Origin of the sequence: Pseudomonas soli, assembly GCF_021283165.2 — a bacterium.
Taxonomy (GTDB): Bacteria; Pseudomonadota; Gammaproteobacteria; order Pseudomonadales; family Pseudomonadaceae; genus Aquipseudomonas; species Aquipseudomonas soli.
In genome coordinates this window covers 4,641,902-4,696,127 of sequence record NZ_CP128543.1, presented here as the reverse complement: position 1 = coordinate 4,696,127, position 54,226 = coordinate 4,641,902, and the positions used below count along the sequence as shown (strand labels likewise).

The following is a 54,226-nucleotide window of genomic DNA, read 5'->3' as shown; positions in this document are numbered from 1 at the left end:
TTCTCGACCATGCGCATGAGCAGCATCAGGCCCATGTTCAGGGTGAAGTAGATCAGCGTGGCGAGGGTGAACGCCTCGAACAGGTTGGCGGAAAACTCGGCGGTCTGCTTGGTCTGCGCCAGCAGCTCCATCAGGCCGATCAGCGAGGCCACCGAGGAGTTCTTGAACACGTTCAGGAATTCCGAAGTGAGCGGCGGAATGATGATCCGGTAGGCCTGGGGCAGCAGCACGTTCATGTAGATCTGCGGCAGGCTGAAGCCCATCGCGCGCCCGGCCGACTCCTGGCCGCGGGGCAGCGCCTGGATGCCGGTGCGCACCTGCTCGCAGACACGGGCGGCGGTGAACAGGCCCAGGCAGATGACTACGCTGATCAGCGCCGAGGTGGTCGGGTTGAGGTCCTGCTTGAACCACTCCTGCAGGCCTTCGGGCAGCAGGTCCGGCACCAGGAAGTACCAGATGAACAGCTGCACCAGCAGCGGCACATTGCGGAACAGCTCGACGTAGGCGGTGGCGATCCCTGACACCAGACGATTGGGTACGGTACGCATCACGCCGAGCAGCGAGCCCAGCAGCAAGGCGATGATCCAGGCGGAGATGGCGATGGCGATGGTCCAGCCCAGGCCGGTGACGTACCAGTCCAGATAGGTTTCGCTGCCCACGCCGGTGGACTTGAAGAACACGCCCCAGTCCCAGTTGTAATTCATCGGGATTTCCCCTCAGACGGTTGTTTCACGGGCACCTCGATACATCCGGGGGCGTTCGACGCCCTCGGATGTAAAGGTTAGACACTAACTAGGTGGCCTGTTGGATGGATTCGCGCGGATGCGCTTCAGGCCACTATTTGCCGGAGGTCAGGACTTCTTCTCGTCCGCGGCCTTGTCGGTCGGCTCGGCGATCAGCTTCTTCAGTTCGTCGCTCATCGGGAACTGCAGGTTCAGGCCCTTTGGCGGAATTGGCTGCTGGAACCACTTGTCGTAGCTCTTGTTGACTTCACCCGACTTGAAGTAGGCGACGATGGCTTCGTCGACTGCCTTCTTGAAGGCTGGGTCGTCCTTGCGCACCATGCAGCCGTAGATTTCGTACGACTGTGGGGTACCGGTGATGGTCCAGTCGGACGGTTTCTTGGCCTTGGCCATTTCACCGGCCAGCAGCGCGTCGTCCATCATGAAGGCCACGGCGCGGCCGCTTTCGAGCATGTTGAAGGCTTCGCCGTGGTCCTTGGCGGAGATCACGTTCATCTTCATCTGCTTGTCGGCGTTCATCGCCTTGAGGATGCGCTCGGAGGTGGTACCGGCGGTGGTTACCACGTTCTTGCCGGCCAGGTCCGGGAAGTCTTTATAGGATGGCTGGCCATCCTTGACCTTGGTCAGCAGGCGGGTGCCGACTTCAAAGATGCCCACCGAGAAGCCGACCTGCTGCTGGCGCTCGACGTTGTTGGTGGTGGAGCCGCACTCAAGGTCCACGGTGCCGTTCTGCACCAGCGGGATGCGGGTTTGCGAAGTGACCAGGTTGTACTTGACCTTGATGTCGGTGCCCAGTTGCTTCTTCAGGGCTTCGACGACGGCCAGCTGGATGTCGTGGGAGTAACCCACGGGCGCAGTGCTGCCTGCCAGATAGGAAAACGGAATGGAAGAGTCGCGGTGGCCCAGGGTGATGGTGCCCGAATCCTTGATCTTCTTCAGGGTACCGGTGAGCTCTTCAGCCATGACCGGCGATGCGATGACAGCGGCCGCGATGGCGGCGCCCAGCAATTGACGAACGATGCGCATCAAATTTTCCTCGACGTGTTTGTTTTTTTTATGGAGCCGTTGGCGGACTCTTCGTTCAACGAATACAGCATGAAGCGGGTGCATTCGGCTTCCAAGTGTAGAGCATGAGTCGTGCCAAGCCCTGATAATCATCATAACGCTGTGAAAATGCTGAGTATTAATCTTTTTTGACGCGGTGAAACTTAGCTCGTAGCAGACGGGTTCCCGAACGGATCTCTCTTTGGCGTTCGGTGTTCCGAACGAATTGTTATCGGTTTGCGAGGTGGCCAATGGAAAGTGGCAACTATGTACAGGGTCTTTCTCAAGCGCGAGTGGTGTACTGAGATTCTCATCTCGTCAAGGACCCTGACATGACAGTCGCGCCGTTTTTCCCGCATTCGATCGATGGACTGATTGCACGGCAACTACCTGTGTGGATGACTCGGCACGGCGTGCATCACTTGCTGTCGTTGCGCCTCGCGCTACGTCGACAGGAGGCGGCGTCGAGCGCGCTTAAGCAGGTATTGGACGGTATTCCTTCGCTGGAAAAGTTTGCTGAGCAACTGCTGGAGCCTGCGCTTCGCGCGCGTGGCGTTGCCAGCCCCGATGTCCGACGCAGCACAGTACGCATCGTCGAGCAATTCAGTTTACCGACGGTAGCCCCTAGCCTTTATCGACCAAGCTACGAGCGTTCTTCCATCCGCACGCTGTTGGTTGCCGCCCTGCACAATTTCCATGTCACCGAAACCCGGCCTGGGCTTAGGCGCAAGGGGCAATTGCATGCAAAGTCCGGCCGTGTGCTGCCGCTGGGATTCGAAGCTTTCGCAGGGCTGTGTCGACAAGTGGACATAGGGGGGCGCTACCAGGCGCTTCTCAATCAGCACCTGGTGCCATCCGATCAGCCAGGCGACCTTCCTGGAGAGGCTGCGCAGCGGCTGCATCGACGTTTCGAGGAGAGCCTGCGCAGTCACTTTGAGGTAGCTGTGCGCATTGCCACACTCAAGGGGAACCTGGATGAGCAAAGTTATCTTCACTTGTTGCCAGTAACTGCGCCCAAGCCGATCGTGCCTACCTTGCCAGGCGTCATCATGCCGCGCCAACTCTACCTGCTCGGTAAATGCGTGAGGGGGGTGGTGACACTGGAGGTGCGGCAGGAGCTTGATGCGCCTTTACTAGGTGTGATCGCCTGGATTCCTGGCGATCCGCTATCACCCGTTGCGCGTCATGACTCTTGGCAGGCGCTGTACGACGCGCTGGCCGAACGGCTGCGCGACAAGACCTTTCGCGGCTTCTTTTCACGTTTCATAAGCGAGCGGCTTCCGGCCAGCGCACCTGCGAAGACGGCCTGCTGTTGATTCTCAGCCAGTTGGAGCTTGGCGTACTGGTCGAGCGAGCAGTCAGTGGTGTACCTGCTGTTGATGTCGAGGATCGGCTGATGCGCCTTGGGCGATCGTTGTTCCGCCTGGATGAGGTGGACCGCATCGCGGCCCGGCACGTTGAGCGAATGCGTGAGGCCAGCCTGCCGGTAGATGAGATTGAGGTAAGGTTTTTCTATCGTTACAAACTGCTACACCCACTCGGCTTGCCGCTGGAGTCGGACTCAATGCATTACCAAGGTCACGCCCGGGTGACTACCAGTGACGTGCTCCGTGCGCAAGACCAGGTATTGGGCGCTGAAACGGCAGATGCGTTGATCGAGTCGACTGCACAGCGCCCGTTCTGGGCGGCCCATGTGCGCGAGCGCTACGCTTCTCGATTCGCTGCGTTGGCTGAACCTCTGCGGTTGCGCATGGAAGCGCTGGAGGCGGATGTCGAGCAAAGCCGGATTGATGATTGGACCTTCACGCTACGCAGCAACGCACTGATGTACGAGTTCGAGCTCGCCGAGCGCCGCTTGCTCAGGACGCTGGCCCGTGAGGTCTACCAGCGTCTGTATTCCTGAATACCTGCGCAATCGCTCCTGGGCGCCCATCGCGGGGCGCATGGGATGCTTTCAAGCGGCGCAAGCCTGTTCGGAGCGAGCCCGCAGATAGGTGGCGAGAGCCTGTTGCTCCGAGAAGCTTGTGAACAAGCCCAGCTTGGTGCGGCGCCAAAGAATATCTTCGGCGTCCAGCGCCCATTCCTGCAGGCAAAGATAATCCACTTCTCGGCTGAACAGTCCGCCCCCGATGGATTGGCCCAGGTCCTCTGGTCCGTTCATACCGTCAAGGATGTGCCAGGCTCGGCTGCCGTAGGTAATCGCCCAGCGTTTGGCGATATCTGGTGCCAACCAGCCGTGACGAGCTTGTATGTCTGCGGCGAGTGCCTGAGCAGTGCTCATGTCTTCACCGCCTGGCAATGGCGCATCGGCAGTCCAGCTACCGCGCATCTGGGTGAAGAACGGCTTGAGTTCGGCCATGGCCGATTCGGCCAGCTTGCGGTAGGTGGTCAGCTTGCCCCCGAACACCGACAGCAGCGGCGCCTGCCCTTCACTTGCGGACAACGCCAGTGTGTAGTCACGGGTCACCGCCGACGGGTTGTCCGACTCGTCGTTGCACAGCGGACGCACCCCGGAGTAAGTGTGCAGGATGTCGCTGCGGTTCAGTTGGTGGTTGAAGTGGGCGTTCACTACATTCAGCAGGTAATCGGTTTCCTGCTCGGTGATCGCCACCTTGGCCGGGTCGCCGCTGTATTCGCGGTCGGTGGTGCCGATCAGGGTGAAACGGTCCAGGTACGGGATGCAGAAAACGATGCGCTGGTCTTCGTTCTGCAGGATATAGGCATGTTCGCCTTCGTACAGACGCGGCACGATAAGGTGGCTGCCCTGGATCAGGCGGATACCGTAGGGCGCGTCGAGCTTCAAGTCGTCCTTGATAAAGCTGGCCACCCAGGGGCCGGCAGCATTGACCAAGGCGCGGGCACGAATGGTCTGCAGGCTGCCATCGGCGTTCTGCAATTCCACCTGCCACACGCCATCGATGCGTTCGGCGCGCAGGCAGCGGGTGCGCGTGCGGATCTGCGCGCCCTGTTCACGCGCGGCCATCGCGTTGAGCACTACCAGGCGGGCGTCATCCACCGCGCAGTCGGCATATTCGAAACCGCGGGTGATGGCCGGCTTGAGCGGGTAACCCGGGCCGAAGCGCAGGCTGCGCGAAGCACCCAGGCGCTTGCGCTTGCCGAGGTGATCGTAGAGGAACAAACCAGCGCGGATCATCCAGGCGGGGCGCAGGTGCGGGCGGTGCGGCAGCACGAAGCGCATGGGCTTGACGATGTGCGGCGCCTTGGCCAGCAGCACTTCACGCTCGGCCAGGGCTTCGCGTACAAGGCGGAACTCATAGTGCTCCAGGTAGCGCAAGCCACCGTGGATCAGCTTGCTGCTGGCCGAGGAGGTGTGTTGTGCCAGGTCATCCTTTTCACAAAGGAACACCTTGAGGCCACGCCCGGCGGCATCGGCAGCAATGCCCACGCCATTGATGCCACCGCCGATAACGGCGAGGTCGTAGCAGTCTTGGAGGGGGGGCTGGGACGAAACGGGCTGGGACACGGGCAAGGCCTCCTGGGGCTGTTCACAGCGAATGTGAACATTAATGTTCGTTTGCGAAAATAGTAGCCTAATGAACAGGTGGCGGCCAGTCAGTCTTCATAGAAAAAACTGATCGGATGACAGGGAAATGAACATTTTCGAAAAGGCAGGGTGATCGATTTGCAAGGCAGGAAGATCAAGCGCCGCCAGGACGGTGCTCGACCCGACTGCTTGCAATAGGCGAGGCGGGCGGTCTCAAACCACGTCGAGGCGAATCTTGTACTGGTTGAGCAACTGGGTCAGGGCCGGGGAAGGTGCCTGGTCGGTCACCAGGCAGTCGACCAGGCTGATCGAGCCCAGGCGAACCATGGCATTGCGCCCGAACTTGCTTGAGTCCGCCGCCAGCAGCACCTGGCGGGCATTGGCGATGATGGCCTGGGATACCCGTACTTCCTGGTAGTCGAAGTCCAGCAGGCTACCGTCCTCGTCAATGCCGCTGATGCCGACCACGGCGAAATCGACCTTGAACTGATTAATGAAGTCGACGCTTGCCTGGCCAACCACGCCACCGTCGCGGCGTACCGTGCCGCCGGCCACCAGCACTTCGAAATCGTCCTTGGCCGCCAGGATCGCCGCCACGTGCAGGTTGTTGGTGATGACTTTCAGGTGATTGTGGTTGAGCAGGGCGCGGGCGATGGATTCGGTGGTGGTGCCGATGTTGATGAACAGCGAGGCATGGTCGGGAATCTGCCGGGCCACGGCGTCGGCGATGCGTTGCTTCTCGTCGCGCATCTGGTCTGCGCGCATGGCGTAGGCGGTGTTCTCGATGCTCGAGTCGTAAGCGGCCCCACCATGGTAGCGGCGCAGCAGGTTGGCTTCGGCGAGCTGGTTGATATCGCGGCGGATGGTCTGTGGGGTGACGACGAACAGCTGCGCCATTTCCTCGATGCTGACATAGCCGCGTTCGCGGACGAGCTCGAGAATTTGTTGTTGGCGTGGGGGCAGATTCATGGGCGGTCCTTTGGGGCAGCCGGACAAATTCTGCAATGATGCCGCAGGAAGGGGATGGCGACCAGTAGGCCGTTGCTCAGTCGGGGCCGCGCAGCGGCCCCGACTTCATAGCTTCAGGCGTCGTGATCTTCCCAGTCGCGGGTGCGATCCACGGCCTTGCGCCAGCCCTTGTACAGCTTCTCCTTGGCCGCTTCGTCCAACTGCGGGCTGAACTCGCGCTCGATGATCGCCTTGTCGCGCAGCTCGTCCAGGCCGCTCCAGAAACCGCAGGCCAGGCCCGCCAGGTAGGCTGCGCCCAGTGCTGTGGTTTCGCGCATTTTCGGACGCTCGACGCAGGTGCCGAGAATGTCGGCCTGGAACTGCATGAGGAAGTTGTTGGCTACCGCGCCACCGTCCACGCGCAGTTCGGACAGGCGCTGGCCGCAGTCCTGCTGCATGGCGTCGAGCACGTCGCGGGTCTGGTAGGCGATCGACTCGAGGGCGGCACGGATGATGTGGTCGACCTTGACGCCACGGGTCAGGCCGAACAGCGCGCCCCGGGCGTACGGGTCCCAGTAGGGCGCGCCCAGGCCGGTGAAGGCTGGCACCAGGTAGACGCCGTTGCTGTCCTTGACCTTGCTGGCGAAGTACTCGGTGTCGTAGGCGTCGTTGACGATCTTCAGTTCGTCGCGCAGCCACTGCACGGTGGAGCCACCGTTGAAGACCGCGCCCTCAAGGGCGTAGGCCACTTCGCCACGCGGGCCGCAGGCGATGGTGGTGAGCAGGCCGTGGGACGATTGCACCGCCTTGTCGCCGGTGTTCATCAGCAGGAAGCAGCCCGTGCCGTAGGTGTTCTTGGCCTGGCCGGGCTCCACGCACATCTGGCCGAACAGCGCCGATTGCTGGTCACCGGCGATACCGGCGATGGCAATGCCGCTCTTGGTGTGGCCATAGACTTCGGACGACGGGCGAACCTCGGGCAGCATCTGGCTTGGGATGCCGAGGATATCGAGGAGCTTTTCGTCCCATTGCAGGCTGTGGATGTTGAACATCAGCGTGCGCGAGGCGTTGGTGTAGTCGGTGACATGCACCTTGCCGCCGGAGAATTTCCAGATCAGCCAGGTATCGATGGTGCCGAACAGCAGCTCGCCACGCTCGGCGCGTTCGCGCACGCCCTCGACGTTATCGAGGATCCACTTGAGCTTGGTGCCGGAGAAGTACGGGTCGGTGACCAGGCCGGTTGCCTCGCGGATATATTGCTCATGGCCGTCGCGCTTGAGCTGAGCGCAGATCTCGGTGCTGCGCCGGCATTGCCAGACGATGGCGTTGTACACCGGGCGCCCGGTTTCCTTGTCCCAGACGACGGTGGTCTCGCGCTGGTTGGTGATGCCGATGGCGGCGACCTGGGCGTGGCTGATGCCGGCCTGGGCCAGGGCCTCGACCATGGTCGCGCTCTGGGTGGCGAAGATTTCCATCGGGTCGTGCTCGACCCAGCCCGCCTGTGGGTAGTGCTGGGCGAATTCACGCTGCGAGGTGCCCACCACGTTGGCGTCGCGATCGAAGATGATGGCGCGCGAACTGGTGGTGCCCTGGTCCAGGGCGATGATGTAGTTCTTGTCCAGGGTATCGGTCATGTCGGTGGCCTTGCACGAATAGGGGGTAGTTCAGGGCGTGGCGGGCGCCGGGTGTCAGCCCGGGCCCGGCGTTGGCATCAGGAAACCTGGGTGTCGCCCTGAGGATTATCGTCTGTCTGTTGATCCGCGGCTTGTATCGTCGGCAAATTGCGGGCGATCAGCCCGCGGTACAGGGCCGCGCCCAGGCTGGCGCCGAGGATCGGCGCGAACACCGGCACCAGGAAATACGGAATATCGCGCCCGCCGGTGAAGGCAACTTCGCCCCAGCCGGCCAGGAAGGTCATCAGTTTAGGCCCGAAATCGCGCGCCGGGTTCATCGCAAACCCGGTCAGCGGGCCCATTGCGCTGCCGATCACGGCGATCAGCAGGCCGATCAGCAGGGGCGCGGTGGCGCCACGGGGCAGGCCGTTGTTGTCGTCGGTCAGGGCCATGATCACGGCCATCAGAATGGCGGTGATGATCACTTCGACCAGGAACGCCTGGCCGGTGGATAGCGCCGGGTGCGGATAGGTGGAGAACACCGAGGCCAGTTCGAGGCTGGCCTGGCTGCCGCGCAACATGGCGTGGCTTTGTTCGAAATCGAAGAACAGATTACTGTACAGGAAGTACACCAACGCGGCGCCGCAGAATGCGCCGCACACCTGGGCGAGCATGTAGAACGGTAGCTTGCGCTTATCGAAGCCGGCGAACACGGCCAGCGCGATGCTGACCGCCGGGTTCAGGTGCGCGCCGGACACACCGGCAGTGAGGTAGATCGCCATGCTCACGCCGACCCCCCAGATGATGCTTATTTCCCACAGGCCGAAGCTGGCCCCGGCGACCTTGAGCGCGGCAACACAGCCGGTACCGAAGAAGATGAGTAGGGCAGTGCCGAGGAATTCGGCCAGGCACTGGGCGGAAAGCGTGGGTTGTCGTAGAGCAGTCGTCATGTATGACCTCGGTTCTTGTTGTTGTGAGGCGCTGGGCGCTCGACAGCAAAAAGCCCGGAGTCGATCCCCATTGACGCCGGGCGGGTACAGGAGGCGCACCTTATAGGTGCACCATTTATTCATAAACGAAAAAATATAGACAAGAAACGCTGATGTCAAAGGTCGAAAATGAACGTTCAGCCACATTCTGACTGCCGTGCCGCGCGGTGAACCCAAGGCCGGTGCTCTAGCCTGGGTCCTGCGCTGGCTGCCCCGGCGGATTTACCCTAAAGTACCGGGCGACTTGTGATCGCCTGGAGCCGTTGATGACCCCCGCCCTGGACCTATTGAAAAAGGCGCGTGCCGAACACCGCGTGCACAGCTACGAACATGATCCGAAATCCGCATCGTACGGTCTGGAGGCTGCGGAAAAGCTCGGCCTTGACCCATTGCGCGTGTTCAAGACGCTGCTCGCCAGCAGCGAAAAAGGTGAGCTGCTGGTGGCAGTGGTGCCGGTGGGTGGAACGCTCGATCTGAAGGCGTTGGCCCATGCGGCCGGCGTGAAGAAATGCGAAATGGCCGACCCCCAGGCTGCCCAGCGCGCCACGGGCTACCTGGTTGGCGGGATCAGCCCGCTGGGACAAAAGAAGCGCCTGCGCACTTTCATCGATCAATCCGCGCAACAACATGAAACGATTCATGTTAGCGCTGGCCGCCGCGGCCTGGAGGTGGAACTCGCCGCAGCAGTGCTCGCTGCCCATACCCAGGCACAGTTCGCCGAGATCGGCCGTGGCTGATCATCTGTACTGATTCAAATTCCACGACTCTGTCACTGTTCGGTCCAGACGCCTTGCTCCATGCTCGTGGCCTTTGCGCCCTACACAGGAGTCGTGGCATGCAACTGCATTTTCACCAGGTCGATGCGTTCAGTGACCGGCCCTTCGCCGGCAATCCGGCCATGGTCTACCACCTGGAACAGTGGCTCGACGATGCGCTGATGCAGCAGATCGCCGCCGAGCACAACCTCGCCGAAACTGCGTTCGTGGTCGCTGAAGGAGAGGGCTACCGGATTCGCTGGTTCACCCCCGCAACCGAAGTGCCGCTGTGCGGTCATGCCACCCTCGCCAGTGCCCATGTTCTGTTCGAGGTCTATGGTGAGCAGAAGCCTCGTCTGGACTTTCAAAGCCTGTCCGGTCCATTGAGCGTGGCGCGTGAAGGGGGCCGCCTGTGGCTCGATTTCCCGCGCATTGATCCGCAGCCCATGGCTGAGTCGGTGGCCGTGGCCGTGGCCGTGGCCGAGGCGCTGGGGTGCGGGGTACAGGAGGTTTACCAGACCAAGGAGCTGCTGGTTGTACTGGCTTCTGAGCAAGCCGTGCGTGCCTGCGAGCCAGACATGGTGGCGTTGGCAAGACTGCCGGGTTTGGGCGTAATCGTAACGGCGCCTGGTGAAGAGCACGATTTCGTGTCGCGCTATTTTGCACCGAGTATCGGAATCCCCGAGGATCCTGTCACCGGTTCGATTCACTGCTCGCTCATTCCTTACTGGGCGGCACGCCTTGGCAGGTCGCAATTGCACGCGTTCCAGCTCTCCGCACGTGGTGGGGAGCTGTTCTGCCGACTGCAGGGGCAGCGGGTGAAGATTGGTGGGCAGGCCCGGTTGGTAGCCTCTGGCACCTTGGTGCTGTGATTCAAGCCGTTCGCGAAGCAAGTCCGCTTCCGCACCGTTGTAGCGGTATGCGAAAGCGGGCATGCCCCATAATGCTTGTCAAATCCTACAGCGCCGAGCTGATGCGCCGCACACCGCTCTCCTGGCGCGTCAGCTGCGCGGCAACGCTGCCGGGCACCGCGAACAACACCAGGTGTTCGGCCGCCACTGCAATACCGACCTGTTGGCCGAGCGGGTGGTCGTTGTGGCTGGGGAAGATCGCTTCAAGCTGGCTGCCGGTGGGAAGCTGCAGGCGGTACAAGGTTGAAGCGCCAAGGAAACTCTTGCCGATTATCTGCGCTCGCAACGTGCTGTCTGGAGCGTGGATGATGTCGTCAGGGCGCAGCAACACGTCCACCGAACTGCCGGGTGCCATGGTGTAGGCTCGGTTGCCGCGAAGCTCGCCGAGTTCGGTGCTTACTGCTTCGTGGCTGCTCATCTGGCCACGAATGAAGTAGCCCTGGCCGATGAAGCTGGCGACGAACGGGGTCTGCGGTTCGTGGTAGAGGTTGTAGGGCGTGTCCCACTGCTCCAGGCGCCCCTCCTTGAACACCCCTACGTGATCGCTGACGGCAAAGGCTTCTTCCTGGTCGTGGGTGACCAGGATGGCGCTGGTGCCTCGGCTCTTGAGAATATCACGGACCTCATGGCTCAAGCGTCGGCGCAGCTCCACGTCGAGGTTGGAGAACGGCTCGTCAAGCAACAGCAACTGTGGCTCCGGCGCAAGCGCCCGGGCCAGTGCCACGCGTTGCTGCTGGCCACCCGACAGTTCGTGCGGGTAACGCCCGCCGAGGCCGGCCAGCTTGACTAGTTCGAGCATCTCCTCGACCACCATAGCCTGGCGCGGATGCTTGGCGATGCCGAAGGCGATGTTCTGTGCGACGGTCAGATGGGGAAACAGTGCGTAGTCCTGGAACACCATGCCGATCCGGCGTTTCTCTGGAGCCAGGGTAAAGCCGGCGCGGGAGATGACCTCGCCTCCCAGCTGGATCTCGCCCTCGTGCACCGGCTCGAACCCTGCGATGGCGCGCAGCGTGGTGGTCTTGCCGCAACCGGACGACCCTAGCAGGCAACCGATGTCGCCCGCGTTGAGGTGCAGGTTGAGGTTCTGGACGATGCGCTGCGCGCCATAGCCGCAGGCCAGGTTGCGCAGGTTGAGCAGTAGCTGTTGACTCATGCGTGGTGGTAAGCCGGTTCTACAAGAAATTCCAGAAGGGCCTTCTGTGCATGCAGGCGGTTCTCAGCTTCGTCCCAGGCGACCGAGCGGGGGTCATCGAGCAGGTCCTGGCTGATTTCCTCGCCACGGTGGGCGGGCAGGCAATGCATGAACAGGGCGTCGGGTGCCGCCAGGTCGAGTAGTTCGCGGGTGACCTGGTAAGGCGCGAAATGCGCCAGGCGGCGTGCAGTTTCCTCTTCCTGGCCCATGGAAGTCCAGACATCCGTGGTTACCAGGTGGGCGCCGCGCACGGCTTCCTTCGGATCACGGATGATCTGCACGCGGTCGCCGCCCAACTGCAGGAAGCGTGGATCGGGCTCGTAGCCTTCAGGGCAAGTGATGCGCAATTGGAAATCGAACTGCACGGCAGCTTCGATATAGGAGTTGCACATGTTGAAGCCGTCGCCGACCCAGGCCACGGTCTTGCCCTGGATCGCGCCACGGTGCTCGAAGAAGGTCTGCATGTCTGCCAGCAACTGGCAGGGGTGCGATTCGTCGGACAGGCCATTGATGACCGGCACCTTCGAATTGGCGGCGAATTCGGTGAGCGTGCTGTGGGCGTGCGTGCGGATCATGACCACATCCACCATGCTCGACAGCACGATGGCGCTGTCGGCGATCGGCTCGCCGCGGCCCAGCTGGGTGTCGCGCGGCGACAGGAAGATCGCCTGGCCGCCAAGCTGGATCATGCCCGCTTCGAACGATACCCGGGTTCGGGTCGAGGATTTCTCGAAGATCATCCCCAGCACGCGGTTCTTCAACGGCTCGAACAGCACGCCTCGTTTACGCAGGTCCTTCAGCTCGATGCCGCGACGGATCACGCCGAGCAATTCGTCAGCGGTGAAATCCAGCAGGGAGAGAAAGTGCCTAGCGCTCATGATTGACTACCTTATCTGCAACGTTTTGCAGGTCGACCGTATGGGTTTTGTTGACAACGGGAGTGACCTGCGGCGTAAGCCGCACGGGGCGGACGGAATAGGGAAAGGCGCAATACTATAATTAAATGTCGCCTTAAACCAAGAGGGGAAACAGCGCCTCTGTGTCAAAGGGTGTCGTAAGCCTTTGGCGAGCAGCTGTTTTTTATTTGCTACAGAGGTTGTACACGGCTTACCTCGATTTTGGCAAATTCATCGTCGCGAATCGTCGGCCTGATGTCGCCCGATTCATGCCGCGAAGCGCGCTGGCAAGCCCGGTTGGTGCGGCGCATAGTCGAACCTCCAGAACAACAAGGCAGAGGCGGCCATGACCAAGACCCTGCATCACCGAGCCTGTCACCTGTGCGAGGCCATTTGTGGCCTGAACATCGTAATCACCCATGAGGCAGAGGGACCGCCGCGGATCAGCTCGATCAAGGGCGATCCGCAGGATCCGTTCAGCCGCGGCCACATCTGCCCCAAGGCGGTCGCCCTGCAGGATATCCAGGAAGACCCTGACCGCCTGCGCCAGCCTCATCGGCGCATCGGTGACCAGTGGCAGGCGATCGGCTGGGACGAGGCCTTCGCCTTCGCCGCAGAGCGGCTGTGGGCGGTGCAGCAAGCCCATGGACGTAATGCAGTGGCGGTCTACCAGGGCAACCCCAGCGTGCACAACTATGGTTTGATGACCCACAGCAACTACTTCCTCGGCCTGCTCAAGACCCGCAACCGCTTCTCGGCCACCTCGGTGGACCAGCTGCCGCAGCACCTGACCAGCCACCTGATGTACGGCCATGGCCTGTTGTTGCCTATTCCGGACATTGACCACACGCAGTTCATGCTGATTCTTGGCGGCAATCCCCTGGCTTCCAATGGCAGCATCATGACCGTCCCCGATGTGGAAAAACGCCTGAAGGCACTCAAGGCCAGGGGCGGGCAGTTCGTGGTGGTGGATCCGCGGCGCAGCGAGACGGCGTTACTGGCCGATCGGCACCTGTTCATTCGCCCCGGTGGCGACGCAGCGCTGCTGTGTGGTCTGTTGCATACCCTGTTCGCCGAGGGCCTGGCCCGTGGTTCGCACCTGCCGATCAATGGCCTGGAGCAGGTGCGCGAGGCGATCCTGCCGTTCGATGCCGCCAGCATGAGCGCGTTGTGCGGCATCCCGGCCGAGGAAATCCGCCGATTGGCGCGGGACTTCGCCGCCGCCGACAAAGCGGTGTGCTATGGCCGGATGGGGGTATCGACCCAGGCCTTCGGCTCGTTGTGCCACTGGCTGGTGCAATTGATCAACCTGGTCACCGGCAACCTCGATCGGGTTGGCGGTGCGTTATGCACCGAGCCGGCGGTCGATCTGGTCGCCAGCACCTCGGGTGGCCACTTCGACCAGTGGCGCAGCCGCGTCTCGGGGTTGCCCGAATATGCTGGTGAGCTACCGGTCTCGGCCTTGGCCGAGGAGATCCTCGAGCCCGGTGACGGGCAGGTACGGGCGTTGGTGACCGTGGCCGGGAACCCGGTGCTGTCCACGCCCAACGGGCGGCGCCTGGACGAGGCTTTGGCCGGCCTGGAGTTCATGCTCAGCATCGACCTCTACATCAACGAAACCACGCGTCATGCTGACCTGATCCTGCCCTCCACCTCGGCGCTGGAGAATGACCACTACGATTCCACCTTCAACTTGCTGGCGGTACGCAACGTCACCCGCTTCAACCGGGCGATCCTGCCCAAACCGGAGGGGGCGCTGCATGACTGGGAGATTTTCGTAGGCCTGGCCGAAGCCTTTGCCCAGCGTGCGCAGGTCGAGCTCAAGGCGACCCTGCCACCGGCACGAATGATCGACTTTGCCTTGCGCAAGGGCCCTTATGGTGACGACTCGTCCTGGAAGCTTTCCCTGCAGATGCTCGATGAGCACCCCCACGGCCTGGATCTAGGGCCGCTGGGTGCCAACCTGGCGGTACGCTTGCGCACGGCTGGCGGCAAAGTCGAAGCCGCACCGGCGGTACTGCTCGGTGACCTGCAGCGTCTGGCCCGGCAGGCAGCGCCGACGGCAGGCCAGTTGTTGCTGATCGGCCGCCGCCACGTGCGCAGCAACAATTCGTGGATGCACAACTATCATCGGCTGGTCAAAGGCAAACCGCGGCATCATCTGCTGATGCATCCGGATGATCTGCTCCACCGCCAGTTGCAAGACGGGCAGATGGTGCGGATCCGCTCACGTACGGGCGTGATCGAAGTGCCTGTCCAAGCTAGCGAGGAGATGATGCCAGGGGTGGTCAGCCTGCCCCACGGCTACGGTCACGGGCGCCAGGGCGCGCGCTTGCAGGTGGCCGGTGCACAGCCGGGCGTGAGTGCCAATGACCTGACCGACGAGCACTTGCGTGATGGCGTATCCGGCAACGCCGCCCTCAATGGCGTACCTGTGCAAGTGGAGGCCGCCTGAGCATCGGCAAGGCCGAGCACGCCGCTCGGCTTTCCGATACAATGCGTCACCGTGCCGACGACCCAGTCGGAAAGTTCAGCCGAGGTGCTTCATGGATATCATCGATACAATCAAAGAGCAGATCGCCAACAACACCATTCTGCTTTACATGAAAGGTTCGCCGAATGCCCCGCAGTGCGGCTTCTCGGCCAAGGCTTCGCAAGCCGTGATGGGGTGCGGCGAGAAGTTCGCTTATGTCGACATCCTGCAGAACCCGGAAATCCGCGCCAACCTGCCCAAGTACGCCAACTGGCCTACCTTCCCGCAACTGTGGGTGGCGGGTGAGCTGGTCGGCGGCAGCGACATCATGATCGAGATGTTCGAAAATGGTGAACTGCAGACCCTGATCAAGGATGCGGCCGCCAAGGCCAAGGCTTCCGAGGCCTGATTCCGGCGTTCCTTGCCAGGATGCAAAAGCCCCGCAATAGCGGGGCTTTTTGTTGTCGTCGGTCTTGCAGTTACTCTTCGCCCATCTGCGACTGCAGGTAGTTCTCGATAGTGATCTTGTCGATCAGGCCCAGTTGAGTCTCCAGCCAGTCGATGTGCTCTTCCTGGTCCTCGAGGATGTCCTCGAGCACGTCGCGCGAACCGAAGTCGCCAGCGGTTTCGCAATGGGCGATGGCGGCTTTCAGGTCGACGTGAGCCTTTTTCTCGAGCTTCAGGTCGCACTCGAGCATCTCTTTGGTGTGCTCGCCAATCATGAGCTTGCCCAGGTCCTGGACGTTGGGAATACCTTCGAGAAAGAGGATGCGCTTGATCAGCTTGTCTGCATCCTTCATCGCCTGGATGGACTCTTTGTACTCGAGTTTACCGATCCGATTCAGGCCCCAATCTTCGTACATGCGCGCATGCAGGAAGTACTGGTTGATTGCGACCAGCTCGTTTCCGAGGACCTTGTTGAGATGCTGGATGACGCTTACGTCGCCTTTCATGATGGGGTCTGACCTGTAGAAGTTGAGCCAATGCAAACAAGTTTGAGCCTCGCAACTATCTGTGTCAAACCTAAGTGATTGAATAATAAATGAAAATTAATCGGAATAAGAATGTTTGTGAACCGCGTTCGAGCGCTAACTTATTGAATTGCAGGCATAAAAAAACCGGACACTAGGTCCGGTTCTTCGAATTTGGGGGAATTACGCCGCGTTGAATTCAACGGGGTAGGGCAGGGCGGCCTGCTGGCTCAGTTGCAGCTCGGTGAGGGTTTCGCGTACCACCTGCTTGGCGAGGCAGGCGCATTTGCCGCATTGGCTGGCAACACTGGTGGCGGCTCGAACTTCCTTGTAGCTGCAGCATCCTTCGTAGATCGCATCGCGGATCTGTCCGTCGGTGACACCGACACAAAGACACACATACATAAAGGCTGACCATCGCAGGTTGATTCGATGGGTTGGAGAGTAATAGTAATGAGAATGGTTGTCAAAACACTTTGTGTAAGGCCCGCGCCAGAGCGACCGATGGTAGAGATTCGGCCTGTCACGCAAAGCTGTGTATGATGGTCAGCCTTTGTTGGATCCGGGGGAACGCGTTCCGCCCGGACAAGGTTTTCCCCCCTCATCAGGAGAGATCGAATGAGCGTACTCGTTGGCAAACAAGCCCCGGACTTCACCGTTCCAGCCGTGCTGGGCAACGGCGAAATCGTCGACAGCTTCAACCTGGCCTCGGCCATCAAGGGCAAGTATGGCCTGGTGTTCTTCTACCCGCTGGACTTCACCTTCGTCTGCCCGTCCGAGCTGATCGCTCTGGACAACCGCATCCCTGACTTCCAGGCGCGCAACGTTGAAGTGATCGGCGTGTCGATCGACTCGCACTTCACCCACAACGCCTGGCGCAATACCCCGGTCAACAATGGCGGCATCGGCCAGGTCAAGTACACCCTGGCGGCTGACATGACCCACGAAATCTGCAAGGCCTACGACGTCGAGTCCGAAGGCGGTGTGGCCTTCCGTGGCGCCTTCCTGATCGACACCAATGGTGTTGTCCGCTCGCAGATCGTCAACGACCTGCCGCTGGGCCGCAACATGGACGAGCTGCTGCGCTTGGTCGACGCCCTGCAATTCCACGAAGAGCACGGCGAAGTCTGCCCGGCCAACTGGAAGAAAGGCGACAAGGGCATGAACGCTTCGCCGGAAGGCGTCGCGGCTTACCTGAGCGAGAACGCTGGCAAGCTGTAATTTGCCAAGTGCATAAAAAACCGGCCCTGGTGGCCGGTTTTTTTTTGCCTCAAGTTTCAAGCTGCACGCTACAAGTGAAAAGCACGGCGCATGCAGACAGCTCTTTCTTGTCGCTTGAAGCTTGTGGCTCGCAGCTCAATCGTCGAAATCGCGCCAGCCGCCCATCTCTTTCCAGCGATTGACGATGCCGCAGAACAGCTCTGCAGTCTTCTCGGTGTCGTAACGCGCCGAATGCGCCTCACGGCCGTCGAAGTCGATGTCCGCGCTCTGGCAAGCTCGGGCCAGCACGGTCTGGCCGTAGGCGAGGCCGGCGAGGGTGGCGGTGTCGAAGCTGGAGAACGGGTGGAACGGGTTGCGCTTGATATCGTTGCGCGCCACCGCAGCATTGAGGAAACCCAGGTCGAAGCTGCTGTTGTGCCCCACCAGGATCGCCCGCTTGCAGCCATTGGCTTTCAGCGCCTTGCGCACGCCGCGGAAAATATCGGTCAGCGCGCTTTCCTCGCTCACCGCCATGCGCAGCGGGTGATCGAGCTTGATGCCGGTGAACTCCAGCGCGGCGGCCTCGATATTGGCTCCCTCGAACGGTTCGACCCGATGGAAGTAGGTGTGCTCGGGGAACAGGAAGCCCTTTTCATCCATGCCGATGGTGACGGCGGCAATCTCCAGCAGCGCGTCGGTAGCGCTGTTGAAGCCACCGGTCTCGACATCCACCACCACAGGCAGGTAGCCGCGGAAACGCTCGGCCATCGGATGGCGCGAGCCGCTGCTGACCTGGCTGTCCTGGTCGTCTTCGTAAAGATCTTCGCTCACGCGTGGTCCTCCTGCAGGCGCCAGCGCAGTGTTTCACCAGCGCGCAGGGGAATGACGGTGGTGTCACCGAAGGGCAGGCTGTCCGGCGCGGTCCATTGCTCACGCACCAGGGTGATGGTGTCGGTATTGCGCGCCAGGCCGTAGAAATCAGGGCCATGCTTGCTGGCGAAGCCTTCGAGCTTGTCCAGGGCGTTACGCTGCTCGAACGCCTCGGCATACAACTCGATGGCGGCATAGGCGGTATAGCAGCCGGCGCAGCCGCAGGCGGCTTCCTTGGCATGCTTGGCGTGAGGCGCTGAGTCGGTACCGAGGAAGAACTTCGGGTTGCCGCTGGTCGCGGCATCCAGCAACGCAACCTGGTGGGTGTTGCGCTTGAGGATCGGCAGGCAATAGAAATGCGGGCGGATACCGCCGACCAACATGTGGTTGCGGTTGTACAGCAGGTGCTGGGCGGTGATGGTGGCACCGACATTGGCCGGCGCCTCGGTGACGAACTGCGCGGCGTCGCTGGTGGTGATGTGTTCGAACACCACTTTCAGGGTCGGGAAACGCTCGACCAGGCGGCGCATGTGCTCGTCGATGAAGCGCTTCTCGCGGTCGAACACGTCGATCTCACTGCGCGTTACCTCACCGTGCACCAGCAAGGGCATGCCGGTTTCGGCCAGTGCCTCGATTGCCGGCAGGATGTTGTCGATGCTGGTCACGCCCGAATCGGAGTTGGTGGTCGCGCCGGCCGGGTACAGCTTGGCGGCGTACACGATCCCGCTGGCCTTCGCGGCGCGGATGTCTTCCGGGCTGGTGCGGTCGGTAAGATACAGCACCATCAGTGGCTCGAAGCGGCTGCCGGCGGGGCGTGCGGCAAGGATGCGCTGGCGGTAGGCGTCGGCCTCGCCGGCGTTGCGCACCGGCGGAACCAGGTTGGGCATGATGATGGCGCGGGCGAAGGTGCGCGCCACGTCACCAACGGTGTGAGGCAGGACGGCACCATCGCGCAGATGGATGTGCCAGTCGTCGGGGCGCAGGAGGGTCAGGCGATCGGACATTGGAGATTCCAGGCGGGTCGAACTCAGAAGCCAATGCTACCGGAAAACCCCTGTTCGAGCACGGCTATCAAGTTTTCCGACAGGCGTCCGATAGCATTCAGGTAAGCCGTCAGAATCAGTGGAGCCGACCGTGCGCCAGCGTTACCTAGCCCTGTTCACCCTTGTCGCCAGCCTGCCGGCCGGGGCCATGACCTTCCAGACCCGCGTGGAGAACGTCGCCTGGAAAGTCGAGGGTGACCAGTTCGAATGTCGCCTGATCCAGCCGATCGACGGTTTCGGCAGCGGCGAGTTCGTGCGCCGTGCCGGCGAACAACCGACGTTCCAGCTACGTTCGGACAGCAATGTCCTCGGCGCAGGGTCAGCCACCTTGCTGGCCGCCGCGGCCCCCTGGCAGCCAGGGCGGGGCGATATCAACCTCGGTGCGGTGCACATGGCCCGCACTGGCGTGTTGTTCACCTCCAGCCAAGGGCAAGCCAGCCGCCTGATCAATGGCCTGCTCGATGGGCGCAGCACGGTGGTGCGCAACTACCGGGGCGAGGGTGGCCGGCCGATGCAAGTGCAGGTAATGCCCGTCAGCTTCGCCAAGGCCTACAGCGACTACCAACTGTGCGCCGCCAAGCTGCTGCCGATGAACTATGACCAGATCCGCCAGACCCAGGTTGGTTTCCCCGGAGGCGGGATCGAACTGGACAGCTCGGCGCGTGCGCGCCTGGATGTGCTGCTCGATTATTTGAAGGCCGATCCGACGGTCAATCACATCGAGCTCAACGGCCACTCCGACAACAGCGGCAACCGCCTGACCAACCGCGACACCTCGCGTCGACGGGCGTTGGCGGTTGCCGACTACCTCAAGGCCCATGGCGTGCCGGAAGAGCAGATCACCGTGCGCTTCCACGGCGAGCGCTATCCGCTGGCCAAGAATAACTCTGCCGCCAATCGGGCGCGTAACCGCCGGGTGAACATCCAGCTCGAGCGCGTGACACCGGTCGAGAAACCGCTGGAGAAACCGGCGCCACCGGTTGCGCCGGCGGCCCCGGCACCCGCGGCTACCTCACCTGCGCCTGCGACGCCTGCGGCCGCTTCCGCCCAGCCCGCTCCAGCGAAATCCTGAGTGCGACAGCGGGTCGCGCTCTCGACAATTCCTGTCGCTTTGTCGTCACAAGCTGTCGCCCCATTGTAAATTTTTCGGCAAGGCCGGTAGAATCATCGGCTTTCCGTACAACCCCGTGGAGTGATGGCATGGCGGACGTAAAAAAGGTCGTATTGGCGTATTCCGGCGGCCTTGATACTTCGGTGATTCTCAAGTGGCTGCAGGACACCTACAACTGTGAAGTGGTGACCTTCACCGCTGACCTCGGCCAGGGCGAGGAGGTCGAGCCGGCCCGCGCCAAGGCCCAGGCGATGGGCGTGAAAGAAATCTACATCGACGACCTGCGCGAAGAGTTCGTGCGTGATTTCGTCTTCCCGATGTTCCGCGCCAACACCGTCTACGAAGGCGAGTACCTGCTCGGTACTTCCATCGCCCGCCCGCTGATCGCCAAGCGCCTGATCGAAATCGCCAACGAAACCGGCGCCGACGCCATTTCCCACGGTGCTACCGGCAAGGGCAACGACCAGGTGCGTTTCGAACTGGGTGCCTATGCGCTCAAGCCTGGCGTCAAGGTCATCGCGCCATGGCGTGAGTGGGACCTGCTGTCCCGCGAGAAGCTGATGGACTACGCCGAGAAGCATGGCATTCCGATCGAGCGCCACGGCAAGAAGAAGTCGCCGTACTCGATGGACGCCAACCTGCTGCACATCTCCTACGAAGGCGGTGTCCTGGAAGATACCTGGACCGAGCACGAGGAAGACATGTGGAAATGGAGCGTCTCTCCGGAGAACGCCCCGGACCAGGCCACCTACATCGAACTGACCTACCGCAACGGTGACATCGTCGCCATCGACGGCGTCGAGAAGACCCCGGCCACCGTGCTGGCCGACCTCAACCGCATTGGCGGCGCCAATGGCATCGGTCGCCTGGACATCGTCGAGAACCGCTATGTCGGCATGAAGTCGCGCGGTTGTTACGAGACCCCGGGCGGCACCATCATGCTCAAGGCTCACCGCGCCATCGAGTCGATCACCCTGGATCGCGAAGTCGCTCACCTGAAGGATGAGCTGATGCCCAAGTACGCCAGCCTGATCTACACCGGCTACTGGTGGAGCCCGGAGCGTCTGATGCTGCAGCAGATGATCGATGCCTCGCAGCTCAACGTGAATGGTGTTGTCCGCCTGAAGCTGTACAAAGGCAATGTCACCGTCGTGGGTCGCAAGTCGGACGATTCGCTGTTCGATGCCAACATCGCGACCTTCGAGGAAGACGGCGGGGCTTACAATCAGGCTGATGCCGCAGGCTTCATCAAGCTCAATGCATTGCGTATGCGCATCGCGGCCAACAAGGGTCGTTCGCTGCTGTAAGCCGCCTCGAGCATAAGAAAAAACCCGGCCTAGGCCGGGTTTTTTCATGCCTGGGTTTTTGCCTGGGTGGCGGTCGTGGCCTCTTCATCCGGCATGGGCGCGGCTGAGAGATGGATGCAGGTGCGCGTATCCAGGTTATACAGCACCCAGCGTCGTTGTCGCCCGTGCGGGCGGTCGATCATTCGCAGTACATGGGTTTCGATGATCTTCTGACTGTCCGCTCCGGAAATGGCGATGATCATTGCGCCTTTGCTCTCTGCCACAGGTGTGCGTACAGGCTTGCCGGCACTGTTGGCATTGCTGTCTGGTACAAACAGCGAGCGAGTGTTGAAGTTGAGGGTGAGGAAGAACAGTACGGTGAGAAAAAACGGGAAGCCCACCAGGAACCAGGTATACAGGGTCTGGCTGTCTTCGCTGAGGAACGGGAGTGATGCCAGGGCAGACGCTTCGATCACGCCGGCAAAGACAGCGATAAGGGTCAACGGACTGATGGGGTCGCGGTTCATGATGAGGGCCTGGTGATGCTTTGCCCATCTGTAGCGCGTTTTCCCCCGCGTATTAAGCGTGCCTTGTTTCCCTCCCAGGCCACGGCGCAGCTTCAACACCTACCATTTATCCAGTATGTACAGTCGAATTTTCCCGCATGAAGTATGACTCAATAGCACTTGGATCCAATTATGCCGACTGTTACTTTCTGATTCGTTGCGACGAACCTCTATCTATTACATTTTGTGAAAGTGGCAGTGTGTAGGAAGAATCTCCATTAATTGTAGGCCGCTTCTTTCGGTGAATTTACCAGGGAAACCGCTGCATAAATAATCGTTATGCTCGGGTGTGGTGGTCTATCGAACTAAAAATAACGTATCAATGGGAATCGCATGAATAAAGTGCTGATCGTGGATGATCACCCGGTCATTCGCCTGGCCGTACGCATGCTGATGGAACGGCATGGCTACGAAGTGGTGGCGGAGAGTGACAATGGTGTAGACGCCCTGCAACTGACGCGGGAGTATCTGCCGGATATTGTCATTCTGGATATCGGGATCCCCAAACTGGATGGGCTGGAAGTGATTGCGCGGATGACGCTGGCGAGCCCCGCGAGCAAGGTACTGGTACTGACTTCCCAGGCCCCTGGGCACTTCTCGATGCGCTGCATGCAAGCGGGTGCAGCAGGTTATGTGTGCAAGCAACAGGAGTTGACCGAGCTGCTCAGTGCCATCAAGGCCGTGCTGTCCGGCTACAGCTATTTCCCCAATCAGGCATTGCACAAGGGGCGCTCGGGTACGGGAGGCGCCACGGAAATGGAGATGGTCGAGCGGCTTTCCGGCCGGGAGATGATGGTGCTGCAACAACTGGCACGAGGCAAAAGCAACAAGGAAATCGCCGACAGCATGTTCCTCAGCAACAAGACGGTCAGTACCTACAAGACGCGCCTGCTCCTCAAGTTGAATGCGCGCTCGTTGGTGGATCTGATCGAACTCGCACAGCGCCATGGGCTGGCCTGACCCCTATTGAAAAAGCCTCCGTTCAGGAGGCTTTTGCACGTTTGCGCTACAGATCGTAGTCAAAGTCGGCCAATTGCTTCTGCAGGCGCCGTTCCTCGAGCATGTTGTCGATGGTGCGGCGCTTGCTAAGGTTGGTCTTGGCCGGTTCGGCCTGCGGCTCCACGTCGTCGTCCGTACTTTGGAAGTCGTCGTCGTTCGCCAGATCTTCTTTATCGGTGCTCATGCGTCACTCCAAGCCAAAGGGCCATTGGCCGTCCTTATAACGGGAATCGCAGAGCGGGTAAAAAAGATTTTTTCAATCGCCTTGTGCTGTTGTCAGCTATTGCTTCAATCGTCCGAGGTCTTGAGCTTGTATTCGCACAGGTCCTCGATTCGGCAGCTGCCACAGCGGGGTTTTCGGGCCTGGCAGACATAGCGGCCATGCAGGATCAGCCAGTGGTGGGCATCGAGCAGATACTCCTTTGGCACGAACTTGAGCAGTTTCTTTTCGACTTCCAGAACGGTCTTGCCCGGCGCTATACCCGTGCGGTTGCTGACCCGGAATATATGCGTATCGACGGCCATGGCCAGTTGGCGAAAGGCGGTGTTGAGCACTACGTTGGCGGTCTTGCGGCCGACGCCGGGCAGGGCTTCCAGCGCTTCGCGGCTCTGCGGGACTTCACCACCGTGCAGTTCGACCAGCAGGCGACAGGTCTCGATGACATTCCTGGCCTTGCTGTTGTACAGCCCGATGGTCTTGATGTACTCGCTCAGGCCTTCGACACCCAGGGCGTGGATGGCCTGCGGCGTGTTGGCGACCGGAAACAGGCGTGCGGTAGCCTTGTTGACGCCGACGTCCGTCGCCTGGGCCGAGAGGATCACCGCGATCAACAGTTCGAAGGGGGTGGAGTAGGCCAGTTCGGTCTTGGGTTCGGGGTTGTCTTCATGCAGCCTGCGAAAAATCTCCAGGCGTTTGGCGGCATTCATGGGGTCAACGGCTTCCTAGACGGCGTGGTGAGGTGGTCGATGGGCGCAGGTGATTGTACAAGCCCAGCAGCAGGCCGAGCAGTATCAAGGCGCCGGGAGCGAGCGTGGCAATGTGCAGGCCGAGATCGTCGGCGAGCACTTGTCGACAGATACCCAGGGCAAGGCTGGCCACCAAGAGCCCACCCAGGCCGCGGCACAGTTGGCGGTAGCGGTGAGTCTGTGGCAGCAACTGCTCGCATGCCAGGCAGGGCAGCGCCAGCAACAGGGGGTAGAGGGCAAGTTGCTCGGCCAAGGGCAGGGCCCACGCCCGCAGCCCCAGGTGCAGACAGGTTACCAAGGTGGCGGTCAGTAAAGCGCTCGCCCACAGGCTGGCGCCTTGGGCAAGGTGGCTACGCAGTGGTGCCATCAGCGCCTGATGCAGGCGTGTCAGCAGGCAGGCGCAAAGGCTGATGGCGATAGCCTGGACAATGGTCCGGGTCGCGCCGAGCAACGGTGCCAGGCTGATCATCACTAGCCAGAACCTGCTCATGGGCGCGCCTCGTCGAGCAGTGCCTCGCGGTGGTCGTCGAAGTAGCGCAGCGCATCCTGGATCGCCTCGATGACTGCCCTGGAAGTTACCGTCGCCCCGGCCAGCTGATCGAACGCGCCCTGGTCACGCTTGATCGCCCAGGCCTGCTCCGGGGTGCCTTCGTGTGCCCGGCCAATGAACTGGTCGAGCCAGTGACGGGCAGGGTCTGCCAGTTGGTCGCCCAGGCCGGGGCTTTCCTGTTGCTCAAGTACACGCATGCCTGCCAGGCGACCGTGGGTGTCGATGGCGATGACCATTTCGATGGCGCCGCCATAGCCCTGGAACCTGTTGTGCAGCAGGATGGCGGTAGGGCTGCCGCCTAGCGTGGCACGGTAACCGGCGAGCAGGCGGCTGTGGCGCAGGCTGGTATCTGCCAGTGCCAAGGGTGTCTGCAAGGGCTGGTTGTCGTAGCTGCCCGGCGGCAGCACCGCCAGCCATTGCCGTTCCTGCCACTGGCGCGATGCTTGTGCAATCGGTTCGGCAGTGAAGCGTTGCCAGGCCAGTGTCGTGGCGACGGCCAGGAGTGCCAGCAGCAGAAGGCAGGCAGCGCTGCACCAACGGGCATTCACAGGCAGGCCTCTTGGCGGCGTTGCGCCCAGCGATCCAGGGACGGTGCGGCAAGGTTCATCAGCAAGATCGCGAATGCCGTGCCGTCGGCAAAGCTGCCCCACGTACGGATCAGGTAGATCAGCATGCCGGCGCCGGCACCGAACAGCAGGCGGGCCAATGGCTGTCGGCAACCGGATACTGGCTCGGTGGCGATGAAGAACGCGGCCAGCATGGTCGAGCCCGACAGCAGGTGCAGCAATGGTGAGCCATTGGAGTCGGAGCCGGAGCCATTCCAACCCACCAGGCTGAACAGGAACAAGGCGCCGAGCAGGCCGACCGGCGCATGCCAGCCGAAGACCTTGCGTTGCATCAGGAACAACCCGCCGAGCAGAAAGGCGAGGTTGACCCATTCGCTTGCACGTCCACCGAGGTGGCCAAAGGCCGAATGGCTGGCAAACAGTTCGTCGATGGTCAGGCTGCGGTTGTGGCGCAGTACGTCGAGCACCGTGGGGCTGGCCCAGGCATCGATGCGATCGCCGGTACCCAGGCTCAGGTTCAGGCTCTCAAGCAATCCGGGTGCTTGGGCGGGCCAGTGGTTCATTTGCAGGGGGAAGCTCAGCAGTACGAACACGTAGCCCGCCATGGCCGGGTTGAACAGGTTGCGTCCCACTCCACCGAAGGCCTGTTTGCCCAGGCCAATGGCGACACAGGCTGCAATTACCGGCAACCACCAGGGTGCCTGAATGGGCAGGGCCGCAGCCAGCAGAACGGCGGTGACCAGCGCGCTGCCATCGCCCAGGGTCGAGGCCACCGGCAGCTTGCGCCAGCTCAGCAGCACGGCCTCGGTGGCCAGCGCCGCGCAACTGCTCAGCAGCAGGTTGATCAGCACGCCCCAGCCATGCAGCCAGAACAGCGCGAGCAGCCCCGGGACACAGGCCAGCAGCACCAGTTGCATGGCGCTGCGCAGGCGCGGATCAGATGGCGGCATGGGGCGGCAGTTCCTCGAAGTAGTGTCGGGCGGCGTTTTGAAATGCCGGCAGCAAGACGCCGGTGTTAAGAGTCAGGCTCATTGTGCGAAGAGCCCATTGAGTCCCGAAAAAGCCATGGCCATAAGCCCGGCACCGATCAGTTGGATAGGCAGGCCGCGTAATGCCGTGGGTACCTCGGCTTGGCGGCTGCGCATGTCCAGGTCCGCATACAACATCAGCGCGAGCCAGAAGCCCAAAGCGGTAACAAGTGGCCACGCCAGCAGGCGCCAGCCGTACATTTCGGCATTGGACAGTTGCACCAGCAAGCCTAGCACCACGGCATTAGCGCTCAGCAGACTCGGCAGGCCTTGTGTTGGCCAGTCTGGCCGCAGGCGTTGCAGCAGGTTCGGCAGCGCCCAGGCCAACGCCGCCAGCAGCGGCAGGAAGAGCAACAACTGCAGGTCCTGCAACTGTGATGGCACGAGCAGTTGCTGGTAGATCCATGCCCCGACTGGCAGTGCCAGGAGGATCAGCAGTGCGCTGCACAGCCCCAGCGCATGCAGGCGCGCTCGCTCGCCCGGTTCTGCCTGCAGGACCAGGTGATTGACCAGCGCGGCGCTGACCAGGACCAGAACGTAGTCACTCATGGGGATGCCGACGGCGGGAGGATGGCGCCATTATCCGGCAGCGGGTGGCAGATGCAAATGCCCCGGCCAGGTGGCCGGGGCATGGTAGTTACTTAAGGCGGTTACTTGATGCGCTGGCCTGGCTTGGCACCGCTGTCAGGGCTGAGCAGGTAGATTTCCTCGCCGCCCGGACCGGCTGCCATGACCATGCCCTCGGAAACGCCGAAGCGCATCTTCCGTGGCTTGAGGTTGGCCACCATCATGGTCAGACGGCCTTCCAGCTGGGACGGATCCGGGTAGGCCGACTTGATACCCGAGAACACATTGCGACGCTCGTCACCGATGTCCAGGGTCAATTGCAGCAGCTTGTCTGCACCCGGCACGGCTTCGGCCTTGACGATCAGCGCCACGCGCAGGTCGACTGCGGCGAAGGTGTCGAACTCGATTTCGGCCGACAGCGGGTCCTTGGCCAGCTCGCCATTGCCCGCCGGGGCGGTCTTGGCCTCGGCGGCCAGCAGGTCTTCCTTGCTGGCGGCGATCATGGCTTCGACCTTGGCCGGTTCGATGCGGCTCATCAGCGCCTTGAACGGGTTGAGTTGGTGGTTTTCCAGGCGCGACTGGTGGTCGTTCCAGGTCAGCGGCGCGACATTGAGGAAGGCCTCGGCGTCGGCGGCCAGCACCGGCAGGACCGGCTTGAGGTAGATCACCAACTGGCGGAACAGATTGACGCCCTGGGCGCAGATGGCCTGCACCTCGTCCTGCTTGCCTTCCTGCTTGGCCAGCGACCACGGGGCCTTGTCGGCGATCCAGGCGTTGGCACGGTCGGCCAGGGCCATGATCTCGCGCATGGCGCGCCCGAAATCGCGGGCTTCATAGGCCTCGGCAATCGACGGGGCTGCCGCGAGGAAGGCTTCGGTCAGCTCCGGCGCGGCGTCACCGGCGACCATTACGCCGTCATTGCCCTTGTGGATGAAACCGGCGCAGCGGCTGGCGATGTTGACCACCTTGCCGACCAGGTCGGAATTGACCTTTTGCACGAAGTCTTCGAGGTTCAGGTCGAGGTCGTCGACACCGCGGCCCAGTTTGGCGGCGTAGTAGTAGCGCAGGTACTCCGGCTGCAGATGGTCGAGGTAGGTGCGCGCCTTGATGAAGGTCCCGCGCGACTTGGACATCTTCGCGCCGTTGACGGTCAGGTAGCCGTGCACGTTGACCGCGGTCGGCTTGCGCAGGCCCGCGCCTTCGAGCATGGCCGGCCAGAACAGGGCGTGGAAGTTGACGATGTCCTTGCCGATGAAGTGATACAGCTCGGCCGTGGAGTCTTCTTTCCAGAACGCGTCGAAGTCCAGTTCCGGTCGGCGCGCGCAGAGGTTCTTGAAGCTGGCCATGTAGCCGATCGGCGCGTCCAGCCAGACATAAAAGTACTTGCCTGGCTCGCCCGGGATCTCGAAACCGAAGTACGGAGCGTCGCGGGAGATGTCCCATTCCTGCAGGCCGGAGTCCAGCCACTCGGCGAGCTTGTTGGCCACGGCGTCCTGCAGGGTACCGCTGCGGGTCCACTGTTGCAGCATGGCCTGGAAGTCGGGCAGCTTGAAGAAGAAGTGCTGGGAATCACGCAGTACCGGGGTAGCGCCGGAGATGGCCGACTTGGGATTCTTCAGCTCGGTCGGGGCGTAGGTGGCGCCGCATTTTTCGCAGTTGTCGCCGTATTGGTCCTCGGCTGCGCACTTGGGGCAGGTGCCCTTGATGAAGCGGTCGGCGAGGAACATGCCCTTTTCAGGGTCGAAATACTGGGTGACCGAACGGGTGGCGATATGCCCGGCATCGCGCAGGCGCGTGTAGATCAGGCTCGACAGCTCGCGGTTCTCCTCGCTGTGCGTGGAGTGGTAGTTGTCGAAATCGACCAGGAAGTCGGCGAAGTCGGCGCTGTGCTCGGCCTGGACGTTGGCGATCAGTTGCTCGGGCGTGATGCCTTCCTTTTCAGCACGCAGCATGATGGCCGAACCGTGGGCATCATCGGCACAGACATAGATGCACTGGTTGCCGCGCAGCTTCTGGAAGCGCACCCACATGTCCGTCTGGATGTACTCGAGCATGTGGCCAAGGTGGATCGATCCATTGGCATAGGGCAGGGCGCTGGTGACGAGAATCTGACGTGGCTCGGACATGGTGGCTCGGCTACTTATCTGGCTACGGGGTAAAAATGAGGGTGATCGGCCACTATAAAGGGCTGGCGAATATATTTCACCCCAACAACGCATCCGCTGACGATTGACGGGTTAGCATAGGCGCCTGTTCCGTATTCAGTTTGCCAATGGGAGCCTCCATGAGTGCCGTTACCCGTGCCGCCGTCGAAGGCGTGCTTCGCCAGTACACCGACCCCTACCTGAACCAGGACCCGGTCAGCGCCGGTTGCGTGCGCGCCATCGAAATCCAGGGTGGGCAAGTCAATGTGCAGTTGCAGTTGGGCTATGCCGCCGGGCTGTTCAAGGGCGGCTGGGCGCAGGTACTGCAGACCGCCATCGAGAACCTCGACGGTGTGACTTCGGCCTCGGTCGGCATTGACTGTGTGATCGCTACGCACAAGGCCCAGGCTCAGGTGCCGGCCATGGCCAACGTCAAGAACATCGTCGCCGTGGCCTCGGGCAAGGGTGGGGTCGGCAAGTCGACCACCGCCGCCAACCTGGCCCTGGCCCTGGCCCGCGAGGGTGCGCGGGTGGGGATACTCGACGCCGACATCTATGGCCCCAGCCAGGGTGTGATGTTCGGCATCCCCGAGGGCACCCGCCCGCAGGTGCGCGAGCAGAAGTGGTTCGTGCCGATCAAGGCCCATGGCGTCGAGGTCATGTCCATGGCCTTCCTCACCGATGACAACACGCCCATGGTCTGGCGCGGCCCGATGGTCTCGGGGGCGTTGCTGCAACTGGTGACCCAGACCGCCTGGGACGACCTCGACTACCTGGTGATCGACATGCCGCCAGGCACCGGCGATATCCAGCTGACCCTGGCGCAGAAGGTGCCGGTGGCGGGCTCCGTCATCGTCACCACCCCGCAGGATCTGGCGCTGCTGGATGCCAAGAAGGGCGTGGAAATGTTCCGCAAGGTCAACATCCCGGTGCTGGGCGTGGTAGAGAACATGGCGGTGCACATCTGCTCAAACTGCGGCCATGCCGAGCACCTGTTTGGTGAAGGCGGCGGCGAGAAGCTGGCGGCCCAGTACGGTGTCGAACTGCTGGCATCGTTGCCGTTGTCGATGCTTATCCGCGAGCAGGCCGACAGTGGCAAGCCGACCGCGATTGCCGAGCCGGAAAGCCAGATCGCCATGGTCTACCAGGAGCTGGCGCGGCAGGTGGGGGCGCGGATCGTGCTGCAGGAAGCGGCGGCGCCGGCGATGCCGAGCATCACCATCAGCGAGGATTGAGGTTCAGGAAGTCATGTGGGAGCGGGCAAGCTCGCTCCCCCGATCGCTTCTGACCATTCGCTCAGGCACAAAAAAACCCGCCAATGGCGGGTTTTTTTGAAAGCGAGGAAGCGAGATCGACTTAGGCGATCTGAACTTCTTCAGCCTGCATGCCTTTCTGGCCGCGGGTAGCGACGAAAGTAACAGCCTGGCCTTCTTTCAGGGTTTTGAAGCCGTCAGCTTGGATGGCTTTGAAGTGCACGAACAGGTCGTCACCCGACTGAGGGGTGATGAAGCCGTAGCCTTTCTCATCGTTGAACCACTTGACGGTACCGTTTTGACGGTTGGACATGTTTCTGTCTCCTTGGACAAAGTTGATTACGGTCAGGAAAAACCCTGGCCGGGACTGAGTGCAAAGAGAGCAGAAAATTCAGCGATGGGCCGATGATAATCGTGCATCAAACTAGAGATTCTCGGTGTCACGTGCAGCACAGTGGCGCCACCTTAACCCACTTTCCACGACCTGCCAATGGTCAAGGAGCGCTTTGATGAATTTCGGATCGGCGGCCGGTGCAGGCCCCGTCTGGCGCGGGATGGGCAAGGAAACTTTAACCCGCGCGCCGGGACCGGTAAGATGCGCTTCTCGTTTTTCACCTTGCACTCTTCAGGACACCCCGCCATGAGCATCAAATCGGACAAGTGGATTCGCCGCATGGCGCAGGAACACGGCATGATCGAACCGTTCGTCGAGCGCCAGGTGCGCGGCGAGCACGACAGCCGGGTCATCTCCTTCGGCGTCTCCAGCTACGGCTACGACGTACGCTGCGCCGACGAATTCAAGGTGTTCACCAACATCAACTCGGCCACCGTGGACCCGAAGAACTTCGACGCCGGCAGCTTCGTCGACATCAAGAGTGACGTGTGCATCATCCCGCCAAACTCCTTTGCCCTGGCCCGCACCGTCGAGTACTTCCGCATCCCGCGTGACGTGCTGACCATCTGCCTGGGCAAGAGCACCTACGCCCGCTGCGGCATCATCGTCAACGTCACCCCGCTCGAGCCCGAGTGGGAAGGTCATGTGACGCTGGAGTTCTCCAACACCACCACGTTGCCGGCGAAGATCTACGCCAACGAAGGCGTGGCGCAGATGCTGTTCCTGCAGTCCGACGAGGAGTGCGAAGTGTCGTACAAGGATCGTGGTGGCAAGTATCAGGGCCAGCGCGGCGTCACCTTGCCGCGCACCTGAGCCGACAAAGCGCGGGAATTGTTTCCGCGCCTGGCACTCCAACGAGTGAACAGTTCCGGCGCGCATGACGTGCGCCGGCTCTCGTCAGGAGCCTTCCATGAAAATTGACCCCGCAATCAGTGCCAAGCTGGCCGTCCTGCAGCCGAACCAGATCGGATTGCTGGCCTGGTCGCTGCTGGCCCATCCGCCGATACACACGCCACTGCCCATGCGCGCTGGCGGCGTGCCTCACCAGCCTGATCCCGACACCCCCCAGCCGCCACAGCCTGGCGAGCAGCCACCGATGGAGCCGGGCGAACCGACCTTGCCGGATGAGCCGCCTCCCGCTCCCGTGGCTTGACGCCGCTCAGTTGCCCAGCAGGTAACCGCTGCGACAGACCTGCTCGCCTGCCACATGGGCGACCACCATGCCCGCCGTGGCCATGCGCCGGATGCTGCGGGCATAGAGCAGCCCCGCCTGGCTATTGCGCAAGGGAGTGACCCGGTCGTTGAGCGGGTCGATGACCTCGGCGATCAGTGTCCCGGCTTGCAGGTACTGGCCGGGGCTGGCATGGAACACCAGCAACCCGCCAAGCGGTGCCATGACCGGTTCCACCGCTGCCAGTGGCGTGGCCGGTCGACGCAGCGCCGGCAACGGGGCAGGCTGCCCTTCGATGACCCCGGCGTGGGTCAGGAAGTCGAGGATCGCCTGGCAGTCCTGGGTGGCCAGGGCGTGGCTGACATCGGCCTGGCCGCGCAACTCGATGGTCACCGAAAAACTGCCTTGGGGGATCGGGAAGCGTTTGCCGAAGCGCTGCTGCAACTGCCACCACACCAGGCTGAAACACTCATCGAACGATTGTCCGCCCGAGTCGGTGGCCAGCAGGCTGGCCTGGACGCCCAGGTAGCGTGCCAGCGGTTCGACCTCGGGCCAGGCCTCCGGTGTGGTGTACAGGTGCTCGACGGCTTCGAAGTCGCAATGCAGGTCGAGCACCATGTCGGCGTCGCAGGCCAGGCGCTGCAGGGTCAGGCGCTGGGACTGCAGCGGCGTGTGCGCGGGGTGGGCATCCAGGCCCCGGCGCAGGTATTCACGGATCAACGCCAGGTTGTGCGCCGGGTCTTGGGAGAGGTGGCCTTCGATCTGGTCACCAATGTTGTCCGACAGGTCGACGAACCTGCGGTTGAAGTTCTCGCCGCTTTGCAGCTCGAAGCGCCCCAGGGGCGCGTCCAGCAACACCTGCTCGAGGCCGACCGGGTTGGCCACCGGCACCAGGATGACCTCCTTGCGCAACCGCCCCTGCTGCTCCATGTCCGCAAGCCGCTGCTTTAGGTGCCAGGCCACCAGCATGCCCGGCAGCTCGTCGGCATGCAGCGAGGCCTGGATGTACACCTTGCCGGCGCCACGTGGGCCGAAATGGAAGCTGTGCAACTGGCGGGCGATACCCGGGACAGGGGAGAGCAGGTCGTGGGTCGAGTGGTGCATGGTGGTCCTGATGTGAGCGCTGTGCGGCAAGGGCCGGGATCAAGGATAGAAGCATAACTTCGGCGTTGGCGCACTATTCATATCGGCCGGGCGGACGGTGGAGCTCGGATATGGACTACCTGAAATGAGGACATGCCGAACCCGCAGGTGCTGTCTACTGATGCTTCATCGCGCTGCGCAACAAATATGTTGCGAGTGCAACCTGTTTGCTGCATTTTTCTCCTGGTGCATGCATGAAGTACAGCGAACTACGTCGATGGCTGCGTTCTCAGGGAGCCACCTTCGTTCCTGCCAAAGGCAGCCATTTCAAGGTTTACCTGGGCAATCGACAAACCATCTTCCCCGACCACGGCGCCAAGGAAACAGGGGAGGGGCTGAGGAAGAAGATCCTCAAGGATCTTGGACTGAGCGACTGACCACGCAACGAGGTTTCCAAATGAATTTCGACTATCCGGTAAACGTGCACCGTGATACAGGCAGTGTCTGGATCAGTTGTCCGGATATACCTGAGATGGCCAGTGCGGGCGATACGCTCGATGAAGCATTGTTCGATGCAGTGGATGCCCTGGAGTCAGCGCTTTCCCTGTACGTGGAGCGTCGGGCAGCCATTCCGTTGCCGACACCAGTGCAGTCAGCCGAGGCCATTGTCAGGTTGCCGGCGCTGACCGCGGCCAAGGCGGCGCTGTGGAACACCATGGTCTCTCAGAACGTGACCAAGACCGAAATGGCCCGACGGCTTGGCGTTAATCGGCCGCAGGTGGACCGGCTGGTTGATTTGCTGCATCGCTCCAAGATCGAGCAGGTCGAGCATGCCTTGCATGTATTGGGACAACGCATAGAACTCGCGGTGGTAGCTGCCTGAAGATGATCCGAGAGGTTCCTTCCTGGCGCAGATGCTGCGCCAGGAAGCTACTTCCGTGGGGCCGAAGGCCTATTTGCCAGGCACCAGCGTCAACCGCTGGCTACCGTAGGCCCGGGCAAAATTCTGCGGTTGCAGCGGCAGGCTGGTGAAGCGGCCCTTGAACCAGGCATCGAGCCCATCGCTGTAATGGTGGCTGGCCGGGTTGCCGGACTGGCCATTGCTGGTCAGCACCTGCAGCGGTTCGGTCTGCCCAAAATCGACGATCATCCGCGCCGAGGCCGGCAGTTGGGTGTCGAAGCTGCTCCCCCAGGCATAGGGCGTCAGGGCCAGGGTGCTGAAGTCGCCACCCGCCGCCAGGGGCGCGCGCTCGAGCTTGTCGCCCAGGCCGTGATAGGCCGGTGCCGGCCAGCGGTACTGATGCAGCTTGCCCCACTGCCAGGCACGGCGGTCGGCGCCGAGTTGTGTGGTGCCGGCATCCACCGCCGCAGCCAGGCTGCGGGCGAGGATGGCCGGCTTGTCTTCTTTTTGCGGCGTGCCGCGATCGTCCCAGAACGGGCTGTCCTCGCGCCCCAGCAGGTGGTCGGCCTGGGCGGAGTAGGAAAGCTTGGCATTGCCGATGAACGCTTGCCATGCCGGGCTGGATTCCGGGCCCAGTTCATCGAGGAAGGTCTGGCGAGTGACTGCCTGGAGGAACAGTTCGTACAAGGCGGCATCGGCCGACACCGGGCTTAGCCGGCCATCGAAGGCCTTTAGCCGCGCCAGCGCATCGCGAGCCTTGTCGCGCTGGGCGCCAGGCAGGGCGTCGATGGCCTGCTTGAGCGGCTGGGCCATGCCGGGGGCGTCGAACATCTGCTTGAGCTTGTCGGCCAGCAGTGTCACCTGATCGTTTTGCAGGGCCATCAGGCTGCGGCTGTCGTGACGACCGTTGCCGGCCAACTGGGCCAGGCGTTCGGCACGCTCGGGGTAGTACCAACTGCTCGACAGCTGCATGCCGTAGCCTTTGGGCAGGCTGCGCTGGTTGGCGTGGCCGATGAAGCCGGCGGGCGGATCCTGATCGTAGGGGTGCAGCATCGCGTCGGCGTAGCCATCCCAGTCGTAGCGCCCGTCCCAGCCTGGCGAGGGCAGCAGGCCCTGGCCTTCACGGCGGTTGGGATAGCGTCCGCTGACCTGCCAACCGATATGCTGGGGCTCGGCGAACACGAAGTTCAGCGCTGCCGCACCGACCTCGCGGGTGCTGTCGAAAGCACGCTCGATGTTTTGCGCGCGGGTCAGGTCGAACAGCGCATCTAGACTGCGATCATCCTTGAGCTGCGGTAGATGCAGGGCCAGGGCCAGGCTGCCATGCCCCGGCAACAGGGTGCCGTGGCGGGTGTCGTACATCACCTCGCGCTGAGGGCGCTTGCCGCGAACGAAGAAGGTCTCGTTGCGGGCACGCGCCGGTTGCCACTTGCCGTCGGCGAGGTAGGTCAGCTGGGGGCCCTGGCGGCGCACCTGCTCGAGGAACAGGTCCTGGTTGTCGGCCATCACCGCGCTGCTGCTCCAGGCCAGCTTGCCGTTGTAGCCTGCCAGTACGATCGGCAGCCCCGGCAGCGACAGGCCGGCGACCTGATACTTGCCGGTGTGGATCTGCACCGGGCTCAGTGCCCAGGCAGCGCGGCTGTCGCTGGCCAGCAGGCTCTTGCCGGCACGGCTGCGCTGGGGCGACAGGGCCAGGTTGCTCGAGCCGGGCACGCCCAGCAGGCCGAGGTCGGCCAATTGCTGGCCAGTGGCGGCGAGCGCGCCCAGGCCCGGCAGCTGGCTGGCCAGGTTCAGGCCCTTGAGCTTGTCGACTTCGCTTTCGGCCAGGGGCTCGTCCGGAGCGCCGGGCAGCAGCCAGGCCAGCTTGTCGGCACCGACCTTCTGCGCCAGGGTCAATGCCGACAGTTCCTCCTGCAGGTTCACCGACTGGCTGAAGGCGTAGAGGCTGAAGATCAGCGCCGAATCCTCGGGTTTCCAGTATTCCGGGCGATAACCGCTGCGAGCGAGTTCGCCCGGTAACTTGTCGCGATAGCGGAACAGGTAGGCGTTGACCCCGCGGGCATAGACTTCGAAGAAGCGCTTCAGGCGCGGCGAGGCATCGGCATACAGCTGGCTGGCACCCTGCTTGAGGTTGGCCGCGCGCATCAGCCGGTCGATCTCCAGGGCGTCGGCTCCCGCCAGCTCGGCCAGGCGCCCCTGGGCCAGCAGGCGCATGGCGACCATCTGCTCGATGCGATCCCCGGCATGCAGGTAGCCCAGGCTGAACAGCGCATCATGGAAGTTGCTGCTTTCGATCAGCGGCGCGCCCATGGCGTTACGCCGTACCGAGACGTTCTGCGCCAGGCCCTTGAGCGGTTGCACGCCGCTGTAGGGCAGGACGCTGTCCTGGTAGCCACCCATCTGGCAGCCGCCCAGCGCGAGCAGGCCAAGCAACGCGGCAGCACTGCCGAGGCGGAGGGGGAAGGGTGGAAGGACGGGGGCGGCCATGGCTGGATTCCTGCAGGGCGTGGCGGGGTTCTGAAAGGCGCTAAGGTAGTGAGCGCGCAGTCGCCGTGCAAGGTGCCGGGGAGCTTTATTTACCAGTGGTCATGCTGGAGCGGGTTGATCATGGGCCAAGCCCGTTCCCACGACGGTTTGCCTGGGAGTGGGCTTGGCCCTGAACACGTGCGCTGACGTTGATCAGGCGCCGTGGCACTTCTTGAATTTCTTCTCGCTGCCGCATGGGCAAGGGTCGTTGCGGCCGACGTCCTTCAGGGCGTTGCGCACCGGCTCCTGGTGGCCGTGGTTGCAGTGCGGGCCGTGCACATGGCCGTGGTCGTGGTGATGGTCGTGACCGTGATCGTGATCGCAGTCGGGGCCATGGACATGGGGTTGTTGGGTCATTGCAGCGTTACTCCGGTTTAAGATCGCCGGGGATTATCTCACCCCTTTGCCTCAAGTGCAGGTCCCGATGCACGAACAGTCCGGTGGCCAGCTCGCCACGCAGTTGATACTGCACGGGTTGCCCGCTCTTGAGCAGCTTTGCCAGAGGCTTGAGGTGCTGCCAGAGATTGGTCCGCACGGTGACCTTGAAGGTGCGCCGGGCATGGCCGCCAACGCTGCGCCACAGGCTGGCCTCGTCTTCGGCCAGCAACAGGTCGCCCAAGCGTACAGAATAGGCCAGGTGGCGGATGAACAGGCGGCTGTCATTGGGGTTGTCGACCCGCAGGTGCAGAACGAACTCCTGCTGGTGCAGGCGCACCTTCACCGGTTCCACCTCAAGCAGGTGCAACTGTGGTTCGCGCCAGGGATCACTGCCCCAGCTGACGCAGCCCGCCAACCCGCACAGCAGCAGGCTGAGCGAGAGCAGGCGGGCCAGGGTGCGCATGCTCAACTACCGAAGTAACTGGCGCAGCATTTCTTGAACTTCTGCCCGCTGGCACAGGGGCAGGGGTCGTTGCGTCCGGCCTTGAGGGGCGCGGTCGGGTCGATGAAGTACCAGCGTCCGGCATGCTGGACGAATGCCGAGCGCTCGCGGTGCTGGTGATCGCCCTCGAGGTCGTGCCAGCGCGCGGTGAACGTGACGAAGGCATGCTCGGGCTGCCCGCCCAGCACCTCGGCGCCCTCCACCTCCAGGCCTAGCCAAGTGCTCTGCGCGCTCCAGGCCGCCATGGCGGCGCGGTCCAGGCCCGGTTGCTGTGCTGGCAGGGTGGTGGCCACCAGATAATCCACCAGGCCCAGCACATAGGCGCTGTAGCGTGAACGCATCAGCGTCTGGGCATCCGGCGCTGGTGTTCCACTGTGATAGTGCCCGCAGCAGGTATCGAGCAGGTTGCCACTGCCGCAGGGGCAGATCGAGACACTCATTCGTTCACCACCAGTACTTGCCGAAGTTTTCTGGGTTGGCCCAGAACTTGGCATTGAGCCAGTCCGGGACCTGCTTGTAGTCATGCAGATCATAAGTGAACAGGCTCAACACCTGGTCATCGCGCTGGAACTGCTCGCTGGCCGAGAGCGCCAGCGAGTAAAAGTCGGTGGCCTGCCAGCCGCAGGCGGTCAGGTCGGCCAGCACCGCGACGCGGCTGGCGTTGAGGTTGCGAATGCCGCCCAGCAGCTCCAGGCCGGTGCGTTTGGGCAGGTGCTCCAGGCAATCGACCAGCACCGCCAGGTCGAAGCGCCGGGCGGCCTGTTCGGCGGGCAGCGGGCCGGGTGCGGTGGCTTCGATATGGGTATCGGGATGGGCGGCGGCGAAGGCTTCCAGAGCCGGGAAGCGGCTGCCCACCAGCAGCAAGTGGCGCGGGGTGAAGCGCTCCAGCAGGGCGGCCAGTGCCTGCTGGGGCGTGCGTTGGGAGAAAGCTTCGGTCATTGCCATTCCTCGTTCAGGTCGCTCAAGACTAACGGTCCCAGGCCAGCGGGCAAAGGGGCGCGCCGCTGCGGCGTGGCTTATTGTTGGCAGAGCGGGAAGCGCCGGTCTTTACTCCCAGAGCATCGGTTTTCTACCGATTCCCCCTAGGAGAAGCAACAAGATGAGCATAGTACGCACAGCGATACCCCTGGTTCTGCTCACCAGTGTGTTGACTGGTTGTGCAGGTTTACAGAAAACCGACTGGCCGAAGTGTGCTGCCGTCGGGGGCGTTGGCGGCGCGGCCCTGGGCGCGATCGAGAGCTCCAGCTGGGCTGGCTGGGGCGCCTTGCTCGGTGGCGGCCTGGCGGCGGGTTACTGCTGGGCCCATGGTGACGGTGACGAAGACGGCGATGGCGTCCCGGACAGCCGCGACAAGTGCCCGGGCACCCCGCGCGGCGTGCAGGTCGACGCCAATGGCTGCCCGCCGGAGCCGGCGCCGGTGGTCGAGGAGGTCGTGGTACAGAAGGAAGAAGTCATCGTCATCCGTGACGTGCATTTCGAGTTTGACTCGGCACGCCTGACGGCCACCGACAAAGAGCGCCTGAACACCATCGCCACGCGCCTCAAGCAGGAAGCCCCGAGCGCGCGACTGAGCGTTTCCGGTCACACCGACAGCGTTGGCTCCGACAGCTACAACCAGAAGCTCTCTGAGCGCCGCGCCCAGTCGGTGACCAACTACCTGGTCGAAAGCGGTGTACCGCGCGCCAGCTTCGTCTCGGTGGTGGGGGCGGGTGAAACGCAGCCGGTCGCCGACAACGCCACCGCCGATGGGCGTGCCATGAACCGTCGAACCGAGATCAAGATCCAGCGTTGACGGCGATGTGCCCGCGCCTTGAGAAGTGGCGTGGGCACGTCTTTACTCCTGTGTGACCGGTAGCGGCCGGTGACACAGGAGCATTCACCATGCGTGTATTGTCGAAAGCGGCACTGCCGTTGGTGGTGGCCACGAGCCTGCTGGCAGGCTGCGCCACCCACAGCGATGGCAGCGCGCCCCTCAATCAAAGGACATGGCCCATCTGCAGCCTGCTTGGCGGTTTGGTCGGTGGCGGCCTGGGCGCCATCGAAAGTTCCAGCTGGGCGGCTGGTGCCGGCGTTGCCGGTGCGATTGCCGGTGGGTTGATTTGTTATGCCCAGGATGGCGACGAGGATGGCGATGGCGTTTTCGACCGCCGCGACCGTTGCCCGGATACCCCGGCTGGTACCCAGGTCAACCATATGGGCTGCCCGTTGCCGCAATATCCAGCCACCGCACCGCAGCCAGAGCCTGCGGCGACCCCAGAGGTGATCACGCTGGATGATCAGGGCCAGGTGCTGTTCGCCTTCGACTCCGCCGAACTCACCCAGGGTGCCCAGCAGCGCCTGCAGGGCTTGCTGCCCAAGCTCAACGATCCCAGTGTGGCCAGTGTCAAGGTGATCGGTTTCACTGACAGCGTGGGCTCCGACAGTTACAACCAACGCCTGTCCGAGCGCCGTGCCAGCGGTGTTGCGGAGTACCTGATCAGCCAGGGCCTGGCGCCGAACAAGGTGACCAGCCAGGGCCGTGGCGAGAGTGAGCCGGTGGCTGACAACGACACCGACGAAGGTCGCTCGCGCAACCGACGGGTGGAACTCCACCTGAACTGACCCCTCTGGCGCATGCCCCGGCAGTAGGGTTACTGTTGCCGACGCGGTCCGCTCGAACGAACCGCTTCGGCATAACAATAAATCATGGGGGCGGGGTATGAAGTTCATCCTGGGCCTGGGCAAGGCTCTGACGGTGGCATTCTGGGGTGTGGTGCTGTTCAACCAGTTCATGCCGCAGCCATTGCCGCTCAATCTGCTGATCAATGCCGCAGGTATCGTCGTGCTGTCGCTGCATGTGCTCGAGGTGCTGTTCTTCAACGGCAGCCTGCGCGGGCGCAGCCACCGCTGGTTCGACCGCCTGCAGATTCTGTTGACCGGCATCTTCCATGTCATGTCCATTCCCCGGTCGCAGGAGGCGCCGAGCCATGCGTAAACTGATTTTGCTGGCTGTAATGGCTACACCCTTGGCCCAGGCCGAAAGCCTGGAGGTTGCTCCCCATTCCATGCTGCGACTGCCGAACAAGGCGGCTAGCGTGCATCTGGAGCACCTGCGGGTGGCCGACTCGGCGACCTTGTTGCTACCAGCCAGCCTTACCGAACTGAAGATCGACCGGCTCGAACTGGGGCGCGATGCGCGCATCGCCATCGCGCCGGCCGAGCGCGACCTGCGCATCGAGGCGTTGACGGCTCGGCTGGGCGAGGGTAGCGAATTCAGTGCGCCAGGGGCGCCCGGAAGCTACGAGCGGCCCGCGCGGCCGGGGCGTAACCTGGATCTGCGGCTGCAGGCGTTGGAGGCGGAGCGGCTATCGATCGACGCCCGGGGCGGGGCTGGGGCGCCGGGGTATGTCGGGCTCGACGGCGCCAATGGCAAGCCTGGGGGCTGCACCTGGGGGCAGGCCAGTCGTGGGGCGAATGGCGATGATGGTGGCAACGGGCATGATGGGGCTCCCGGTGGGCGAGTTCGTCTGGCGGTGCCTGAAGGGTTTGCGCAGGAGCGGATTGTGGTGCGGCTTGATGGTGGTGCGCCTGGTAAGGCGGGGGCTGCGGGGAAGGCCGGGGCGGGTGGGGTCAGTAAGGGGTGTCTGGTTTATCGGACCGATGCGGGGGGGAATGGGCGGCCTGGGCAGGCCGGGCAGCCTGGGTTGGCTGGGGCCTCGGGGGAGTTGATTCTTCAGCGGCTTTGAGTTTTTCTGGGGTAGTGTTGTTTGGTTGTTTGGTTGTTTGGTTGTTTGGTTGTTTGGTTGTTTGGTTAGTTGGTGTTGGAAGTTGTATGCGCATTCATTTGCGATGTCGACGCTTATTCACCTTTCCGCCCTTACGGCGGGTCCCTTTTTGAAGGATCAAAAAGGAACCAAAAAATCCTCGCTCCATTCATCCGGCCCTCCGCTTCGCTCCGGGTTCCCTCACTCCGGCCTTGCTCCCGGGAGGACCGCGCTGAACGCCCCATCCTGGGGCGCAGCGCTTGACGGGCATCCATGCCCGTCACCTCCCTCCGCAAGTCCTGCGTTCGGCCTCCTGAAGTCGCGAAGTTACGGGCGGCGCCTGCACTAACGCAGCTAGTCGCTAGTTGCCATCGTGGGAACTCTAGATCAACATCGCGGGGCAAGCCCGCTCCCACCATAGTTTAACTACGTGATTCAACGTGGGAGCGGGCTTGCCCCGCGATAGCGTAATGAAGAACAATATAACAGCCACTAACAAAACCAACATATCTGCTCTTGATCTGCTCTTGATCTGCTCTTGATCTTGCTTCTAAGTGCGCGATAGTTCAGGCGCCACCAATTGCGACTTCAGGAGGCCGAGTGGAGTTCTTGCGTAGTGGGCGACGGCCATGGATGGCCGTCGAGCGCTGCGCCCCAGGATGGGGCGTACAGCGCGGTACCCACGGGAGCAAGAACGGAGCGAGGGAACCCCGGAGCGAAGCGTAGGGGCCGTATGAACGGAGCCGAACGGTTTTGCCTACTTTTGTCAAGACAAAAGTAGGTCGCCGTAAAGGCGAAAGGGTGACTAAATGTCGATATCGTCTACGAATGTGCTTACAAATACCAAAACAATCTCTCAAGCCAAACCCAAACCCCTCAAACCAAAACCCGCGAACTTGCCACCCCCACCACTAACACCCCAATCAACAAATTAACCCCAACCAACCGCCGAATCCGCCCCAACACCCCAGCCCCCGAAGCCCAATCCCCAGCCTCCACCGCCGCACGCAGCTCAGGCAACAACAACCCCTGAACCCGCATGAACAACGCAAACATGACAATCCCCCCGCCAATCATCACCTGCACATAACGAGGCGCGGTCTCGAACCCGGCAAACCGCAGGTGGATCATGCCGACCCCGCTGACAGCCAGCACCGCCACCGCCAGCCAGACCCATCTGAAGAACCGCTGGAAAACCTCCACCCACAATCGCAGCCGCGCAGGCCCCTCCAGCGCTGCAACCGTGGCCGGCCGCAGCACCAGCCAGGCGAAGAACATCCCGCCGACCCAGACGAGGGCGGCCAGGACATGCAAGGTGTAGGGCAGGGCAAAGGCAAGCATCCGGATCTCCATGCGGCACAAAGGGCAATAGCGGGGTATGATAGCCGGCCCATGCGAAACACTGAAAATATATCCAGCCCTCCGGGCGCCTGCAGACCATGATCAGCAACGAACTCAAAGCCACCATCCAGGGCGCCTACTCGCGTTTCCTCGAAGCCAAAAGCCTCAAGCCGCGTTACGGCCAGCGCCTGATGATCGCCGAAGTGGCCAAGGTCCTCGGCGATATCGCCAGCGACGATGAAGGCCGCCGTGCCGGCGAGCCCGCGGTGGTTGCCGTCGAGGCCGGTACCGGTACCGGCAAGACCGTCGCCTACAGCCTGGCCGCGATCCCCGCCGCCAAGGCCGCCGGCAAGCGCCTGGTGATCGCCACCGCGACTGTGGCGCTGCAGGAGCAGATCGTCTTCAAGGACCTGCCCGACCTGATGCGCAACAGCGGGCTGAACTTCAGCTTCGCCCTGGCCAAGGGCCGTGGCCGTTACCTGTGCCTGTCCAAGCTCGACGTCCTGCTGCAGGAAGGCCACGCCCAGTCGGCCACCGCCCAGCTGTTCGAGGAGGAGGGCTTTCGCATCGAGGTCGACGAGCGCAGCCAGAAGCTGTTCAACAGCATGATCGAGAAGCTCGCCGGCAACCGCTGGGACGGCGATCGCGACAGCTGGTCGGAGGCCATCGAGGACCAGGACTGGGCACGGCTGACCACCGATCACAGCCAATGCACCGGCCGGCACTGTCCCAACTTCCAGCAGTGCGTGTTCTACAAGGCCCGTGAAGGCATGGGCAAGGTCGACGTGATCGTCACCAACCACGACATGGTCCTGGCCGACCTGGCACTTGGCGGTGGCGCCGTGCTGCCCGACCCGCGCGACACAATGTACGTGTTCGACGAAGGCCACCACCTGCCGGACAAGGCCATCGGCCATTTCGCCCATTATTCGCGGCTGCGCTCCACCGCCGACTGGCTGGAGCAGACCGCCAAGAACCTGACCAAACTGCTGGCCCAGCATCCACTGCCGGGCGACCTCGGCAAGTACATCGAGCAGGTGCCGGAGCTGGCCCGCGAGGTGCGTACCCAGCAGCAGTTCATGTTCACCCTGTGCGAGCAGGTGGCGGACTTCCGCGCCGGCGAGGACATGGAAGGTCGCGACCGCCCGCGTTATCGCTTCGAGGGCGGCGTGGTACCGGAGCAGATCCGTGAAGTAGGCATCGAGCTCAAGAAAGGTTTCGCCCGCCTCAACGACCTGTTCACCCGCCTGGCCGACCTGCTCAAGGAAGGCATGGACGGCGAGAACAACATCGGTATCGCCAGCCACCAGGCCGAGGAGTGGTACCCACTGTTCGGCAGCCTGGTGACCCGTGCCCAGGGCAACTGGGAGCTGTGGACCGCCTTTACCGCTGAAGACCCCGAAGACAACCCGCCCATGGCTCGTTGGCTGACCCTGGCCGAAAGCGGCGCGCTGTTCGACATCGAGGTCAACGCCAGCCCCATCCTCGCTGCCGAGATGCTGCGCAAGAGCCTGTGGAACGTCGCCTATGGCGCCCTGGTGACCTCGGCGACGCTCACTGCGCTGGGCAAGTTCGACCGCTTCCGCATGCGTTCGGGCCTGCCACGCGACGCGGTTCAGTGCGTGGTGCCCAGCCCGTTCGTGCATGGTGACGCCGGGCTGCTGCGGGTGCCCGACCTGGGTGCCGATCCGCGCGACGCCACGGCGCACACCGCGGCGATCATTCGCGAGCTGCCAGCCATCGTCGAGGACGCCCGCGGCGCGCTGGTGCTGTTCTCCTCGCGCAAACAGATGCAGGACGTGTTCGACGGCCTGGACCGCGACTGGCGCAAGCTGGTGCTGATCCAGGGCAACCTGTCCAAGCAGGAAACCCTGAACAAGCACAAGGCGCGGGTCGACGACGGCCAACACAGCGTGCTGTTCGGCCTGGCCAGCTTCGCCGAGGGTGTCGACCTGCCGGGCGCCTATTGCGAGCATGTGGTGATCGCCAAGATCCCCTTCGCGGTGCCGGACGATCCGGTCGAGGCCGCGCTGGCCGAATGGATCGAAGCCCGTGGCGGCAATCCGTTCATGGAAATCGCCGTGCCCGACGCCTCGCTGCGCCTGATCCAGGCCTGTGGCCGGCTGCTGCGTACCGAGCAGGACCGTGGCGTGATCACCTTGCTTGACCGCCGTCTGGTCACGCAACGCTATGGCAAGGCTATTCTCAATGCGCTGCCACCTTTCCGACGGGAAATCGGCTGACTGCCGGAGCAACACTCACAACCCGTTGTCCATTACTCGATTGCGAGCCCATGACGGGCTCCGAAGGAGAGCCACCGCCCCATGATCCGCCGCGCCTTGCCTGTCGTGTTCTCCGTGTTGTTCAGTGCGCCTTTGCTGGCCGGGCAGCAGACCCTGTTCAGCTTCGTGCGCCCGGCCTCGGTGGTGAATGTCATCACCCAGGACACCAGCCTGCCGCAGTACAACGCGGAGCAGACAGCCGAAGGCGAGGTGTTGCGGCGCGTGGTGTTCAACCCGGTGGCGCAGCCGACACTGCGCCTCGCGCCGCAGAGCGGGGCGTGGGACTGGTCTGCCGGCCAGGCGCTGACCCTGCGCCTGCAGAGCGGCATGGACTGGGCGCTGACCGTTGATGTGGTGGTGCAAAGCAGCGACGGACGCACGCTCACCAGCCGCATCGACCTGCCGGCCGGGCCTGCGCAGACCGTGATGATACCGCTCAAGGCCCGTTCACCACTGAGCCAGGGCATGCGCGCCGGGCCGCCGATGCCCTGGACCTACGAAGGCCAGCGCCTGCTGCTGGCAAGCAGCGAAGGAGCAGCCGACCTGGCCCAAGTCACCTCGGTCAGCTTGAGCATCCCCGGCCCCAAGGTTGCGCAGAGCCTGTTGATCGAGAAGGTCGGCGTGCAGGATGACGACCAGGCGTTCAAGGCTGCCTACGACCAACTGATCGATGTCTATGGGCAATCGACCCGTGGTCGCTGGCCGGAAAGAATCGTCAACGACGAGCAGCTCAAGGCTGCCGACAGCCGTGAACAGGCACAGCTCAAGGGCTGGCTGGCCGAGCGCGACAAGCTCAAGCTGGATACCTATGGCGGCCTGCTGGAGGGTCCTGCGTTCGAAGCCAAGGGCTTCTTCCGCACCGAGAAACGCGACGGTCGCTGGTACCTGGTGACGCCGGAAGGGCATCCGTTCTATTCGCTCGGCGTCAATGCCGTCGCCGCCGATGGCGGGCGCACCTATGTCGCCGGCCGTGAGGGCATGTTCAAAGCCTTGCCGGGAGAAGGCGACACCCTGAGTGCCTTCTATGGCGAAGGCAACAACGATGACGGCAATGCGTCGTCCCAAGGCCGTGGTTTCAAGCAGGGGCGCTGGTTCGACTTCTACGCGGCCAATCTTCAGCGCACCTACGGCAAGCCTTGCCCGCAGGGAGAGGTGGCGTGCCCGGTGGCGGTGCTGGACGCCCAGCGCTGGCAGACCCATACCCTGGATCGCCTGCAGGCCTGGGGCTTCAATACCCTTGGCAACTGGAGCGATGTGTCGCTCGGGCAAGCCAAGCGCCTGCCGTACACCCTGCCGCTGTCGATCGTCGGTGACTACGCCAGCATCAGCACCGGCATGGACTGGTGGGGGCGCATGCCCGACCCGTTCGACCCGCGTTTCGCCATGGCCACCGAGCGTGCCGTGGCCATTGCTGCCCGGGATCACCGTGACGATCCTTGGCTGATCGGTTACTTCGCCGACAACGAGCTGGCCTGGGCCGCGCCGGGGGACGACCCCAAGGCACGGTATGGCCTGGCCTATGGCACCTTGCGCCTGACCACCGATGTGCCGGCCAAGCGCGCCTTCCTCAAGCAACTGCGCGACAAGTACCGCAACCAGCAGGGGCTGTCGAAGGCCTGGGGTATTGAGCTGACCGCCTGGGAGCTGATGGAAGACCCGGGTTTCGAGGCGCCGTTGCCCAACCCGGAGCATCCGGAAATCGAGCGCGACTACCAGTACTTCCAGCAGGTGTTTGCCGAAACCTATTTCAAGACCATTTCCGACGCGCTGAAATGGCATGCGCCCAACCATCTGCTGCTCGGTGGCCGCTACGCGGTCAGCACCCCCGAGGCGGTGAAGGCCTGCGCCGAGTTCTGTGATGTGCTGAGCTTCAACTTCTATACCTTGAAGCCTGACGACGGCTACGACTTCGCCCGCCTGGCCGAGCTCGACAAGCCGGTGCTGGTCTCGGAGTTCCAGTTCGGCTCGCGCGACCGTGGTCCGTTCTGGCCAGGCCCGCTGGAAGTGGCCCGCGAGGAAGATCGTGGCCCGGCGTATGCCAACTTCCTCAAGGCCGCCATGAATCAGCCGATGATCGTCGGCGCGCACTGGTTCCAGTATCTCGATCAACCCGCCAGTGGGCGCCTGCTCGATGGCGAGAACGGTCATCTTGGCCTGGTCGCTGTCACCGATGTGCCTTATGCGGGGTTCATCGAGGCGGTACGCCGCAGCAACCTGCAAGTCCTTGGGCATTTGCGCACAGCGTTGGACAAGCCGTAGTTCCGGATAACCACCCAGCCATCTTCAGTAGGCAAATCGCCCAACTACTGAAACAATGCACCCCTTTGCAAGCCAGGCAGTAAAGAGAGGTAGTCGGGTGCAGATCCAGGGTCACTATGAGCTGAAGTTCGAGGCGGTGCGCGATGCTTTCGCCGCGTTGTTCGAGGATCCCCAGGAACGTGGTGCCGCGTTGTGCATCCAGGTCGGCGGAGAAACCGTGGTCGACCTGTGGGCCGGCAGTGCCGACAAGGATGGCCGCGAGGCCTGGCACAGCGACACCATCGCCAACCTGTTCTCCTGCACCAAGACCTTTACCGCCGTCACCGCCCTGCAACTGGTGGGCGAGGGCAAGCTCGCCCTCGACGCGCCGGTGGCGCGCTACTGGCCGGAATTCGCCCAGGCCGGCAAGGAGCAAGTCACCCTGCGCCAGCTGCTCAGCCACCGCGCCGGCCTGCCGGCCATCCGCGAGCTGCTGCCGGCCGAAGCCCTGTATGACTGGCAGGCCATGGTCGATGCCCTTGCCGCTGAAACGCCCTGGTGGACGCCCGGCAGCGAGCACGGGTACGCGGCGATCACCTACGGCTGGCTGATTGGCGAATTGATCCGCCGCGCCGATGGTCGTGGTCCGGGCGACTCCATCGTCGCCCGCACCGCCAAGCCGCTGGGCCTGGACTTCCACGTTGGCCTGGCGGATGAAGAGTTCCACCGCGTGGCGCATATCGCCCGCGGCAAGGGCAACCCTGGCGATGCCGCCGCCCAGCGCCTGCTGCAGGTGACGATGCGCGAGCCCGAGGCCTTGTCCACCCGGGCCTTCACCAACCCGCCAGCGATCCTCACCAGCACCAACAAGCCCGAATGGCGGCGCATGCAGCAGCCGGCGGCCAATGGCCATGGCAATGCCCGCAGCCTGGCGGGCTTCTATGCCGGCCTGCTCGACGGCAGCCTGCTCGAATCCGAACTGCTTGACGAACTGACCCGCGAGCACAGCCTGGGCCAGGACCGCACGCTGCTCACCCAGACCCGTTTCGGCCTGGGTTGCATGCTCGACCAGCCGGAGGTGGCCAACGCCACCTTCGGCCTTGGCGCACGTGCCTTCGGTCACCCCGGCGCCGGTGGCTCGGTCGGTTTTGCCGACCCCGAACATGACGTGGCCTTCGGCTTCGTCACCAATACCCTCGGCCCCTACGTGCTGATGGATCCCCGCGCGCAGAAACTGGTGCGGGTGCTTGGCAGTTGCCTTTGATCGGGTAACGCGGGTATTGCCAGTTCCCTTTGACTATCCTCAATGCCAACGCCTGAAGCGTATGGGCAAAATTTCTTTCTATTTCATGGTGTATCGCTGATGTCTTCACATAAAACCTTAGCACTCGCCCTGTGCCTGGCCATGACCGGTTGCGCCAGCCACTCCCCGGACGCCGCAAAGGACGGTGGCCTGAACTGGTGGCCATTTGGTTCGGACAAGGTCGCTGACAAGGAAGTGAAGGAGGCCGTCGTCGAGAACGTGGCCAAGGCCGACGCCAAGTCCGAAAGCGGCAGCCGTTGGTGGTGGCCGTTCGGCAGCGATGAGAAAAAGGACACGGTCGCGGCGGTGCCGAAGATCGACCACAAGGCCACGCAGGCCTGGCTCGACCAGTACGAGCCGAAGGTCCGCGAAGCGATCAAGGGCAGCAAGTTCGAGCTGGAGCGCCGCGAGGATTTGCTGGCGGTGACCATCCCCGTCGACAGCTCCTACAACCCTGATCGCCCGAACATGCTGCTGCCCGCGACCCTTGGCCCGATCACCCAGGTCGCCAAGGTCATCGAGACCGATACCAAGACCGCTGTGCTGATCCTCGGCCACGCCGACACCAGCGGCGCCACGGCCGCCAACCAGAAGCTCAGCCTCGAGCGCGCCGCTTCGGTGTCGGCGATCTTCCGGCTCAGCGGCCTGCAGCGCGACCGCCTGATGCTCAAGGGCATGGGCGCGGTGATGCCGCGTGCCGCCAACGACAGCGCCGAAGGCCGTGCCTTGAACCGCCGTGTCGAACTGCTGCTGACCCCGCAGAACACCATGGTCGCATTGCTCGCCAAGTACCAGCAGGCCGCCCCGGCGCCGGCTCCGGCGGCGATGGTTGCCACCCAGGACGCCAAGGCCCCGGCCGCCAAGCCTGTCGCCAAGGCCGCCGCCAAGCCGGCTGCGAAGAAACCTGCCGCCAAAGCCAAGGCGCCGGTCAAGGCCAGCACCACCGCCAAGAAGAAAGCCGCTGTGGCCAAGCCAGCCGCGAAGAAGGCCGCCACCGACAAGAAAGTCGCCGCCAACAGCCCTGCGAAGACCAACTGATCGTCAAGGAAACGCAGCATGACCCAATCCCTGGCCGATATGCGCCGCGACTACACCCGTGATGGCCTGGCCGAAGCCCAGGCTCCCGGGGAGCCGTTCGCGCTGTTCCACCACTGGTTCGCCGATGCGGTGAAGACCGAGCAGCTACCGGTGGAAGCCAACGCCATGACCCTGGCCACCGTTGATGCCGAGGGGCGTCCGCATTGCCGGGTGTTGCTGCTCAAGGCGCTGGACGCACGCGGTTTTACCTTTTTCACCAACTATGAAAGTGCCAAGGGCCAGCACATTGCGGCCAACCCTTATGCGGCGATGACCTTCTTCTGGCCGGCGCTGGAGCGCCAGGTGCGGATCGAGGGGCGGGTGGAGAAGGTCACGGCCAAGGAGTCGGACGACTATTACCAGGTGCGCCCGCTGGGCAGCCGGTTGGGGGCCTGGGCGTCGCCGCAGAGCCGGGTGATTGCCGATCGCGAGGAGCTGGAAGGCCTGGTCAGGGCTACCGAGGCGCGCTTTTCCGACAGCCAGCCGCATTGCCCGGAGCATTGGGGCGGTTACCGCTTGCTACCCGAGCGCATCGAGTTCTGGCAGGGGCGAGCGAGCCGCTTGCATGACCGCCTGAACTACCGCCTGGTCAATGGCCAGTGGGCGCGCGAGCGCCTGGCGCCCTGACAAGAATGGGGCCGCAACGCGGCCCCATCATCAACGATACCCCGCCGCTTCCCGTTCCAACCACGCCGCCAACTCCTTGCGCCGCACCTTCTCCACCCGCGCCCGCTCCAGCAACTTGAGCATGAAGTCCTGCTTCGCCGGATCCTCCCCGGCCAGCGACAGCGCCAGGTCCCGGTCCATCCAGCGGCGCATGCGCACATACAGCCACCCGTGAAAATACAGCCCGGCGACCGTCACGACGACGACGATGAAGTAATCCATGGCTATCCTTGGTCTCACCTGTAGGCCCGCAAATCAGCCAGCAACGGCTGTACCTGAGCTGAATGAGAACAATTTTATAACGTTTGCGCCGTGACACTTGTCAAGGCGCGGAGTCTAATGGACACCTGTCTTATGGAGATTGTCCCCATGCGTAAATCCGCTTTGCTGCTGGCCAGCTTCACCACCGTGTCGCTGCTGTTGGGCGGCTGCCAATCGTCGCTGACCGGCGACAGCTACTCCCGTGATGAGGCCCGCCGCGTGCAGACCGTGCGCATGGGCACCATCGAATCCCTGCGTCCGGTGAAGATCGAAGGCACCAAGACGCCAATCGGTGGCGGCGCTGGCGCCATTGTCGGTGGTGTCGCCGGCAGTGCCGTCGGTGGTGGCCGTGGCAGCATCGTCGCGGCGGTGATCGGTGCCGTGGCCGGTGGCTTGGCAGGCTCCGCCGCCGAAGAAGGCCTGACCCGTACCCAAGGCGTCGAGATCACCGTGCGTGAAGACGACGGCAGCATGCGCGCCTACGTGCAGCAAGTGCAGCAGAACGAGATCTTCCGTGTGGGTGAGCGTGTTCGCATCATGACTGTCGACGGCACCAGCCGCGTCACTCACTGACGGCACGCTTGAAAAGAAAACCCCGACCGGCTTGGCCGTGTCGGGGTTTCTTTTTGCCTGCAAAAGGCGATCGGGTTAGTCGTTCAGCCCGAGGATATCCCGTGCCACCGCTTCGGCGATGCGAATCCCGTCGACACCAGCGGACAGGATGCCGCCGGCGTAGCCTGCGCCTTCACCTGCCGGGAACAGGCCCTTGAGGTTGAGGCTCTGGAAGCTGGCGTCACGGGTGATGCGCAGTGGCGACGAGGTGCGGGTTTCGATGCCGGTCAGCACCGCGTCGTGCAGGTTGTAGCCCTTGATCTGGCGGTCGAAGGCCGGCAGCGCTTCACGGATCGCCTCGATGGCGAAGTCCGGCAGGCTCGGTGCCAGGTCGCCCAGGGTCACGCCCGGTTTGTACGACGGCTCGACGCTGCCCAGCGCGGTGGACGGGCGCCCGGCGACGAAGTCACCGACCAACTGCGCCGGTGCCTGGTAGTTGCTGCCGCCCATCACGTAGGCATGGGCTTCCAGGCGCTCCTGCAGCTCGATACCGGCCAGCGGGCCACCCGGGTAGTCGCGCTCGGGGTCGATACCGACGACGATGCCGGAGTTGGCGTTACGCTCATTGCGCGAGTACTGGCTCATGCCATTGGTCACCACACGGCCAGGCTCGCTGGTGGCGGCGACCACGGTGCCGCCCGGGCACATGCAGAAGCTGTAGACCGAACGACCGTTCTTGGCGTGGTGCACCAGCTTGTAGTCGGCGGCGCCGAGTTTCGGGTGGCCGGCGTACTTGCCCAGGCGCGCCTTGTCGATCAGCGACTGCGGGTGCTCGATACGGAAACCGACCGAGAACGGCTTGGCCTCCATGAACACGCCCTTGGCGTGGAGCATGCGGAAGGTATCGCGGGCGCTGTGCCCCAGGGCCAGCACCACATGCCGCGAGTGCAACTGTTCACCGCTCTGCAGTACAACGCCGGTGAGCTGCTCGCCGTCCATCAGCAGGTCGGTGACCTTCTGCTCGAAGCGTACCTCACCGCCCAGGGTGATGATTTCCTCGCGCATCTTCTCGACCATGCTGGTCAGGCGGAAGGTACCGATGTGCGGCTTGTTGATGTAGAGGATCTCGTCGGGCGCGCCGGCCTTGACGAACTCTTCCAGTACCTTGCGCCCGTGGTGATTCGGGTCCTTGATCTGGCTGTATAGCTTGCCGTCGGAGAAGGTCCCGGCGCCGCCTTCGCCGAACTGTACGTTGGATTCGGGGTTGAGCACGCTCTTGCGCCACAGGCCCCAGGTGTCCTTGGTACGCTGGCGCACCTCTTTACCGCGCTCGAGCACGATCGGCTTGAAGCCCATCTGCGCCAGCAGCAGCCCGGCGAAGATGCCGCAGGGGCCGAAGCCGACCACGATCGGGCGCGCAGGCAGCTCGGCCGGGGCCTGGCCGACGAACTTGTAGCTGACGTCCGGGGCCACGCCGATCTTGGCGTCGCTTTCGAAGCGGCGCAGCAGTTCGTCTTCGTTGCTGGTTTCAAGGTCGATGGTGTAGATGAACAGCAGCTCGCTGTTCTTCTTGCGCGCATCGTAGCTGCGCTTGAACAGGGTGAAGCCGAGCAGTTGCTCATCGCTGATGCCCAGGCGCTGGACGATGGCGGCGCGCAGCTCGTCGTCGGAGTGGTCCAGGGGCAGCTTCAGTTCGGTGATTCGTAGCATGGCAGGGTCCAGTATCCCGGCCATGGGCGGCCGGCGGCTTTACACAAACCGCCAAGTATAAGCTGTTAGCCGCCCCGACTGGCAGGATAAAAGCACCCGGTGATCAGAGGTCGCGGGCGCCGCCGTAGTAGGCGCAGCCCTGCAGGGTCTTGCCGTCGATGCGCAGCTCGGCCTTGAGGTGACGGATGGCGCCGGTGGCGCCGTCGACGCAGCGCTGTGGCGCGACCCACAGTTCGACACGCTGGCCGTTGGCCTCGCTGGACAGGCTCAGGCCACCGCCGGGCAGCGCTTCTTCCAGGTAAGGCAATGGCAACGGCTCCTGGCCGATGCGGTTGAGCACCATGCCCTTGCCGCTGGCCTTGATGTCCCAGTCCGGCTCGTGGCCGCCGGCGCGCAGGGTCAACTGCTTGAAGTTGGGGTCTTCGCAGCCACGGTATTCGGAGGTGTCGAGGCGGTACAGGCGGGTCACGTCGAGCTGGCCGTCGCTGCCTGCCTGCTTGCTGCCGGCCATGCGCGCGCGGACATCGGCAAACAGCTTGTCACCGGCGTCGTCGGCCAGGGTGGCGGCCTCTTGCAGGATGCCGGTGCTGGCAGCGTCGTTGACGATGAAGCGGCGGCTCTCGTTGCAGGGTTTGAACAGCAGATGGCCGCCGGCCGCGCTCAGTTCGCCTTGCAGACGGGTGGTGCCCAGGTTCGGGTCGACCGGTTTTTCGGCCAGCATCTGGCAGCCTGCGAACAGCGGCAGCAGGGCGGTGAGCAGCAGGGAAGGGGTGAGGCGCATCAGGCGGGCTCCGGTGTTCGGGCAAAAAGTGCCGGTCACGTTACCGAGCCTGCCGGGCCTCTACAAGAGGCACGGCCTCATCGCGGCGCAAGAAAAAAGGGCCCGAAGGCCCTTTGATCATTCAACCCCCGAGGTACGCATCGCGTACCTTCGGGTCGGTCAGCAACGCTTCACCGGTACCCTGCATCACCACCTTGCCGTTCTCCAGCACATAGGCGCGGTCGGCGATCTTCAGCGCCTGGTTGGCGTTCTGCTCCACCAGGAACACGGTCACGCCATCGCGGCGCAGCTGTTCGATGATGTCGAAGATCTGCTGGATGATGATCGGCGCGAGGCCCAGCGATGGTTCGTCCAGCAACAGCAGCTTGGGCTTGCTCATCAGCGCCCGGCCGATGGCCAGCATCTGCTGCTCGCCACCGGACATGGTGCCGCCACGCTGGATGTAACGCTCCTTCAGACGCGGGAACAGTTGCAGGACCTTGTCCAACTGCTCCTGGTAGTCGCCCTTGTTGGTGAAGAAGCCGCCCATGGCCAGGTTTTCCTCGACGGTCAGGCGGGCGAACACGCGGCGACCTTCCGGCACTACCGCGATGCTCTTGCGCATGATGTGCGACGACGGTTGGCCGACCAGTTCCTCGCCCAGGTACTTGATGCTGCCGCTGCTCGCCTGGGGCGAGCCGCACAGGGTCATCAGCAAGGTCGACTTGCCGGCGCCGTTGGCGCCGATCAGGGTGACGATCTCGCCCTGGTTGATCTCGACGTTGACGCTGTGCAGCGCCTGGATCTTGCCGTAGAAGGTGGAAACGTTCTCGAACTTCAGCATTTACGCCTCCCCCAGGTAGGCCTTGATCACATCAGGGTTGCCGCGAATCTCTTCCGGCGTGCCGTCGGCCAGGGGCGTGCCCTGGTTGATCACCACGATGTGGTCGGAAATGCTCATCACCAGCTTCATGTCGTGCTCGATCAGCAGCACGGTCACGTTGTGCGATTCGCGCAGGTAGGCGATGAGGGCCTTGAGGTCCTCGGTCTCCTTGGGGTTCAGACCGGCGGCCGGTTCGTCGAGCATGATGATCCGCGGTTGGGTCATCATGCAGCGGGCGATTTCCAGGCGTCGTTGCTGGCCGT

The 54,226-nt window shown here is 63.0% G+C and carries 58 protein-coding genes (2 of these 58 cut by a window edge); 25 read left to right on the top strand and 33 right to left on the bottom strand.

Annotation, left to right across the window (positions count from 1 at the left end):
- A protein-coding gene (locus tag LU688_RS21710; protein ID WP_023629014.1) for an amino acid ABC transporter permease crosses the window boundary here: on the bottom strand, positions 1-704 show its 5' portion. 43 nt of this gene lie to the left of the window's left edge; 704 of the gene's 747 nt are visible here — the first part of the coding sequence; the start codon lies at positions 702-704; its stop codon lies beyond the left edge, outside the window.
- Positions 705-851: 147 nt separating this feature from the next.
- Positions 852-1,769, bottom strand: coding sequence for a glutamate/aspartate ABC transporter substrate-binding protein (locus LU688_RS21705; protein WP_031314503.1), 918 nt, complete (start codon positions 1,767-1,769; stop codon positions 852-854).
- Positions 1,770-2,119: 350 nt separating this feature from the next.
- Between LU688_RS21705 and LU688_RS21700 the strand changes: the two genes are divergently transcribed.
- Positions 2,120-3,103: a dermonecrotic toxin domain-containing protein gene (locus tag LU688_RS21700; RefSeq protein ID WP_232888002.1), complete on the top strand. Its 984-nt coding sequence runs from the start codon at positions 2,120-2,122 to the stop codon at positions 3,101-3,103.
- Complete coding sequence (locus LU688_RS21695) at positions 3,100-3,690, top strand: NEL domain-containing protein (protein WP_232888003.1); 591 nt, start codon at positions 3,100-3,102, stop codon at positions 3,688-3,690. The genes LU688_RS21700 and LU688_RS21695 overlap by 4 nt, the downstream gene beginning before the upstream one ends.
- 51 nt (positions 3,691-3,741) lie before the next feature.
- Here LU688_RS21695 and glpD read toward each other — a convergent pair whose 3' ends face one another.
- The 4 genes from glpD to LU688_RS21675 all read right to left on the bottom strand — a co-directional run bounded on the left by glpD (position 3,742) and on the right by LU688_RS21675 (position 8,803).
- Complete coding sequence (gene glpD / locus LU688_RS21690; protein WP_160290656.1) at positions 3,742-5,271, bottom strand: glycerol-3-phosphate dehydrogenase; 1,530 nt, start codon at positions 5,269-5,271, stop codon at positions 3,742-3,744.
- Between the two features lie 234 nt (positions 5,272-5,505).
- Complete coding sequence (gene glpR / locus LU688_RS21685; RefSeq protein WP_023629017.1) at positions 5,506-6,261, bottom strand: DNA-binding transcriptional repressor GlpR; 756 nt, start codon at positions 6,259-6,261, stop codon at positions 5,506-5,508.
- 113 nt (positions 6,262-6,374) lie between these two features.
- Entirely contained in the window at positions 6,375-7,874 is a 1,500-nt protein-coding gene (glpK, locus tag LU688_RS21680; RefSeq protein WP_046854445.1) for a glycerol kinase GlpK, read from the bottom strand.
- Positions 7,875-7,951: 77 nt separating this feature from the next.
- Positions 7,952-8,803, bottom strand: a complete 852-nt coding sequence (locus LU688_RS21675) for an MIP/aquaporin family protein (protein WP_160290657.1) — start codon at positions 8,801-8,803, stop codon at positions 7,952-7,954.
- Between the two features lie 305 nt (positions 8,804-9,108).
- Here LU688_RS21675 and ybaK point away from each other — a divergent pair, with 305 nt between their 5' ends.
- Together ybaK and LU688_RS21665 are read left to right on the top strand one after the other, a co-directional pair.
- Positions 9,109-9,579 (top strand): Cys-tRNA(Pro) deacylase, encoded by a 471-nt coding sequence (gene ybaK, locus LU688_RS21670; protein WP_023629020.1) that lies wholly within the window; start codon positions 9,109-9,111, stop codon positions 9,577-9,579.
- A gap of 98 nt (positions 9,580-9,677) precedes the next feature.
- Entirely contained in the window at positions 9,678-10,469 is a 792-nt protein-coding gene (locus tag LU688_RS21665) for a PhzF family phenazine biosynthesis protein (protein WP_160290658.1), read from the top strand.
- 85 nt (positions 10,470-10,554) lie between these two features.
- On the opposite strand, the gene LU688_RS21660 is transcribed toward LU688_RS21665, so the two are convergent.
- On the bottom strand, positions 10,555-11,664 hold the full coding sequence (locus LU688_RS21660) for an ABC transporter ATP-binding protein (RefSeq protein WP_023629021.1): 1,110 nt from the start codon (positions 11,662-11,664) through the stop codon (positions 10,555-10,557).
- A complete protein-coding gene (argF, locus tag LU688_RS21655) occupies positions 11,661-12,581 on the bottom strand; it encodes an ornithine carbamoyltransferase (RefSeq protein ID WP_038706664.1) in 921 nt (306 codons plus the stop codon). Before argF ends, LU688_RS21660 begins: the two co-directional genes overlap by 4 nt.
- A 364-nt stretch (positions 12,582-12,945) precedes the next feature.
- Between argF and LU688_RS21650 the strand changes: the two genes are divergently transcribed.
- Positions 12,946-15,054, top strand: coding sequence for a molybdopterin oxidoreductase family protein (locus LU688_RS21650; RefSeq protein WP_160290659.1), 2,109 nt, complete (start codon positions 12,946-12,948; stop codon positions 15,052-15,054).
- 91 nt (positions 15,055-15,145) lie between these two features.
- Entirely contained in the window at positions 15,146-15,481 is a 336-nt protein-coding gene (grxD, locus tag LU688_RS21645) for a Grx4 family monothiol glutaredoxin (RefSeq protein ID WP_031314504.1), read from the top strand.
- A gap of 70 nt (positions 15,482-15,551) precedes the next feature.
- On the opposite strand, the gene bfr is transcribed toward grxD, so the two are convergent.
- Positions 15,552-16,025, bottom strand: a complete 474-nt coding sequence (bfr, locus tag LU688_RS21640; RefSeq protein ID WP_023629026.1) for a bacterioferritin — start codon at positions 16,023-16,025, stop codon at positions 15,552-15,554.
- Positions 16,026-16,226: 201 nt separating this feature from the next.
- Positions 16,227-16,448, bottom strand: a complete 222-nt coding sequence (locus tag LU688_RS21635; protein WP_038706663.1) for a bacterioferritin-associated ferredoxin — start codon at positions 16,446-16,448, stop codon at positions 16,227-16,229.
- Positions 16,449-16,661: 213 nt separating this feature from the next.
- Between LU688_RS21635 and LU688_RS21630 the strand changes: the two genes are divergently transcribed.
- Entirely contained in the window at positions 16,662-17,264 is a 603-nt protein-coding gene (locus tag LU688_RS21630; protein ID WP_023629028.1) for a peroxiredoxin, read from the top strand.
- A 135-nt stretch (positions 17,265-17,399) separates the two neighbouring features.
- Here LU688_RS21630 and rnt read toward each other — a convergent pair whose 3' ends face one another.
- Complete coding sequence (rnt, locus tag LU688_RS21625; protein ID WP_236661015.1) at positions 17,400-18,011, bottom strand: ribonuclease T; 612 nt, start codon at positions 18,009-18,011, stop codon at positions 17,400-17,402.
- A 59-nt stretch (positions 18,012-18,070) separates the two neighbouring features.
- A complete protein-coding gene (gene pyrC, locus LU688_RS21620; protein ID WP_038706662.1) occupies positions 18,071-19,117 on the bottom strand; it encodes a dihydroorotase in 1,047 nt (348 codons plus the stop codon).
- Positions 19,118-19,247: 130 nt separating this feature from the next.
- On the opposite strand from pyrC, the gene LU688_RS21615 reads away from it, so the two are divergent.
- The gene (locus LU688_RS21615; protein ID WP_094012396.1) at positions 19,248-20,228 is read left to right on the top strand and encodes a flagellar protein MotY; all 981 of its coding nucleotides are present in this window, start codon (positions 19,248-19,250) and stop codon (positions 20,226-20,228) included.
- Positions 20,229-20,356: 128 nt separating this feature from the next.
- Positions 20,357-21,574 carry an argininosuccinate synthase gene (locus tag LU688_RS21610; RefSeq protein ID WP_023630754.1) on the top strand — a complete coding sequence of 406 codons (1,218 nt, stop codon included), beginning with the start codon at positions 20,357-20,359 and terminating at the stop codon, positions 21,572-21,574.
- A gap of 44 nt (positions 21,575-21,618) precedes the next feature.
- Here LU688_RS21610 and LU688_RS21605 read toward each other — a convergent pair whose 3' ends face one another.
- A complete protein-coding gene (locus LU688_RS21605; RefSeq protein ID WP_023630755.1) occupies positions 21,619-22,080 on the bottom strand; it encodes a hypothetical protein in 462 nt (153 codons plus the stop codon).
- A gap of 372 nt (positions 22,081-22,452) precedes the next feature.
- Here LU688_RS21605 and LU688_RS21600 point away from each other — a divergent pair, with 372 nt between their 5' ends.
- Positions 22,453-23,079, top strand: a complete 627-nt coding sequence (locus tag LU688_RS21600; RefSeq protein WP_023630756.1) for a response regulator transcription factor — start codon at positions 22,453-22,455, stop codon at positions 23,077-23,079.
- A gap of 46 nt (positions 23,080-23,125) precedes the next feature.
- On the opposite strand, the gene LU688_RS21595 is transcribed toward LU688_RS21600, so the two are convergent.
- The 7 genes from LU688_RS21595 to metG form a co-directional block, all read right to left on the bottom strand.
- Positions 23,126-23,302 (bottom strand): PA3496 family putative envelope integrity protein, encoded by a 177-nt coding sequence (locus LU688_RS21595; RefSeq protein ID WP_023630757.1) that lies wholly within the window; start codon positions 23,300-23,302, stop codon positions 23,126-23,128.
- A gap of 104 nt (positions 23,303-23,406) precedes the next feature.
- A complete protein-coding gene (gene nth / locus LU688_RS21590) occupies positions 23,407-24,045 on the bottom strand; it encodes an endonuclease III (RefSeq protein WP_023630758.1) in 639 nt (212 codons plus the stop codon).
- A 4-nt stretch (positions 24,046-24,049) separates the two neighbouring features.
- On the bottom strand, positions 24,050-24,574 hold the full coding sequence (locus tag LU688_RS21585; RefSeq protein ID WP_160290660.1) for an Rnf-Nqr domain containing protein: 525 nt from the start codon (positions 24,572-24,574) through the stop codon (positions 24,050-24,052).
- Positions 24,571-25,182 carry an RnfABCDGE type electron transport complex subunit G gene (locus tag LU688_RS21580; protein ID WP_094012395.1) on the bottom strand — a complete coding sequence of 204 codons (612 nt, stop codon included), beginning with the start codon at positions 25,180-25,182 and terminating at the stop codon, positions 24,571-24,573. The genes LU688_RS21585 and LU688_RS21580 overlap by 4 nt, the downstream gene beginning before the upstream one ends.
- On the bottom strand, positions 25,179-26,150 hold the full coding sequence (locus LU688_RS21575; RefSeq protein ID WP_094012394.1) for an RnfABCDGE type electron transport complex subunit D: 972 nt from the start codon (positions 26,148-26,150) through the stop codon (positions 25,179-25,181). The genes LU688_RS21580 and LU688_RS21575 overlap by 4 nt, the downstream gene beginning before the upstream one ends.
- A 78-nt stretch (positions 26,151-26,228) precedes the next feature.
- The gene (locus tag LU688_RS21570) at positions 26,229-26,777 is read right to left on the bottom strand and encodes an Rnf-Nqr domain containing protein (protein WP_023630762.1); all 549 of its coding nucleotides are present in this window, start codon (positions 26,775-26,777) and stop codon (positions 26,229-26,231) included.
- 101 nt (positions 26,778-26,878) lie between these two features.
- Positions 26,879-28,921, bottom strand: a complete 2,043-nt coding sequence (gene metG, locus LU688_RS21565; RefSeq protein WP_046854465.1) for a methionine--tRNA ligase — start codon at positions 28,919-28,921, stop codon at positions 26,879-26,881.
- A gap of 158 nt (positions 28,922-29,079) precedes the next feature.
- On the opposite strand from metG, the gene apbC reads away from it, so the two are divergent.
- Positions 29,080-30,174 (top strand): iron-sulfur cluster carrier protein ApbC, encoded by a 1,095-nt coding sequence (gene apbC / locus LU688_RS21560; protein WP_023630763.1) that lies wholly within the window; start codon positions 29,080-29,082, stop codon positions 30,172-30,174.
- Positions 30,175-30,295: 121 nt separating this feature from the next.
- Here apbC and LU688_RS21555 read toward each other — a convergent pair whose 3' ends face one another.
- Positions 30,296-30,505, bottom strand: coding sequence for a cold-shock protein (locus tag LU688_RS21555; RefSeq protein WP_012273869.1), 210 nt, complete (start codon positions 30,503-30,505; stop codon positions 30,296-30,298).
- Between the two features lie 327 nt (positions 30,506-30,832).
- Between LU688_RS21555 and dcd the strand changes: the two genes are divergently transcribed.
- Both dcd and LU688_RS21545 read left to right on the top strand, forming a co-directional pair.
- A complete protein-coding gene (gene dcd, locus LU688_RS21550; protein WP_023630764.1) occupies positions 30,833-31,399 on the top strand; it encodes a dCTP deaminase in 567 nt (188 codons plus the stop codon).
- A 97-nt stretch (positions 31,400-31,496) separates the two neighbouring features.
- Complete coding sequence (locus tag LU688_RS21545) at positions 31,497-31,739, top strand: hypothetical protein (protein ID WP_046854466.1); 243 nt, start codon at positions 31,497-31,499, stop codon at positions 31,737-31,739.
- 6 nt (positions 31,740-31,745) lie between these two features.
- Here the strand turns inward: LU688_RS21545 and LU688_RS21540 are convergent, their stop codons facing one another.
- Complete coding sequence (locus LU688_RS21540; RefSeq protein ID WP_094012393.1) at positions 31,746-32,861, bottom strand: succinylglutamate desuccinylase/aspartoacylase family protein; 1,116 nt, start codon at positions 32,859-32,861, stop codon at positions 31,746-31,748.
- 233 nt (positions 32,862-33,094) lie between these two features.
- Here LU688_RS21540 and LU688_RS21535 point away from each other — a divergent pair, with 233 nt between their 5' ends.
- Together LU688_RS21535 and LU688_RS21530 are read left to right on the top strand one after the other, a co-directional pair.
- Positions 33,095-33,277 carry a type II toxin-antitoxin system HicA family toxin gene (locus tag LU688_RS21535; RefSeq protein ID WP_094012392.1) on the top strand — a complete coding sequence of 61 codons (183 nt, stop codon included), beginning with the start codon at positions 33,095-33,097 and terminating at the stop codon, positions 33,275-33,277.
- A gap of 20 nt (positions 33,278-33,297) precedes the next feature.
- Positions 33,298-33,723, top strand: coding sequence for a type II toxin-antitoxin system HicB family antitoxin (locus LU688_RS21530; RefSeq protein WP_023630767.1), 426 nt, complete (start codon positions 33,298-33,300; stop codon positions 33,721-33,723).
- Between the two features lie 69 nt (positions 33,724-33,792).
- Here the strand turns inward: LU688_RS21530 and LU688_RS21525 are convergent, their stop codons facing one another.
- From LU688_RS21525 to LU688_RS21505, 5 genes are all read right to left on the bottom strand, one after another.
- Positions 33,793-36,228 carry a penicillin acylase family protein gene (locus LU688_RS21525; protein WP_160290661.1) on the bottom strand — a complete coding sequence of 812 codons (2,436 nt, stop codon included), beginning with the start codon at positions 36,226-36,228 and terminating at the stop codon, positions 33,793-33,795.
- 192 nt (positions 36,229-36,420) lie between these two features.
- Positions 36,421-36,624, bottom strand: a complete 204-nt coding sequence (locus LU688_RS21520) for an SEC-C metal-binding domain-containing protein (protein WP_023632501.1) — start codon at positions 36,622-36,624, stop codon at positions 36,421-36,423.
- Between the two features lie 7 nt (positions 36,625-36,631).
- Positions 36,632-37,108 carry an LEA/WHy family protein gene (locus LU688_RS21515; RefSeq protein WP_023632502.1) on the bottom strand — a complete coding sequence of 159 codons (477 nt, stop codon included), beginning with the start codon at positions 37,106-37,108 and terminating at the stop codon, positions 36,632-36,634.
- A 2-nt stretch (positions 37,109-37,110) separates the two neighbouring features.
- Complete coding sequence (locus tag LU688_RS21510) at positions 37,111-37,587, bottom strand: YchJ family protein (RefSeq protein WP_038706657.1); 477 nt, start codon at positions 37,585-37,587, stop codon at positions 37,111-37,113.
- Positions 37,588-37,591: 4 nt separating this feature from the next.
- Complete coding sequence (locus tag LU688_RS21505; protein WP_094012390.1) at positions 37,592-38,086, bottom strand: DUF6231 family protein; 495 nt, start codon at positions 38,084-38,086, stop codon at positions 37,592-37,594.
- A gap of 160 nt (positions 38,087-38,246) precedes the next feature.
- On the opposite strand from LU688_RS21505, the gene LU688_RS21500 reads away from it, so the two are divergent.
- The 4 genes from LU688_RS21500 to LU688_RS21485 all read left to right on the top strand — a co-directional run bounded on the left by LU688_RS21500 (position 38,247) and on the right by LU688_RS21485 (position 40,872).
- Positions 38,247-38,939, top strand: coding sequence for a PA1041 family peptidoglycan-binding anchor lipoprotein (locus LU688_RS21500; RefSeq protein ID WP_038706655.1), 693 nt, complete (start codon positions 38,247-38,249; stop codon positions 38,937-38,939).
- An 89-nt stretch (positions 38,940-39,028) separates the two neighbouring features.
- A complete protein-coding gene (locus LU688_RS21495; RefSeq protein WP_046854473.1) occupies positions 39,029-39,748 on the top strand; it encodes a PA1041 family peptidoglycan-binding anchor lipoprotein in 720 nt (239 codons plus the stop codon).
- A 97-nt stretch (positions 39,749-39,845) separates the two neighbouring features.
- Positions 39,846-40,121, top strand: a complete 276-nt coding sequence (locus LU688_RS21490) for a DUF1145 domain-containing protein (protein ID WP_023632547.1) — start codon at positions 39,846-39,848, stop codon at positions 40,119-40,121.
- The gene (locus tag LU688_RS21485; RefSeq protein WP_094012389.1) at positions 40,114-40,872 is read left to right on the top strand and encodes a hypothetical protein; all 759 of its coding nucleotides are present in this window, start codon (positions 40,114-40,116) and stop codon (positions 40,870-40,872) included. The genes LU688_RS21490 and LU688_RS21485 overlap by 8 nt, the downstream gene beginning before the upstream one ends.
- An 894-nt stretch (positions 40,873-41,766) precedes the next feature.
- On the opposite strand, the gene LU688_RS21480 is transcribed toward LU688_RS21485, so the two are convergent.
- On the bottom strand, positions 41,767-42,231 hold the full coding sequence (locus LU688_RS21480; protein ID WP_046854476.1) for a CopD family protein: 465 nt from the start codon (positions 42,229-42,231) through the stop codon (positions 41,767-41,769).
- 98 nt (positions 42,232-42,329) lie between these two features.
- Between LU688_RS21480 and dinG the strand changes: the two genes are divergently transcribed.
- From dinG to pdxH, 5 genes are all read left to right on the top strand, one after another.
- Positions 42,330-44,474, top strand: a complete 2,145-nt coding sequence (dinG, locus tag LU688_RS21475; RefSeq protein WP_046854477.1) for an ATP-dependent DNA helicase DinG — start codon at positions 42,330-42,332, stop codon at positions 44,472-44,474.
- 81 nt (positions 44,475-44,555) lie between these two features.
- Positions 44,556-46,772, top strand: a complete 2,217-nt coding sequence (locus LU688_RS21470) for a beta-galactosidase (protein ID WP_104445000.1) — start codon at positions 44,556-44,558, stop codon at positions 46,770-46,772.
- 97 nt (positions 46,773-46,869) lie between these two features.
- Positions 46,870-48,015 carry an EstA family serine hydrolase gene (locus LU688_RS21465; protein ID WP_038706650.1) on the top strand — a complete coding sequence of 382 codons (1,146 nt, stop codon included), beginning with the start codon at positions 46,870-46,872 and terminating at the stop codon, positions 48,013-48,015.
- Between the two features lie 99 nt (positions 48,016-48,114).
- A complete protein-coding gene (locus tag LU688_RS21460) occupies positions 48,115-49,092 on the top strand; it encodes an OmpA family protein (RefSeq protein WP_104445001.1) in 978 nt (325 codons plus the stop codon).
- 18 nt (positions 49,093-49,110) lie between these two features.
- Positions 49,111-49,758 (top strand): pyridoxamine 5'-phosphate oxidase, encoded by a 648-nt coding sequence (gene pdxH / locus LU688_RS21455; protein ID WP_094012564.1) that lies wholly within the window; start codon positions 49,111-49,113, stop codon positions 49,756-49,758.
- Positions 49,759-49,788: 30 nt separating this feature from the next.
- Here pdxH and LU688_RS21450 read toward each other — a convergent pair whose 3' ends face one another.
- Complete coding sequence (locus tag LU688_RS21450; protein ID WP_031316816.1) at positions 49,789-50,019, bottom strand: hypothetical protein; 231 nt, start codon at positions 50,017-50,019, stop codon at positions 49,789-49,791.
- Positions 50,020-50,166: 147 nt separating this feature from the next.
- Here LU688_RS21450 and LU688_RS21445 point away from each other — a divergent pair, with 147 nt between their 5' ends.
- A complete protein-coding gene (locus LU688_RS21445) occupies positions 50,167-50,631 on the top strand; it encodes an outer membrane lipoprotein (RefSeq protein WP_023632818.1) in 465 nt (154 codons plus the stop codon).
- Positions 50,632-50,706: 75 nt separating this feature from the next.
- Here LU688_RS21445 and LU688_RS21440 read toward each other — a convergent pair whose 3' ends face one another.
- The 4 genes from LU688_RS21440 to livG all read right to left on the bottom strand — a co-directional run.
- Complete coding sequence (locus tag LU688_RS21440) at positions 50,707-52,320, bottom strand: NAD(P)/FAD-dependent oxidoreductase (protein WP_094012562.1); 1,614 nt, start codon at positions 52,318-52,320, stop codon at positions 50,707-50,709.
- A 103-nt stretch (positions 52,321-52,423) separates the two neighbouring features.
- On the bottom strand, positions 52,424-53,101 hold the full coding sequence (locus LU688_RS21435) for a COG3650 family protein (protein WP_094012561.1): 678 nt from the start codon (positions 53,099-53,101) through the stop codon (positions 52,424-52,426).
- A 121-nt stretch (positions 53,102-53,222) separates the two neighbouring features.
- Positions 53,223-53,924 carry an ABC transporter ATP-binding protein gene (locus LU688_RS21430; protein ID WP_023631160.1) on the bottom strand — a complete coding sequence of 234 codons (702 nt, stop codon included), beginning with the start codon at positions 53,922-53,924 and terminating at the stop codon, positions 53,223-53,225.
- On the bottom strand, positions 53,925-54,226 hold the end of the coding sequence (livG, locus tag LU688_RS21425) for a high-affinity branched-chain amino acid ABC transporter ATP-binding protein LivG (protein ID WP_023631159.1). 466 nt of this gene lie beyond the right edge of the window; the window shows 302 of its 768 coding nt (coding positions 467-768); its start codon lies off the right edge, out of view; the stop codon is at positions 53,925-53,927.

What these genes read in the sequence shown, in the direction of transcription:
- nth (WP_023630758.1), bottom strand. Translation starts at nt 24,045, where the DNA reads ATGAATGCCGCCAAACGCCTGGAGATTTTTCGCAGGCTGCATGAAGAC.
- LU688_RS21555 (WP_012273869.1), bottom strand. Translation starts at nt 30,505, where the DNA reads ATGTCCAACCGTCAAAACGGTACCGTCAAGTGGTTCAACGATGAGAAA.
- LU688_RS21650 (WP_160290659.1), top strand. Translation starts at nt 12,946, where the DNA reads ATGACCAAGACCCTGCATCACCGAGCCTGTCACCTGTGCGAGGCCATT.
- LU688_RS21435 (WP_094012561.1), bottom strand. Translation starts at nt 53,101, where the DNA reads ATGCGCCTCACCCCTTCCCTGCTGCTCACCGCCCTGCTGCCGCTGTTC.
- LU688_RS21500 (WP_038706655.1), top strand. Translation starts at nt 38,247, where the DNA reads ATGAGCATAGTACGCACAGCGATACCCCTGGTTCTGCTCACCAGTGTG.
- LU688_RS21700 (WP_232888002.1), top strand. Translation starts at nt 2,120, where the DNA reads ATGACAGTCGCGCCGTTTTTCCCGCATTCGATCGATGGACTGATTGCA.
- dinG (WP_046854477.1), top strand. Translation starts at nt 42,330, where the DNA reads ATGATCAGCAACGAACTCAAAGCCACCATCCAGGGCGCCTACTCGCGT.
- pyrC (WP_038706662.1), bottom strand. Translation starts at nt 19,117, where the DNA reads ATGTCCGATCGCCTGACCCTCCTGCGCCCCGACGACTGGCACATCCAT.
- LU688_RS21605 (WP_023630755.1), bottom strand. Translation starts at nt 22,080, where the DNA reads ATGAACCGCGACCCCATCAGTCCGTTGACCCTTATCGCTGTCTTTGCC.
- glpR (WP_023629017.1), bottom strand. Translation starts at nt 6,261, where the DNA reads ATGAATCTGCCCCCACGCCAACAACAAATTCTCGAGCTCGTCCGCGAA.
- LU688_RS21635 (WP_038706663.1), bottom strand. Translation starts at nt 16,448, where the DNA reads ATGTATGTGTGTCTTTGTGTCGGTGTCACCGACGGACAGATCCGCGAT.
- LU688_RS21490 (WP_023632547.1), top strand. Translation starts at nt 39,846, where the DNA reads ATGAAGTTCATCCTGGGCCTGGGCAAGGCTCTGACGGTGGCATTCTGG.
- LU688_RS21585 (WP_160290660.1), bottom strand. Translation starts at nt 24,574, where the DNA reads ATGAGCAGGTTCTGGCTAGTGATGATCAGCCTGGCACCGTTGCTCGGC.
- glpK (WP_046854445.1), bottom strand. Translation starts at nt 7,874, where the DNA reads ATGACCGATACCCTGGACAAGAACTACATCATCGCCCTGGACCAGGGC.
- LU688_RS21520 (WP_023632501.1), bottom strand. Translation starts at nt 36,624, where the DNA reads ATGACCCAACAACCCCATGTCCATGGCCCCGACTGCGATCACGATCAC.
- LU688_RS21610 (WP_023630754.1), top strand. Translation starts at nt 20,357, where the DNA reads ATGGCGGACGTAAAAAAGGTCGTATTGGCGTATTCCGGCGGCCTTGAT.
- bfr (WP_023629026.1), bottom strand. Translation starts at nt 16,025, where the DNA reads ATGAAAGGCGACGTAAGCGTCATCCAGCATCTCAACAAGGTCCTCGGA.
- rnt (WP_236661015.1), bottom strand. Translation starts at nt 18,011, where the DNA reads ATGGCCGAGCGTTTCCGCGGCTACCTGCCTGTGGTGGTGGATGTCGAG.
- metG (WP_046854465.1), bottom strand. Translation starts at nt 28,921, where the DNA reads ATGTCCGAGCCACGTCAGATTCTCGTCACCAGCGCCCTGCCCTATGCC.
- LU688_RS21575 (WP_094012394.1), bottom strand. Translation starts at nt 26,150, where the DNA reads ATGCCGCCATCTGATCCGCGCCTGCGCAGCGCCATGCAACTGGTGCTG.
- LU688_RS21595 (WP_023630757.1), bottom strand. Translation starts at nt 23,302, where the DNA reads ATGAGCACCGATAAAGAAGATCTGGCGAACGACGACGACTTCCAAAGT.
- grxD (WP_031314504.1), top strand. Translation starts at nt 15,146, where the DNA reads ATGGATATCATCGATACAATCAAAGAGCAGATCGCCAACAACACCATT.
- LU688_RS21450 (WP_031316816.1), bottom strand. Translation starts at nt 50,019, where the DNA reads ATGGATTACTTCATCGTCGTCGTCGTGACGGTCGCCGGGCTGTATTTT.
- LU688_RS21480 (WP_046854476.1), bottom strand. Translation starts at nt 42,231, where the DNA reads ATGCTTGCCTTTGCCCTGCCCTACACCTTGCATGTCCTGGCCGCCCTC.
- LU688_RS21440 (WP_094012562.1), bottom strand. Translation starts at nt 52,320, where the DNA reads ATGCTACGAATCACCGAACTGAAGCTGCCCCTGGACCACTCCGACGAC.
- LU688_RS21515 (WP_023632502.1), bottom strand. Translation starts at nt 37,108, where the DNA reads ATGCGCACCCTGGCCCGCCTGCTCTCGCTCAGCCTGCTGCTGTGCGGG.
- LU688_RS21540 (WP_094012393.1), bottom strand. Translation starts at nt 32,861, where the DNA reads ATGCACCACTCGACCCACGACCTGCTCTCCCCTGTCCCGGGTATCGCC.
- LU688_RS21505 (WP_094012390.1), bottom strand. Translation starts at nt 38,086, where the DNA reads ATGACCGAAGCTTTCTCCCAACGCACGCCCCAGCAGGCACTGGCCGCC.
- LU688_RS21430 (WP_023631160.1), bottom strand. Translation starts at nt 53,924, where the DNA reads ATGCTGAAGTTCGAGAACGTTTCCACCTTCTACGGCAAGATCCAGGCG.
- pdxH (WP_094012564.1), top strand. Translation starts at nt 49,111, where the DNA reads ATGACCCAATCCCTGGCCGATATGCGCCGCGACTACACCCGTGATGGC.
- LU688_RS21570 (WP_023630762.1), bottom strand. Translation starts at nt 26,777, where the DNA reads ATGAGTGACTACGTTCTGGTCCTGGTCAGCGCCGCGCTGGTCAATCAC.
- LU688_RS21525 (WP_160290661.1), bottom strand. Translation starts at nt 36,228, where the DNA reads ATGGCCGCCCCCGTCCTTCCACCCTTCCCCCTCCGCCTCGGCAGTGCT.
- LU688_RS21485 (WP_094012389.1), top strand. Translation starts at nt 40,114, where the DNA reads ATGCGTAAACTGATTTTGCTGGCTGTAATGGCTACACCCTTGGCCCAG.
- argF (WP_038706664.1), bottom strand. Translation starts at nt 12,581, where the DNA reads ATGAGCGCTAGGCACTTTCTCTCCCTGCTGGATTTCACCGCTGACGAA.
- LU688_RS21530 (WP_023630767.1), top strand. Translation starts at nt 33,298, where the DNA reads ATGAATTTCGACTATCCGGTAAACGTGCACCGTGATACAGGCAGTGTC.
- LU688_RS21445 (WP_023632818.1), top strand. Translation starts at nt 50,167, where the DNA reads ATGCGTAAATCCGCTTTGCTGCTGGCCAGCTTCACCACCGTGTCGCTG.
- dcd (WP_023630764.1), top strand. Translation starts at nt 30,833, where the DNA reads ATGAGCATCAAATCGGACAAGTGGATTCGCCGCATGGCGCAGGAACAC.
- LU688_RS21545 (WP_046854466.1), top strand. Translation starts at nt 31,497, where the DNA reads ATGAAAATTGACCCCGCAATCAGTGCCAAGCTGGCCGTCCTGCAGCCG.
- LU688_RS21630 (WP_023629028.1), top strand. Translation starts at nt 16,662, where the DNA reads ATGAGCGTACTCGTTGGCAAACAAGCCCCGGACTTCACCGTTCCAGCC.
- LU688_RS21675 (WP_160290657.1), bottom strand. Translation starts at nt 8,803, where the DNA reads ATGACGACTGCTCTACGACAACCCACGCTTTCCGCCCAGTGCCTGGCC.
- LU688_RS21705 (WP_031314503.1), bottom strand. Translation starts at nt 1,769, where the DNA reads ATGCGCATCGTTCGTCAATTGCTGGGCGCCGCCATCGCGGCCGCTGTC.
- LU688_RS21535 (WP_094012392.1), top strand. Translation starts at nt 33,095, where the DNA reads ATGAAGTACAGCGAACTACGTCGATGGCTGCGTTCTCAGGGAGCCACC.
- LU688_RS21495 (WP_046854473.1), top strand. Translation starts at nt 39,029, where the DNA reads ATGCGTGTATTGTCGAAAGCGGCACTGCCGTTGGTGGTGGCCACGAGC.
- LU688_RS21660 (WP_023629021.1), bottom strand. Translation starts at nt 11,664, where the DNA reads ATGAGTCAACAGCTACTGCTCAACCTGCGCAACCTGGCCTGCGGCTAT.
- LU688_RS21665 (WP_160290658.1), top strand. Translation starts at nt 9,678, where the DNA reads ATGCAACTGCATTTTCACCAGGTCGATGCGTTCAGTGACCGGCCCTTC.
- apbC (WP_023630763.1), top strand. Translation starts at nt 29,080, where the DNA reads ATGAGTGCCGTTACCCGTGCCGCCGTCGAAGGCGTGCTTCGCCAGTAC.
- LU688_RS21510 (WP_038706657.1), bottom strand. Translation starts at nt 37,587, where the DNA reads ATGAGTGTCTCGATCTGCCCCTGCGGCAGTGGCAACCTGCTCGATACC.
- ybaK (WP_023629020.1), top strand. Translation starts at nt 9,109, where the DNA reads ATGACCCCCGCCCTGGACCTATTGAAAAAGGCGCGTGCCGAACACCGC.
- LU688_RS21460 (WP_104445001.1), top strand. Translation starts at nt 48,115, where the DNA reads ATGTCTTCACATAAAACCTTAGCACTCGCCCTGTGCCTGGCCATGACC.
- LU688_RS21600 (WP_023630756.1), top strand. Translation starts at nt 22,453, where the DNA reads ATGAATAAAGTGCTGATCGTGGATGATCACCCGGTCATTCGCCTGGCC.
- LU688_RS21470 (WP_104445000.1), top strand. Translation starts at nt 44,556, where the DNA reads ATGATCCGCCGCGCCTTGCCTGTCGTGTTCTCCGTGTTGTTCAGTGCG.